Origin of the sequence: Methanobrevibacter sp. (genome assembly GCF_017431965.1) — an archaeon.
In the GTDB taxonomy this organism is placed as follows: domain Archaea; phylum Methanobacteriota; class Methanobacteria; order Methanobacteriales; family Methanobacteriaceae; genus Methanocatella.
Map to the genome: position 1 here is coordinate 1 of NZ_JAFRKB010000065.1, position 56,249 is coordinate 56,249.

At 36.8% G+C, this 56,249-nt stretch carries 40 protein-coding genes and 1 tRNA gene; 23 read left to right on the forward strand and 18 right to left on the reverse strand.

Going from position 1 to position 56,249, the window contains the following annotated elements:
* The first annotated feature begins 43 nt into the window (after positions 1-43).
* From IJI93_RS09375 to glmM (IJI93_RS09395), 5 genes are all read left to right on the forward strand, one after another.
* Positions 44-18,370 (forward strand): Ig-like domain repeat protein, encoded by an 18,327-nt coding sequence (locus IJI93_RS09375; protein ID WP_292822416.1) that lies wholly within the window; start codon positions 44-46, stop codon positions 18,368-18,370.
* A gap of 268 nt (positions 18,371-18,638) precedes the next feature.
* The gene (locus tag IJI93_RS09380) at positions 18,639-19,337 is read left to right on the forward strand and encodes a TIGR00297 family protein (RefSeq protein ID WP_292822418.1); all 699 of its coding nucleotides are present in this window, start codon (positions 18,639-18,641) and stop codon (positions 19,335-19,337) included.
* A 146-nt stretch (positions 19,338-19,483) separates the two neighbouring features.
* Complete coding sequence (locus IJI93_RS09385) at positions 19,484-20,668, forward strand: coenzyme F420-0:L-glutamate ligase (protein ID WP_292822420.1); 1,185 nt, start codon at positions 19,484-19,486, stop codon at positions 20,666-20,668.
* 124 nt (positions 20,669-20,792) lie between these two features.
* Positions 20,793-22,031, forward strand: coding sequence for a 2,3-bisphosphoglycerate-independent phosphoglycerate mutase (locus IJI93_RS09390; protein WP_292822422.1), 1,239 nt, complete (start codon positions 20,793-20,795; stop codon positions 22,029-22,031).
* A gap of 8 nt (positions 22,032-22,039) precedes the next feature.
* The gene (gene glmM, locus IJI93_RS09395) at positions 22,040-23,377 is read left to right on the forward strand and encodes a phosphoglucosamine mutase (protein WP_292822424.1); all 1,338 of its coding nucleotides are present in this window, start codon (positions 22,040-22,042) and stop codon (positions 23,375-23,377) included.
* An 84-nt stretch (positions 23,378-23,461) separates the two neighbouring features.
* On the opposite strand, the gene IJI93_RS09400 is transcribed toward glmM (IJI93_RS09395), so the two are convergent.
* Positions 23,462-24,178 (reverse strand): DUF4012 domain-containing protein, encoded by a 717-nt coding sequence (locus tag IJI93_RS09400; protein WP_292822426.1) that lies wholly within the window; start codon positions 24,176-24,178, stop codon positions 23,462-23,464.
* 190 nt (positions 24,179-24,368) lie between these two features.
* Positions 24,369-24,536: a rubredoxin gene (locus IJI93_RS09405; protein ID WP_292822428.1), complete on the reverse strand. Its 168-nt coding sequence runs from the start codon at positions 24,534-24,536 to the stop codon at positions 24,369-24,371.
* A 164-nt stretch (positions 24,537-24,700) separates the two neighbouring features.
* On the opposite strand from IJI93_RS09405, the gene glmU reads away from it, so the two are divergent.
* From glmU to IJI93_RS09430, 5 genes are read left to right on the forward strand one after another with little or no spacing between them, the layout of a single operon-like run.
* A complete protein-coding gene (glmU, locus tag IJI93_RS09410) occupies positions 24,701-25,987 on the forward strand; it encodes a bifunctional sugar-1-phosphate nucleotidylyltransferase/acetyltransferase (RefSeq protein WP_292822490.1) in 1,287 nt (428 codons plus the stop codon).
* Between the two features lie 12 nt (positions 25,988-25,999).
* Complete coding sequence (locus tag IJI93_RS09415) at positions 26,000-26,482, forward strand: gamma carbonic anhydrase family protein (RefSeq protein ID WP_292822430.1); 483 nt, start codon at positions 26,000-26,002, stop codon at positions 26,480-26,482.
* Between the two features lie 3 nt (positions 26,483-26,485).
* Positions 26,486-27,586, forward strand: coding sequence for a histidinol-phosphate transaminase (hisC, locus tag IJI93_RS09420; protein ID WP_292822432.1), 1,101 nt, complete (start codon positions 26,486-26,488; stop codon positions 27,584-27,586).
* Positions 27,586-28,293, forward strand: a complete 708-nt coding sequence (locus IJI93_RS09425) for an anaerobic ribonucleoside-triphosphate reductase activating protein (RefSeq protein ID WP_292822434.1) — start codon at positions 27,586-27,588, stop codon at positions 28,291-28,293. Before hisC ends, IJI93_RS09425 begins: the two co-directional genes overlap by 1 nt.
* A gap of 23 nt (positions 28,294-28,316) precedes the next feature.
* Positions 28,317-29,453, forward strand: a complete 1,137-nt coding sequence (locus IJI93_RS09430) for a tetratricopeptide repeat protein (protein WP_292822436.1) — start codon at positions 28,317-28,319, stop codon at positions 29,451-29,453.
* A gap of 175 nt (positions 29,454-29,628) precedes the next feature.
* Here the strand turns inward: IJI93_RS09430 and glmM (IJI93_RS09435) are convergent, their stop codons facing one another.
* Both glmM (IJI93_RS09435) and IJI93_RS09440 read right to left on the reverse strand, forming a co-directional pair.
* The gene (gene glmM / locus IJI93_RS09435; protein ID WP_292822438.1) at positions 29,629-30,993 is read right to left on the reverse strand and encodes a phosphoglucosamine mutase; all 1,365 of its coding nucleotides are present in this window, start codon (positions 30,991-30,993) and stop codon (positions 29,629-29,631) included.
* A gap of 64 nt (positions 30,994-31,057) precedes the next feature.
* Positions 31,058-31,453, reverse strand: coding sequence for an OB-fold nucleic acid binding domain-containing protein (locus IJI93_RS09440; RefSeq protein ID WP_292822440.1), 396 nt, complete (start codon positions 31,451-31,453; stop codon positions 31,058-31,060).
* An 86-nt stretch (positions 31,454-31,539) separates the two neighbouring features.
* On the opposite strand from IJI93_RS09440, the gene IJI93_RS09445 reads away from it, so the two are divergent.
* On the forward strand, positions 31,540-32,169 hold the full coding sequence (locus tag IJI93_RS09445; protein WP_292822442.1) for a queuosine precursor transporter: 630 nt from the start codon (positions 31,540-31,542) through the stop codon (positions 32,167-32,169).
* An 8-nt stretch (positions 32,170-32,177) separates the two neighbouring features.
* On the opposite strand, the gene IJI93_RS09450 is transcribed toward IJI93_RS09445, so the two are convergent.
* Positions 32,178-33,836, reverse strand: coding sequence for an ATP-dependent DNA ligase (locus IJI93_RS09450; RefSeq protein ID WP_292822444.1), 1,659 nt, complete (start codon positions 33,834-33,836; stop codon positions 32,178-32,180).
* Complete coding sequence (gene thiC, locus IJI93_RS09455; protein WP_292822446.1) at positions 33,836-35,110, reverse strand: phosphomethylpyrimidine synthase; 1,275 nt, start codon at positions 35,108-35,110, stop codon at positions 33,836-33,838. The genes IJI93_RS09450 and thiC overlap by 1 nt, the downstream gene beginning before the upstream one ends.
* A 98-nt stretch (positions 35,111-35,208) precedes the next feature.
* On the opposite strand from thiC, the gene IJI93_RS09460 reads away from it, so the two are divergent.
* Positions 35,209-35,862: a PolC-type DNA polymerase III gene (locus tag IJI93_RS09460; RefSeq protein ID WP_292822448.1), complete on the forward strand. Its 654-nt coding sequence runs from the start codon at positions 35,209-35,211 to the stop codon at positions 35,860-35,862.
* Here the strand turns inward: IJI93_RS09460 and IJI93_RS09465 are convergent.
* The 4 genes from IJI93_RS09465 to IJI93_RS09480 all read right to left on the reverse strand — a co-directional run bounded on the left by IJI93_RS09465 (position 35,855) and on the right by IJI93_RS09480 (position 41,968).
* Entirely contained in the window at positions 35,855-36,688 is an 834-nt protein-coding gene (locus IJI93_RS09465; RefSeq protein WP_292822450.1) for a methanogenesis marker 8 protein, read from the reverse strand. The two genes, IJI93_RS09460 and IJI93_RS09465, sit on opposite strands and share 8 nt — an antisense overlap.
* 133 nt (positions 36,689-36,821) lie before the next feature.
* Positions 36,822-37,880: a hypothetical protein gene (locus IJI93_RS09470; RefSeq protein WP_292822452.1), complete on the reverse strand. Its 1,059-nt coding sequence runs from the start codon at positions 37,878-37,880 to the stop codon at positions 36,822-36,824.
* 257 nt (positions 37,881-38,137) lie between these two features.
* Positions 38,138-40,339: a CDC48 family AAA ATPase gene (locus tag IJI93_RS09475; RefSeq protein ID WP_292822454.1), complete on the reverse strand. Its 2,202-nt coding sequence runs from the start codon at positions 40,337-40,339 to the stop codon at positions 38,138-38,140.
* A gap of 318 nt (positions 40,340-40,657) precedes the next feature.
* The gene (locus IJI93_RS09480; protein ID WP_292822456.1) at positions 40,658-41,968 is read right to left on the reverse strand and encodes a prephenate dehydrogenase; all 1,311 of its coding nucleotides are present in this window, start codon (positions 41,966-41,968) and stop codon (positions 40,658-40,660) included.
* A gap of 60 nt (positions 41,969-42,028) precedes the next feature.
* Between IJI93_RS09480 and IJI93_RS09485 the strand changes: the two genes are divergently transcribed.
* The 3 genes from IJI93_RS09485 to IJI93_RS09495 all read left to right on the forward strand — a co-directional run bounded on the left by IJI93_RS09485 (position 42,029) and on the right by IJI93_RS09495 (position 45,193).
* Entirely contained in the window at positions 42,029-43,090 is a 1,062-nt protein-coding gene (locus IJI93_RS09485) for an mRNA surveillance protein pelota (protein WP_292822458.1), read from the forward strand.
* An 82-nt stretch (positions 43,091-43,172) separates the two neighbouring features.
* Positions 43,173-44,147, forward strand: coding sequence for a cell wall biosynthesis protein (locus IJI93_RS09490; protein ID WP_292822460.1), 975 nt, complete (start codon positions 43,173-43,175; stop codon positions 44,145-44,147).
* Positions 44,144-45,193 carry a glycosyltransferase gene (locus IJI93_RS09495; protein WP_292822462.1) on the forward strand — a complete coding sequence of 350 codons (1,050 nt, stop codon included), beginning with the start codon at positions 44,144-44,146 and terminating at the stop codon, positions 45,191-45,193. The genes IJI93_RS09490 and IJI93_RS09495 overlap by 4 nt, the downstream gene beginning before the upstream one ends.
* Before the next feature lie 5 nt (positions 45,194-45,198).
* On the opposite strand, the gene IJI93_RS09500 is transcribed toward IJI93_RS09495, so the two are convergent.
* Positions 45,199-46,494: an NAD(P)/FAD-dependent oxidoreductase gene (locus tag IJI93_RS09500; protein WP_292822464.1), complete on the reverse strand. Its 1,296-nt coding sequence runs from the start codon at positions 46,492-46,494 to the stop codon at positions 45,199-45,201.
* 76 nt (positions 46,495-46,570) lie between these two features.
* Between IJI93_RS09500 and IJI93_RS09505 the strand changes: the two genes are divergently transcribed.
* Complete coding sequence (locus tag IJI93_RS09505; RefSeq protein ID WP_292822491.1) at positions 46,571-46,849, forward strand: HypC/HybG/HupF family hydrogenase formation chaperone; 279 nt, start codon at positions 46,571-46,573, stop codon at positions 46,847-46,849.
* On the opposite strand, the gene IJI93_RS09510 is transcribed toward IJI93_RS09505, so the two are convergent.
* From IJI93_RS09510 to IJI93_RS09540, 7 genes are all read right to left on the reverse strand, one after another.
* Complete coding sequence (locus IJI93_RS09510) at positions 46,843-47,346, reverse strand: amino acid-binding protein (protein ID WP_292822492.1); 504 nt, start codon at positions 47,344-47,346, stop codon at positions 46,843-46,845. The two genes, IJI93_RS09505 and IJI93_RS09510, sit on opposite strands and share 7 nt — an antisense overlap.
* Positions 47,347-47,501: 155 nt before the next feature.
* Positions 47,502-47,576 (reverse strand) — tRNA-Ile (locus IJI93_RS09515).
* A 111-nt stretch (positions 47,577-47,687) separates the two neighbouring features.
* Entirely contained in the window at positions 47,688-47,972 is a 285-nt protein-coding gene (locus IJI93_RS09520; protein WP_292822466.1) for an iron-sulfur cluster assembly protein, read from the reverse strand.
* 90 nt (positions 47,973-48,062) lie between these two features.
* On the reverse strand, positions 48,063-48,971 hold the full coding sequence (locus tag IJI93_RS09525; protein WP_292822468.1) for a DUF5591 domain-containing protein: 909 nt from the start codon (positions 48,969-48,971) through the stop codon (positions 48,063-48,065).
* A gap of 4 nt (positions 48,972-48,975) precedes the next feature.
* Positions 48,976-49,464: a TIGR00295 family protein gene (locus IJI93_RS09530; protein WP_292822470.1), complete on the reverse strand. Its 489-nt coding sequence runs from the start codon at positions 49,462-49,464 to the stop codon at positions 48,976-48,978.
* 6 nt (positions 49,465-49,470) lie between these two features.
* A complete protein-coding gene (gene tfe / locus IJI93_RS09535) occupies positions 49,471-49,992 on the reverse strand; it encodes a transcription factor E (protein ID WP_292822472.1) in 522 nt (173 codons plus the stop codon).
* 175 nt (positions 49,993-50,167) lie between these two features.
* The gene (locus IJI93_RS09540; protein WP_292822474.1) at positions 50,168-51,028 is read right to left on the reverse strand and encodes a coenzyme F420-0:L-glutamate ligase; all 861 of its coding nucleotides are present in this window, start codon (positions 51,026-51,028) and stop codon (positions 50,168-50,170) included.
* A gap of 81 nt (positions 51,029-51,109) precedes the next feature.
* Between IJI93_RS09540 and IJI93_RS09545 the strand changes: the two genes are divergently transcribed.
* From IJI93_RS09545 to IJI93_RS09575, 7 genes are all read left to right on the forward strand, one after another.
* On the forward strand, positions 51,110-51,682 hold the full coding sequence (locus IJI93_RS09545; RefSeq protein WP_292822476.1) for a pyruvate kinase alpha/beta domain-containing protein: 573 nt from the start codon (positions 51,110-51,112) through the stop codon (positions 51,680-51,682).
* A gap of 127 nt (positions 51,683-51,809) precedes the next feature.
* Positions 51,810-52,946: a cell division protein FtsZ gene (ftsZ, locus tag IJI93_RS09550; protein WP_292822478.1), complete on the forward strand. Its 1,137-nt coding sequence runs from the start codon at positions 51,810-51,812 to the stop codon at positions 52,944-52,946.
* 132 nt (positions 52,947-53,078) lie between these two features.
* Positions 53,079-53,258, forward strand: coding sequence for a protein translocase SEC61 complex subunit gamma (locus IJI93_RS09555; RefSeq protein WP_292822480.1), 180 nt, complete (start codon positions 53,079-53,081; stop codon positions 53,256-53,258).
* Between the two features lie 268 nt (positions 53,259-53,526).
* Positions 53,527-53,997: a transcription elongation factor Spt5 gene (locus IJI93_RS09560; RefSeq protein WP_292822482.1), complete on the forward strand. Its 471-nt coding sequence runs from the start codon at positions 53,527-53,529 to the stop codon at positions 53,995-53,997.
* A complete protein-coding gene (locus IJI93_RS09565) occupies positions 53,997-54,479 on the forward strand; it encodes a 50S ribosomal protein L11 (protein ID WP_292822484.1) in 483 nt (160 codons plus the stop codon). Before IJI93_RS09560 ends, IJI93_RS09565 begins: the two co-directional genes overlap by 1 nt.
* A 177-nt stretch (positions 54,480-54,656) precedes the next feature.
* Positions 54,657-55,295 (forward strand): 50S ribosomal protein L1, encoded by a 639-nt coding sequence (locus IJI93_RS09570; protein WP_292822486.1) that lies wholly within the window; start codon positions 54,657-54,659, stop codon positions 55,293-55,295.
* The coding region (locus IJI93_RS09575) for a 50S ribosomal protein L10 (RefSeq protein WP_292822488.1) at positions 55,295-56,249 on the forward strand (955 nt) is incomplete at its 3' end. The genes IJI93_RS09570 and IJI93_RS09575, both read left to right, overlap by 1 nt.

A 56,249-nucleotide genomic window follows, 5' to 3' on the forward strand; every position in this document is an offset into this window, starting at 1 on the left:
CGTCATATCTGATTCCAAGTTTATTGAAAATACTGCTAATGGTATGTTTGATATGTATCCAGGTAATGGTGGTGGTATGGTAATGAGAGGTTGGGACAGTTATGCATATAACTGTACTTTCATTAACAATACTGCTAAGTCAAATGGTGGTGCATCATATCTAACCAATACTTCATATAATCCTATGAATAATAATACTGGTTTTATACTTTGTACATTTATTGACAATACTGCAGGTATTAATGGTGGTGCTATTGAATGGGCTAATAATGCTACTTACGGTTATGTTTATGACAGTGTATTTACCAATAATACTGCTAAACGTAGTGGTGGTGCTATATATTGGTATGGTCATAATGGTACAATATCAAACTCCAGCTTCATCAATAACAAAGCATTAGGTATTGTTGATGGACCAAGACCAGATGGTTCAATTACATCTGGTGGTGATGGTGGTGCTATTGTTATGACAGGTGCTAATGCTAATATTCTTAACAGTACATTTACTTTGAATAATGCTTCACGTAATGGCGGTGCTATCTTCATGCATGGTGGTCCTAATGATGATTGTACTAATGTTACTGTTGATGGTAGTAAATTCATTGAGAATTATGCTGGTGTGAATGGTGGTGCTCTTGATTGGTATGAAGGTGCTCATGATGCTACACTTTCCAATTCCATATTAATTAATAACACTGCTAAGAGGTCTGGTGGTGCTGTATATTGGTATGGTCATGATGGTACAATCAGAAACTCTACATTCACTAACAATAGTGCTTTAGGACTTGTAAACGCCACAGATTCATATGGTAACATTACTTCTGGTGGTCATGGTGGTGCTATTATGTGGACTGGTGCTAACGGTAAGGTTTTAAACAGTACTTTTACTTTGAATAATGCTTCACGTAATGGTGGTGCTATATACATGCAAGGTAGTAAAGATGGTGACTGTAGTAATATTACTGTTGACGGCAGTAAATTTGTTGAAAATTATGCTGGTGTGAATGGTGGTGCGGTAGATTGGTATGAAGGTGCTCACGATTCAACTTTATCTAATTCTTATTTCGCTAATAACACTGCTGAGAGATCTGGTGGTGCTGTATATTGGTATGGTCATGATGGTACAATCAGAAATTCAACATTCATTAACAACCAGGCTTTAGGACTTGTAAACGCCACAGATTCATATGGTAACATTACTTCTGGTGGTCATGGTGGTGCTATTATGTGGACCGGTCTTAACGGTAATATTTTAAACAGTACATTCTCATTAAACAATGCTTCACGTAATGGTGGTGCTATCTTCATGCAAGGTAGTATTGAAGATGGTAAGACTATAGACTGTAGTAACATGACTGTTGACGGCAGTAACTTCACTGAAAATTATGCCGGTATTAATGGTGGAGCATTAGATTGGTATGAAGGTGCTCACGATTCCATATTATCTAATTCTAATTTCGTGAATAACACTGCTGAGAGGTCCGGTGGTGCTGTATACTGGTATGGTCACGACGGTAGTATTATTAATTCCACATTTACCAATAACACTGCTAAAGGTAATGTTTTAGCTAATGACTCCTATGGTAGAGAGACTTATGGTGGTCATGGTGGTGCTATCATGTGGACTGGTGCTAATGGTAAGGTTTTAAACAGTACATTCACATCAAACAATGCTACCCGTAACGGTGGTGCTATCTACATGCAAGGAAGTGAAGACGGTGACTGTAGTAATATTACTGTTGACGGCAGTGCATTCATTGAAAACCATGCTGGTATTAACGGTGGTGCACTAGATTGGTATGAGGGTGCTCACGATTCAACTTTATCAAATTCCACATTCATCAACAACACTGCTGAGAGAAACGGTGGTGCTATCTACTGGTACGGTCACAACGGTACTGTTGCTAATTCCACATTCATTGATAACGTAGCTACCGGTGAATACCATCAATATGACATGACTCTCAACATGAGTACTGATTTAATAATTATAGAAGGTGATGAGCTGCCAAGTTCACCACAAGAAGGCAAATTGTATGTTTTAGACAATTCATCCAGCAAAACTGATGTTCAATATATCTCTTATGTTTACGATAATGGAAATTGGATAAAATTAGATGATTTCACAAGCAATGAAAAATCCGCTTCCCCTGCTGACTGGGCGATTGATCAATTCTTCGGCGGTGATGGTGGTTCCATCTACTGGACTGGAGATTTAGGTACTGTCGATAACTGTACTTTCATAAACTCAAAGTCCGCTCGCCGTGGTGGTGGAGCATACATGACCGGTGGGGACAACATCACATTCTCCAACTGTAACTTCATAAACGGTACTTCAGGTACCAATGGTGGAGGAGTAGACTGGTTAGCAGGTGCAAACAACGGTAAATTGATTAACTGTACATTCACCGACAACCAGGCAGCCCGTTCTGCTGGTGCAATCTATTATGACGGTGATAACGGTCAAATAATTAACGTAACTATTATAAATTCATACGCTCACGGTGGAGACAAAGGCTTTACAAGCAGCGATGACAGAGTAACCTATGTCGGTTGGGATTCAAGTCACTGGGATACCAACACTACCGGTGGTGACGGTGGTGCAGTCATGTTCACCGGCAGTAACAACTATGTATATAATCTCACTGTCACAAACTGTACTGCTGTTGGCCGTGGTGGAGCGATATTCATACAAGACTGTTCAAACATTACTATAGAAGCATCCACATTCAAAAACAATACTGCGTTAGGTACTGCCAATAATACAAATACTAAAAAAGAAACAGGTCACGGTGGTGCTATCGCATTCGATACAGGTGCTACAAATTCTGCAATTGACGGTTCAATATTTGATGGAAATCATGCAGTCATGGATGGTGGTGCGATTAACTTTGCTAGTGGAGCTGAATATGATAACCTCACAAACTCAATATTTACCAACAACACTGCTGGAGACGACGGTGGTGCAATTAACTGGGAAGGTAATAACGGTTATATCTACAATATTACTGCCGTAAACAATAAAGGAATAAGCTTTAATGAGTCCAACTCCAAAGGAGGAACAATGTGTCTTGTAGGAGGAAACATTACATTAACCAAATCCACCTTCAATGACAGCTTTGCAGGTGATGACGGTGGTGCCATATTTGTAACAGGTTCAAACGTAAATATCACTGACTCCTCATTCAATAACTGTTCTTCCGATTCTAATGCTGGTGCTATTTATGTCATTGGTGATGAAACTTTAATTGCAGACTGTAGTTTTGATAATTGTAGCTCATTTGAAGACGGTGGTGTACTTTACATAGAAGGAGATTATGGTAAAGTATATACTTCCACATTTGACAATAACACTGCTGGTGATGATGGTGGTGCTATCTATTGGAAAGGACATGACGGTATTATTGATGGATGTGCCTTTGTTGATAATATAGGTACAAGTGCCGGAGATCCTAATGACCCAAGTACCTCTAAAGGAGGTACATTAAGTATTATCGGTGAGAATGTAGATATATTCAGGTCTAACTTCACAGGTGGTCTCACCAAGAATAGAAATAATAATAATACCGGTGGTACAATATTCATCACAGGAAACAATGTAACAATTGATAGCTGTAACTTCAACAACAGTGCTGCTGAAGGAGCAGATGGTGGTACAATATATATTATAGGTAATCACACTGATATTTCAAACTCCACTTTCTCCAACTCCACTGCAAGAGCCGGTGGAGCAATATATATTGAAGGTATCGGCACATTTATTGGAGCTACTAATTTCACTGAAACTTCCGCAAAATCCGGATCAAAATATAATTCTAATAATTTAGGTGGAGCAATTTACATCAAAGGTATAGACACAATCGTTTCCCATTCCAACTTTGAAAATTCCAGTGCATATGACGGTGGATTTGTATATATGGAAGGGGATAATGGTGTTGTTATGTACTCTTCACTGAATAATGGTCATGCACTTAGAAGTGGTGGTGCAATCTATTCCACAGGTTCACATTCTACTGTATCTAATTCTAACTTTACAAACAACCTCGCAGAGTTGAGTGGAGGAGCTATGTATTGGTATGGTGGATCCAGCTCTAAAAATAATACTGTTGATGGTTGTATATTCACAAATAATACTGCACACGGGGATACTTCTGGAACTATTACAAGAGGTGGTGGTGCTATTTACTGGTCTGAAGGTGGAACAAAAGGTGTTGTTAAAAATTCCGAATTCTATTATAATTCCGTTCAATCCACTATTGATAAGAAAGTGGATGGGGGAGCTATTTTATGGGATAAAAGTACACATGCATTGGTTGATAATTGTATTTTTGTAGGCAATTTCGTCACCACTGAGGGTGATACATCCGGTACAGGAGCTGGAGACGTTTGGGCTCAAGGGGGAGCTATGTATTTAAGACCAAATGGTAATTATACTGTAAGGAATTGTCTGTTTGAGAATTGTTCTTCCTCTAAGGAAGCTGGTGCATTATATATTCAATCTAATGGTGGTAATGACCGTAAAGCTTTAGTTGAGAATTGTATATTTAAAAATAATGTTGCTCAAGCTAATGGTAAATATAACATCAATGGTGGAGGTGCGATTCAGGTTAAACAAGCTTCCAATATTGAATTTAAAAATCTTACATTTATAAACAATACGGCTAATAAAGGTGGAGCTTTATGTGTCTTTGACAGTACCAGTAATTTGGTAGTTGATGGCGCTAATTTCACAGGAAATAAAGCGGATAGAGGTTCTGCAATTTCTGTATCAAAAAGTTTCACATTAAAAAATGCTGTACTTCTTGAAAATACTGCAACTTCCACCAAATTGGACTTAACTTTTGATAGAGATGCAGGCACTATCGACATATTATTTGAAGGAAAAGATAATCGCTTAAATGCAATGTATGTTACCGGAAATAGTGTAGGTGTGGATTGTAATAATGTTACATATTGGACTGATAATAATATATCAACTGGTAAGCAAGAGGTTACATCCACTCGTCAAACTTCTACAACTAGCCCTGTTCCTGAAGCAGGTATAGGCATACTCGTTGAAATATTTGATGGAAACAATAATAAATTGCATGAAGGCATTTATGCAACAGATGCAGATGGTAAAATCCACTTGGGTATTGCAGATATTTTAGATGAACCATATTCATTGGATGATATTTATGTAACTGCAAGACTTCCAAATGAAGATTATTATACTATGATAGAGGCAACTTCAAGAATCAAATGTGATATTAACGCTTCTGCATTGGACACTATATTCCATAGAAACACAACAATCACTGCAAACATCAGCGCTCCGGGCAATGGTACCGGACAGGCCGCAAGAGGCAACGTTTCTGTTTATATTGATGATGTATTTAAAGGAAACATGACTATCGAAAACAGTAAAGGATCTTTGGAAAACCTTCTCACTAATGTCACTGCAGATAAATTCTTTGAAGCTGGCAATCACACAGTATTCTTGAAATACTGGGGTGACACATACTTCGATGAATCTAATGCAACAATTTCATTCAATATAACTAAAGCACAGTCCAATTCAACAGTCACTTTCGATGATATTGGGTATGATATTTCCATGAATGTTACAATTTTCGATGAGTGGAATGACAAATTCTATGGTGATGCTAACGGAACAGCAACCGTTGAGTTTTATAATGAAAACGATCCAACAGCTCTTGTTAGATTTGTAGATGTTAGAATTGTTGACGGTTTTGGTTCTACAGTGGTTTCTGATTTGCTTCCTAGAAATTACACTGTAAAGACAATATATCATGATGACAATAACTATAACAGTTCAGTCAATACAACCAATTATAGCTTGCCTCAAAAAGACTTTGCGGCTGTTTTCGTTGAAGTAAATGCATATGACATCATGGTGGATGATACAATTTATATCAATGTAACTATCGTTCCTCCGGATGGATATAATGTACCTGGTAATGTAACTCTATATCTTGACAATCAAGGTCATAATTTAACATTAACCATGGGAGCTAACAATGCAACAGCAAAATTCAACGCAACTAATCTGACTGCAGGATTTAAGAAGGTAATCGTATTCTATGAAGGTAGTAAACTTTTAGAACCTGCTATGGGTGAAGCTGATTTCACTGTACATAAATATAACACTACACTTTCAGCAAATGTTACAAACATTACTATCGTTCAAAATGAAATAATCAACATTACCCTTTTAAATGACACTACTGGTGTCGTTTCAGTGATTGTTGATGGAAAAGAATACTTTGGCAGAATCAATAATGGTACTGCATCAATTGTACTTCCACAATTGCCTGTCGGTGAGTATAATGTAACTCTATACTATGAGGGTGATGGCAAATATAATAATGTTACTAATTACACATTATTCAAAGTAAGCCAAGTAACACCTGAAATGACTATTGATATTGAAAATGTAACTTACGGCAATTCTACCCATATTGTCATAACCCTTCCTGAAGATGCTGAAGGTAATGTAAGCATTAAGATTGACGGAGATCCATTCGATGTGCCAAAACCTGTGGATAAAGGCAGAGTTGAATTTGTAGTGGAATACTTGACTGCCGGAAACTACACATTGGAGGCAACATACACTGGAGATGTTAACTATACTGCTGTAAGTTCCGAACAAAAATTCAAAGTATATAAAGCAAACAGAACCATAGTCATTGAAGTTCAAGACATCCCGTATGGTGAAATTGAACACATTAAAGTATTTGTAAATGCTACAGGTAATGTGACAATCTTTGTAGACGGCAGAAACAAAACAATTGAACTTAGCGAAAGTGACGTTCCAGCAACAATATTAAGAGCTATTGTTGATGCAATTTCAGAATATAAAGGAAAAGCAGCTTTAGATGTTTATGATTTAAATGTGGGTGAATATCCTGTTGAAGTAATTTATAATGGTGATGAGAATTATAACAAAGCCAGTGCAAAAGCCACATTCATCGTATATGAAGTCAACACTACTTTGGTCATTGACGCTCACAATGTCTTAGTCTGGGATAATGAATACATCAACGTAACAGTTAGAAATTCAACCGGCGGCATAGCAGTCAATGCAACAGGCAATATAACACTTTATATTGGTGATGTTTTCCATACTGCTGAGATTATTGATGGTGTAGCCAGATTCAATACCACTACATCTCAAGTTGGAAATAGGGTTGTCTGGGCTTTCTATGATGGTGATATCAACTTTGTTGGAAACAGGTCCATGAAAACCTTTGAAGTTGAACAAAGAACTCCAATTGTCAATGTAACCGCTCAAAACATTACTGTTGATGGAACTGAAAGCATTACAATCAATATCCCTGCTAACGCTACAGGATATGTAATCTTAACCGGAAACTTCACAGATGATGAAATTTATGTAGGTCAAGATAAGTTCACTAACGGCGTTGCAGTAATTCCTATTGATGGCTTGGCTGTTGGAAATTACAGCGTACACATAAAATACTATGGAGATGCACTTGACAACTACACAGTGGCTGAAAATGACACTACATTCAGAGTAGACAAGATCAATACCACTGTGACAATTGACGTTAAAGACATTAACTACACTGAAAGCGCCAATATTACAGTAACTGTCCTTCCAGGCGTTGAAGGAAACATTACAATCAAACTCAACGATACAACCGGAAGAAACGTTACATTGCCGATTGTTGAGGGTAAGGTCAACTGGATTGTTGATGGTTTGGCTGCAGGCAACTACACTGTTAATGTAACTTATAATGGAAATGACGATTACAATATTAATAATACCGAATCAGAAAGATTCGAAGTTAAAAAGATAGACCCTACATTGCAAATATATCCTCCGTCATCCACTGCTGGTGAAAAAGCTATTATAACTATTTTCATCAACGACAGAATCGATGGCGAATATGTAACAATTACAGGTCTTGATAAAGAATATACAAAAGAAATCATGAATGGTGTTGTCACATTTACAACCGATGGTCCTCTAAACTATAATGATTACACCATGACAGTAACTTACGGCGGCAACCAAAACTTCACTGAAAGTACAAAATCATTCACTTTTAGACCGTCCAAGATTTCTGATTATGAAATAAATGTAACTGGCATGAACATCACTGTCAGTGAAGATGAAATAATCACTGTCAATGTTCCTGCGGGTGTAACCAACGTGTCCATTTGGGTAAATGGTACTAAATACACCAATGATTCATTCACAAACGGCGAAGCTAAATTCAACATTACTGGTCTTAAAGAAGGAGTATATAAAGTAAATGCTACTGTAAATGATGCAAACTACACAAGCAAAGTAGCTAATGACGTATTCACTGTATCCAAGACATATCCTTCAATCAACATTACTGTAGTTAATGACACCAGCATCTATGTTGATGACACCGTCAAAGTCATTGTAACCGTTCCTAGTGACGTGACTGAAAACGTAACCATTGAAATCAATGGCATGCAGTTCACCAACAAGACAGTAAACGGCAATGCAACATTCTACATACCTGGAATTACTTACGGTAACAAGACTGTTGTTGCAACTTATTCTGGTGATGACAAGTACAGATTCAATTCAACAACCGCTAACTTCACAGTGTCTAAACGCACTCCTGTTGTAAACGTTACAAATATTACCATTATTGAGGGCAAGGATGCTGTAATCAATATTTCCGGTCCTGCTGACCGCAATGCTACTTTGGTTGTTACCGTTGACGGTGTTGATTATGCTGTCAATATGACTGGAGGCAATGCTACTTTAACCGTTAAAGGCTTAAGCGTTGACAACTACACTGTATCTGTCACTTATATTGAGAATGATAAGTATGTTGAAGCTACTGCTGGTGGCTGGGTGAATGTCACTGCTAAAGGAACATCAGCTATCAATATTACTGTGGAAGATGTTTATTATGTAGGTCAAGACATTGTAATTACCTTAAAACCTATAAATTCCACTGGTGATGTTAGCGTCACTATAAACGGTAAAGAATATACAGTTACCGGCAATAAAGTAACAATCGAAAACGGATTGCCTAACGGCACTTATGAAATAGTCGCTGTCTTGGATGAAGACGAAAACTATTATGGATCAACTTCAAATAAAACATTCAATGTTATCAAAAATGATATAACAATCACTGTAAATGACACTACTGTTCCGGCCGCTATTTATGTGGATAGTCCTGTAACTTTCACTGCTAACTTGAATGAGACTGTCACTGGTGATGTGACATTCACTATTAATGGTGCTAACTACACTGTGCATGTTTCAGATTCTAATGTTGCTACTTACGAATACACTCCGGTTAATAATGGCACCATTACTGTTGTTGCCACATTCTTGGGCAATGACAAGTATAAAGCTAATGTGTCTGCTGCAAAACAGTTCAATGTTAACAGAATCCCTACTGATATTAATGTGACTGTTAAAACTCCTGTTACTTATGGTGATGATGCGGTCATTACTGTTGAGTTGAATGAAACTATCAACACTACTGCCAAATTACTTGTTGACGGCAAGGAATATGACGTTGCTATAGTCAATGGTAAAGGTGCATTCAACGCTTCCGGATTGAGCAGCGGTGATCATAAGGTCAATGTGACTTATGTTGGTGATGACAGGTATGCTGGAAGCAAAAACTCCACAACATTCACAGTGGATAATGCTACTTTGGATGCTGAAGTAACTGCATTCAATGTTACTGTTGAGCAGAACACTACATTTGTCATCAATGTCACTGATGACTTCAATGGAAACGTTTCAATCAAAGTTGGAGATGAAGTGCTGTACAACGGCAGTGTAAAAACATTGATTTATGCTGATAAGTTGCCTGCCGGTTATAAGACTGCTACTGTCGTATTCTATGGCGACAGCAATTATAATGTATTGACATTGAATGATGTCAAATTCACTGTTTCCAGAGTCACTCCTGAAATCACTGTTGAAATTGATGATGTGACCTATCCTGCTAATGCTACTGCAGTTATTAATGTCGGTAATAATGCTAACGGTACTGTCAAAGTCACTGTCACTAATAAAGGAGGTACTGACAGCAAAGTATTCAACGGCACTGTATCTAACGGTGTTGCAAATGTTAACTTAACTCACTTATCCGGAGGTATTAAAGTTGCCTCTGTTGAGTTTGTTACTAGCGATGATTATAACGGCAATGCTACTGCTGGCGATGAATTTACTGTTTTACCTAATAATTCACTTATTGTCGCTGTTAAAGATAAGGAAGGAACTTATAATGTGGGTGAAGATGTAGTAATTACATTCACTACTATTAACTCTACTGGTAATTTCGATCTCTTCCTTAATGGAGTGCATTATGGTGATACCCTATACCCTAACCCTGCAACTCATGTAGTTTCCTTTGAAGGATTAGGCGTAGGCAATTATACCATTACTGCTGTTTTAGATTATGATGAAAACTACACTGGTGATACTACAGAAGTTACATTCGAAATTGTTAAAAACGAATCATTCATCAGAGTGGATGCAACCAATTCAACTGTTGATGGTGAAGCAATAATTAATGTTACTGTTCCTGCAAACGCTGTTGGTTATGTTGTTGTTGATGTGAACGGAACCAAATACTCTATTAATTTAACTGCTGGTGAGGACAGGGTTGCTGTTAAAGTCACTGAAGATGGACTTTACAATGTGACTGTAACTTACCTTGGTGATGATAATTACTTGCCTAGCTCCAACAAGACTAATTTCACAGTAGCTAAATTGAATACTACTGTCACAATAGACGTTAACGATACTGTTTATGATAATGCGGTTAATGTTGTTGTCACAGTTGACGAAGATGTTGAAGGAACTATTACTATTAAATTGAATGATACTGAAATCGGCACTTATGGTATTGTTGACGGTAAGGTCAATATTACTTTGTATGATCTTGGTGCTGAGAATTACACAATTTACGCTGAATATAATGGAAATTACAAATATAATGAGAATAAGACAGAATCTAAGAACTTTACTGTTGCTAGGGCAACTCCTGTGATTACAATTGACAAAGCAATTACTGATGCTAATACTAGTGCTGTGATTACTGTTCATGTTAATGATACTGCTACTGGTACTATGAACATTACTGTGGATGGTAAATCTTATGAGGCTCCTATTAATGATGGTGTTGCAGAATTTACTATTGATGTCTTGCCTGTTGGTGAATATGACATTACTGCTGATTACTATGCTTTAACTGACACTAACTACACTGTCAATTCCGTAACTCTTGTTAAAGGTTTAAATGTGACTAAGGTTGCTGATTATCCAATGAATGTGTCTGCAATTGATGTTAAAGCTGGTGAGAATACTACTATTACTGTTACTGTTCCTGAGGATGCTACTGGTACTGTATTTATTGATGTTAACGGCACTAAGTTGAATGCTACTGTTGATCATGGTAAGGCTGTATTCAATGTAACTAAGGAAATTGCTGGTAGATATGTTGTTAACGCTACTTTGGTTGATGCTAAGTATGGCAACAAATCAGTTATCGGTAATTATTATGTATCTCTTGCTGATACTCCTATGAGTATTGAGGTTGTCGAACCTGTTCATGCTAATGATACTGCTAAAGTTATTGTTACTGTTCCTGAGGACATTACTGGTCCTGTGACTATAGAAATCAATGGTGAGTCTTATGTCAATAAGTCTGTTGATGGAGATAAGGTCACTTTCGAAGTTCCTGCAATTACTTATGGTAATAAGACTGTTGTTGCAATCTATGGTGGAGATGCTAAGTATGCTGCTAACTCTACTACTGCTAACTTCACAGTTGTCAAAAATGAATCATTCATAAGGGTGGATGCAACCAATTCAACTGTTGATGGTGAAGTGATTATTAATGTGACTGTCCCTGCAAATGCTGTTGGTTATGTAGTTGTAAATGTGAACGGAACCAACTACACAATTAATTTAACTGATGGTCAAGGTAGTATTCCGATTAATGTCACTGAAGCCGGTCTTTACGATGTGGCTGTAACCTACATTGGTGACGATAACTACTTGCCAAGCAATAATACTACAAGCTTCAATGTAGATAAACTTACTTCATTCGTTAACATTACTGTAAATAATAACGGAATAATTCCTAACGGCACTAATGTGAATATAACTATCCATGCTCCGGAAGATATAACCGGTAAAGTAAATGTAACCGTCTGGTTCAAGGAAAGAAACGTAAACACTACTTACACTGTTTATGTAAATGATGGAGAAGGTATTTTATACCTCGAATCACCTGCAGTAGGCATGTACAATGTTACCGCAATATATCTAGAAAACAGAAAATACCTTGAAAACAGCAATTACACATTATTCGAAGTTTACGATACTGAAAAAGAATTGAGTGTTATTCCAGTTAATGTTTCAGTATTTGAAAATGGGGAAGTAACAGTTTATTTAACTGGAGATCAGACAGGCAACACTCTAACAATCATCATTACAAATGCTGATGGTGAGGTAATTAGAAATGAAAGCGTACCTATTAATCAATATATCCCTGCAGTAAAAGGCAGTTCAGCTGAATGGAAACTGCCATTATTAGAAGCTGGCGAATATAATGTAACTGCAATTTACATTGAAAATGCAGGACCTAGAACTTACACCCATGAGGGTAATGGCAGCTTTTATGTTTACAAAGTGGCTAGCGAACTTGAAATTAAAGAAATTAAAAACATTACTGTTGGTGAAAATGTAGTCATTGAATTGGAATTGACTCCTGGCGCTACAGGAAACATAAGCGTATTCGTAAACGGATATGAACATAAGACCACTGCTGATAATCTTACTGTCATAATTCCTAACTTGGGTGCTGATGAATACATTGTTGAAGCATTCTATTACGGCGATAAAAACTATAATGAATCCAATGCCACCGCTTCATTTAGAGTGGACAAAAACAATGTTCCATTGAGCATTAATGTAACCAACTCCAATGTTGGAGGTGTTGAGCAAATCAACGTAACTGTAGGAAACAATGCAACCGGTCAAATATTGCTTGATATTGGTGATGACCACTACTATGCAAACATTACCGATGGTGTTGCACAATTCAATATAACCGGACTCAATGCCGGCGAATACAATGTGACTGCAATTTATGTTGAAAATAGCGATTACTATGGAAATGTAACCAATGCAACATTTGTTGTGTCTAAATTGAACACAACAGTCAGAATTGACGTTGATGATATCACTTACGGTGAAGATGCAAATATCACAGTTTATGTTGATTCTGGCGTTGAAGGAAACATTACAATCAGGCTTGATTCAGAAGTGATTGGCACATATGATATTGTTGACGGTAAAGTGAACGTTTCTGTTCATAAGCCTGGTGCTGGTGACTACACTGTTTATGCCGAGTACAACGGCAATTACAAGTACAATGAGAATAAGACTGCATCTGAAGGATTTACTGTTGATAGGGCAACTCCTTCAATCACTATTGATTCTGTTACTGTTGATGCCAATACTCCTGCTGTGATTCATGTTCACATTAATCCGGATGCTACTGGTAATATAACAATTTGTGTGGCCGGTAACGGTATGCCTTCTTATGTTTATGAGGCCCCTATTGTTGATGGTGTTGCTGAATTCACACTTGACGTATTGCCTGTTAACAAATACAACATTACCGCTGATTTCTATGATGATAGGCATGGTGGTATTGATACTAATTACACAATGCATTCTGTTTGGGCGGTTTATGCTTTGAGGGTAGTTAAAGTCACTGATTATCCTATGAGCGTCAATGCTACTGACACTATAGTCGGTGAAAACTCTACAATCACAGTTGTTGTTCCTGCTAATGCTACAGGTACCGTATTTATTGATGTTAATGGAACTTGGGTTAACAAAAGGGTTGGTGAAGGCGGTATAACCACTTTCAATGTAAGTAAGGATCGCACTGGCAGATATTATGTCATTGCATTCCTGGATGATAACGTATACGCCGTGAAGTCTGTGAGCTGCTATTATTACGTATATCCTGCTGATATTCCATTAATCATTGATGTTGCAGAACCTGTTTATGAAGGTGATACTGCCGTAATCACCGTCACTGTTCCGGAAGATATCAAAGGTCCGGTGACAATTGAAATTGACGGCAAGTCCTATAATAATGTCAGCTTTGCTGATGGTAATGCTACATTTGAAGTTCCTAACCTCGCTCCTGGTGATAAGACAGTTGTCGCAATGTATGGTGGAGATGAGAAATACAAAAACAACGCAACAACTGCCCAATTTACTGTTTGGGGCACTGGCAATATGGTATTGGATGTTGAAAACATTACTTATGGTGATGTTGAAACAGTCACAGTTTATATTAATACAACAGGTTCTGTGACCCTTAAGTTGAATAATGAGACTTATGATACTAGAGACATTTCTGGCGGAAAGGTTGTTTTCCCAATTGAAGGGTTAAATGCTGGCAATTACACAGTTGAAGCAACTTATATAGACTCTTTAGGCAATATAACTTCACTAAAAGCTGACTTCACTGTTGAAAAGGCAGATCCAATCATATCTATTGAAGTTGAAAACATCGTTTATGGTGATGTGGAATACATTGTGGTTCATGTAAACGCAAGTGGAAACGTAACAATCACAATAAATGGCACTGACATCAACGAAACAATCTCTCTTGAAAACGGCCATAAAGAAATCATATTTAGAGCATCCAAATGGGATGTTCCAAAATATGAAGGCAATGCAAGCTTGGATGTATATAACTTGCCTGTAGGAAGATATAATGTCGAAGCAACCTACAACGGCAATGAAAACTACAACACTGCAACTGCAACCGCAGAGTTCAACGTAACCAAAGCAGACGCTCCAATAAAACTTGATGGCGATACATACATCAAAGTCGGAGACAATGCTACAATCATTGTAACCCTGCCTGAAAATGCAACAGGTAATGTGACTGTTGAAATCGATGGTGTAAAATACACTTCTGACAACATTACTGACGGTGTTGTGAAATTTGAAATACCTGACTTGGCTTACGGCAATAAAACCGTTGCTGTAACATACTCCGGCGACGGAAACTACTCATCCAACTTCACTACAACCAAATTGGTCGTTGACAAATATGAATCAACAGTAAATGCAACAATCAAACCGGAAATAAATGTTGGTGAAAACGCTGAAATTACTGTAGAAGTTCCTAAAGACGCAACAGGTTATGTGATTGTCGATATTAACAATGAAAGTTATGCCATTAAAGTTAATAACGGTACAGGCTCCACTACAATCAAAGGATTGCCTAGCGGAGAATATCCAATCAATGTAACTTACCTCGGAGATGAAAAATACTTCGCTTCAAACAATACTTCAAGCATCAAGGTATCCAAAGTTCCTTCAACTGTCAATGTAACAGTTGAAAACATCACTGTAGGAGACAAGGCAGTCATTAACATATCAACTCCAGAGGACTTATGTGGAAATGTTACTGTATCTGTAAATGGTGAAAACCACACAGTATTTGTCTCTGGTGGACAAGGCACATTAGTGCTTCCGGATTTAGGAGTTGGAAACTACACTGTTGATGTAATATTTGATGGATGTAAAAAATACGAACCAAGCAACAATACTGCCACATTCGAAGTAGCTCCTATTAAAGTAACAGACATTAAAGTGATCGACCAAGGAAACGGCACAATTACAATAGTTGCTCCGGAAATTGAAAACGGCAATGTGACTGTTAAAGTTGGTAATGAAACCTACAATGTAACTGTAATTGACGGTGTTGCCACTGTCGATTTAGTGAATAATACTCCTGGAACATATAATGTCACTGTAATATATGGCGGTGACGATACTCATGCTTCTGCTACCGGTAATGGCAGCGCTACTGTTCCTAAGTATCCTAGTGAGATTACTGCTGATGCTTCTGAGATTACTGAAGGTGAGCCTCTTGTCATTACTGTTGAGGTTCCTGAAGGCGCTACCGGTAATGTGACTGTTTATATTGATGGTAAGGAGTATCCTTGTGAGGTCAAGGATGGTGTTGCAACTGTTGTTGTTGATGGTTTGACTGCGGGTAATAAGACTTATGTTGTTGAGTATTCCGGTGACGGAAATTACTCTGCTAACTACACTATCGGTAATGTGACAGTTAAGGAGGCTAAGTCAACTCCTGACATTACTGTTGTTGATCAAGGCAACGGTACTGTTGTGGTTATTGTTGGCGATAATGCTACCGGTAATGTGACTGTGGAAATTGATGGTAAAAATGTCACTGCTGAGGTTAAGGATGGTGTTGCTGTCGTTGATTTAGGCGATGTTGCTCCTGGAACTTATGACATTAAGGTAAACTACTCCGGTGATGATACTCATAATCCTGCTACCGCTGATGGTAAAGCAACAGTTCCTAAGCATGAAACTCCTATAAGCATTGATGTGGAAGACAGCAAAGTCGGAGAGAAATCCACTATTACCGTAAACGTTCCTGAAGGTGCAACTGGTAACATAACCCTTTCAATTGATGGTAAACAATACACTTCAGAAATTAAAGACGGCAAAGCAACATTCGAATTTGATAATCTGACTGCAGGCAATAAGACTATTGTTGCCGAATATTCCGGTGATGATTCATACGTTGGAAACTACACAGTTGCTAATGTGACAGTATCCAAAAACAAATCATTCGTAAATGCCACAATAGAGGATATTAATGTTGGAGAAAATGTAACAATAACAGTAAACGTTCCTAAGGATGCAACAGGACAAGTATTAATAGATATTGATGGTGTAGGATACTATGCAAATGTGACTGATGGTGTCGGCACAATTCAAATACCTCGCATGCCTGATGGAACTTATGATGTGTCCTTAACATATCTTGGAGATGACAAATACGAAAGAAGTTCAAACACTTCAATCTTCAAAGTATATAAGGTTCCTTCATTTGTTATTCCAACCGCTGAAGACATTACAGTAGGCGATGCTGAAGTAATCAGATTAACAGTTCCTGAAGATGCAACAGGAAATGTAACAGTCATAATCAATGGAACTGAATATTCAGTTGCTGTAAGTGACGGTAAGGGAATATTTGTTGTTTTGGATTTACCTAAAGGAGAATATGTTGTCAAGGTAACATATAATGGAGATAATAAATACTTGCCATCTTCAAATTCCACTACTTTCGTTGTAACCAAACAAAGCACAGATATTGAAGTAATCGATCAAGGTAACGGCACTGTTGTTGTGGTTGTTGGCGATAATGCTACAGGTAATGTAACCATTAAAGTTGGAAATGACACTTATACCGCGCAGGTCGTTGATGGTGTCGCAGTAGTTAATCTGGAAAATGCAACCCCTGGAAAACATGATATTGAAGTAATATATTCAGGTGATGACACTCATGAAGGTGAAACCACAACAGCTACTGTTAACATTCCAAAATACGATACTCCAATCAGTGTGGAAGTATCTGATATCAAAGTTGGCGAAACTGCTGAAATCACAGTCAATGTCCCTGAAGGTGCTACCGGAAATATCATAATTGAAATAAACGGTAAGGAATATTCTGCACCTATCTCAAATGGAAAAGCAATATTCAATGTCCCTGATTTGGCGGCAGGCAACAAAACTGTTGCAGTCAAATATGAAGGGGATGACAATTATGTATTCAATTCAACCACTGCTCAATTCACAGTATACAAAAATGATGCAACTGCAAATGCATCTTCAGTTAATATTACAGTAGGTAAAGATGAAGTCATTACTGTAGAGGTTCCTGAAGATGCAACCGGTCGCGTATTAGTTGAAATCGATGGAATAGGATATTATGGAAACATTGTCAACGGTAAGGCTAAAATCATCATTCCAGAGCTTCCAAGCGGCAAATATGATGTTAATGTAACTTATGAAGGTGATGACAAGTACTTGCCATGCACTACATACACTTCATTTACAGTGGAGAAATCCAGTGCTCCTACAACCGCTATTGGTGATGTAATTGTCGTTGGGGATGACGCAACTGTTGTTGTCAACGTTCCTGAAGATGCGACAGGTACCATAACTATCATTGTCAATGGTAAAAATTATACTGAAGAGATAACAGACGGAAAGGCTGTAATCAAGATTCCTGATTTGCCTGAAGGTACATTTGATGCCATTGTAATCTACTCTGGGGATAAAAAATACGAAGGAAACACTACTTCAGCCATAATTGTGGTCGAAGGTGATGAAACTCCAGTTCCTGATGATGGCAAACAGAATGGTGAAGGAATCAGATTGTCTGATTATCCGACAGGTAATCCGTTATGGGCATTGTTGTTGGTATTGCTCGCTATAGGATCTACAAAAATTAGAAGATTTAAAAAATAAATCTTCATTTTTTCTTATTTTTTATAGAAATTTAAAAAGAATAATTGTTTCATGTAGGTGTCTGTCTGTTTTATTTCTATTTTAAAAATTTAACTTAATTATTTTACATATTGCACTAATTATTTGATAGGTGTGCATTATAATAACTAATTATTTTAATCGTTATTTGCATTATATTGGTTTGAGATTTGGTACCATTTGGAGATTAAGTAAATCTTTTTATATTATCTAAAATAATATAGTAATAACTTATTAAGTTGTGATGAATATGGTTGAGGCAATAATGGTTAATTGGGTATATGTAATCCTTTTATTTATTTTGGGTTTTATTACATATAGACGAAAATCTCTGGATATATTCGGCACGGCCATCATGATTATAATGGGCATTGTGATTATTTTTTCAGCAGGTGCAAATTGGCTTTTATTGATTGTACTATTTCTTATTATGTCTCTTCTTGCAACAAAATATTCACGAAAATACAAAATGTCTTTAGGGGAATTTGAAGGAAGGAGAACCTCTAAAAATGTTATTTCAAATGGTGTGGTTGCATGTTTCATGGCAGCATTTGGAGGATTTTACCTGCCGTTCGTCGGAGGTTTTATCGGAGCGATAGCTACAGCGACTGCAGATACGTTGGCTTCAGAAATTGGTGTTTTGGACCAAAATCCTCGTTTAATCACAACATTTCAAAAGGTAGATCCCGGCACTAACGGTGCCGTTTCAGTTTTAGGTACTACAGTGGGAATTGTCGGTGCTGCGATTATAGGTATTGCCGCATGTCTATTGGGGATTGTCAATGATCCTATAGCTGCGATTTCAGTCTCAATTATTTCAGGAACTGTCGGTTGTTTCATGGACAGTATTTTGGGAGCTCTTTTTGAAAACAGAGACCTTTTAACCAATGAGCATGTTAATTTAATAGCCACAATTGTCGGTGCAATCGTTGGAATCCTATTGATTTAGATGAACATGGTATTGAATTTCATAAAACTTTTTTTATAATTTTTCGGAAATGGAAAAAAATAATGTCAATATTTATATAATTTGAATGATATAAAATAAATGGGATTTTTAATTAGTCCCCTTAAGATTGATTAGGAGAACAAATAATGAGATGTGTTGGTACTGTGGTGCGGGGTATTAGAACACCTATCATCAAAGAAGATGATGATTTAACCACTATTGTTGTAGATTCATTAATGCAAGCAAAAGAAAGTGAAGGATTTGAATTTAGAGACAAAGACATTGTTGCAATTACCGAAGCGGTTGTAGGCATTTCAGAAGGAAATTATGTAACTGTAGATGATGTTGCCCAAGATTTGGAAAATAAGTTCCCGTCTAAAAACATCGGTGTTGTAAACCCGATTTTAAGCAGAAACAGATTTTCAATTATTTTAAAAGGTATTGCAAGAGCAATGGATAAAATCACCCTTTTAACATCTTTCCCTGCAGATGAGGTTGGAAACGGCATTTTGGATGAAGAGATTTTAGACGCAAGTGAATACAATTTGGGAAGCGTAATTTCAGAAAGTGAATATGCTGAAACTTTCGGCTCATGGAAACACCCGTTCACCGGAATCAACATGATTGACTTTTACCGCGAATTAATCGAAAGTGAAGACTGTGAAGTCGAATTCGTATTTTCAAATGATGTAAAAACAATCCTTGATTATGTTAATGACATTTTAACATGTGATATCCACACAAGATACAAAACTACTAAATTACTTAAAAGCATGGGCGCTAATGTATATGGATTGCATGAAGTTCTATCAGAACCTGTTGGAGATTCTGGTTTCAACCCAGATTATGGACTTTTAGGTTCCAACAAGGCAACTGAAGAAAGATTAAAATTATTCCCAAAAACAGGAGATGCAGTAGTTCGTGAAGTTCAAAAAAGATTAATTGATTTAACCGGAAAACAGATCGAAGTAATGGTATACGGTGATGGAGCATTCAAAGATCCTGTTGGAAAAATCTGGGAATTGGCAGATCCTGTTGTTTCACCGGCACATACTGACGGATTAGTTGGATATCCAAATGAAATTAAACTAAAATATGTTTCTGATAACAAATTTGCTGACTTGAAAGGCGATGAGCTAAAAGAAGCAATCAAAGAAGAAATCAGAAGTAAGGATAAGGACTTGACTGGACAGATGATTACCGAAGGAACTACACCAAGGGTATTGACTGATTTAATCGGTTCATTATGTGATTTGACTAGTGGTTCAGGAGATAAGGGAACACCTGTCATATTTATCCAAGGATACTTCGATAATTTAGCAGACGACTAAATTATCACCATCACTTTTTTTCTTTTTTTTCATAGTGTTTAAAACATGCATTTTCTATTTTTTTCATTAAATTATTTTAACTATAAACAATAGAATTTATTATAGTATAAATTAGGTGATATTTATGAAAGGTCTTATTTTAATCATGGACGGTATGGGAGACCGCCCTATTAAAGAATTAGGAAATAAAACTCCGCTTCAGGCGGCAAATACTCCAAATATGGATAAGATGGCTGCTGAGGGGATTACAGGAATTATGGATTCAATAGCTCCGGGAATAATTCCGGGCAGTGATACAGCACACCTTTCTATTTTAGGATATAATCCATATGAGGTCTATACTGGAAGAGGGCCGTTCGAGGCAAATGGTGTCGGTGTTGATGTTCTTCCGGGAGACATAGCATTTAGATGTAACTTTTCCACAGCAGATGAAGATTTGATTGTTACAGACAGGCGTGCAGGCAGAATCAAGGAAGGAACCAAAGAGATTGTTGATGTGTTAAACACAATGGTTTTGGAAGATTATCCTGACGTGAAAATCATTTTTAAGGAATCAACCGGTCACAGGGCAGTTTTGGTATTGAGGGGTGAAGGTCTTTCAGGCAAGGTCAGTGATGCTGACCCTAAGGTTGAAGGAAACAAGCCAAAAGAAGTCAAACCATTGGATGAAACTCCTGAAGCTAAAAAAACTGCAGATATATTGAATAAATTAGTCGTAAAAACTTATGAAATGGTAAAAGACCACCCAGTTAATTTAAAAAGAATTGAAGAAGGCCAACCACCTGCAAATATAGTTATTCCCCGTGGTGCTGGAGAAGTTCCTGTAGTGGAATCATTAAATGATAAATATGAAGTAAATTCAGCATGCATTGCCGAAACAGGATTAATCATGGGTATCGGAAGATTTGCGGGAATGGATATCATTGAAATGGATGATGTAACCGGTGGAATTGACACCAACTTGGATAATATTCGTGATACTATTGTCGACCAGGTTAAAAACTCAGACCATGACTTTTTCTTAATAAACATCGATGGGGCTGATGAAGCCGGCCACGACGGCCAAACCAAAGAGAAAAAGGAGTTCATAGAAAAGGTTGATGAGGTTGTAATGAGCGAGTTAATTAAGCTTGAAGATGTTTACATATTCCTGACAGCAGACCACTCAACCCCGATTTCTGTAATGAACCACTCCGGAGACCCAGTGCCTGTACTGATTAGGGGACCTGAAGTAAGGGTGGATGATGTATGTGAATTCTCTGAAGTTGCATGTGCAAAAGGAGGCCTTTGCAGAATCAGAGGATCAGATGTGATGAACATTATGATGGATTTAATGAATTACGCCCATAAATTTGGAGCTTAGGTGATCATATGGTGGCAAAAAAACTTTTCGGAACATCAGGCATCCGTGGAAAAATAGGCTCTGAGGTAACATGCGAGCTTGCATTGAATGTTGGTAAATCATTAGCTTACTATTTGGGTAACGAAGGATGTGTAGTTTTAGGATATGATACCAGAACAACCAACAAAATGCTTGACCAGGCCATCTGTGCAGGGTTGCTTGAAAGCGGCGTGGATGTGATTAAAATAGGTATGGTTCCAACTCCTTTAGTCGGTTATGCCACTGAAAAATTAGATGCCGATGCGGGAATAATGTTGACTGCATCCCATAATCCGTCCCAATACAACGGAATTAAATTATGGAATAAAAACGGTATGGCATACACCTCCGCTCAGGAAGCGAAAATTGAGGAAATATATGCAAATAAGGATTATATTTCAGTAACTTGGGACAAAGTCGGAAAATTGAATGTTAATGAAGAAATCAAAGGGGAATATATTGACGATTTAGTCGATATGGTCGATATCAAACCAGGTTTGAAAGTGGTTATTGACTGTGCATCAGGTGCCGGAAGCGAAATATCACCTTTAGTGTTCAGAAAGGCAGGATGTGTAGTAACTACGCTCAACTCCCAACCTGACGGATTTTTCCCAGGACGAAAACCCGAACCTAATGCTGAAAACCTACAAACATTGATGAAAACCGTTGTTGCCATTGGAGCAGACCTTGGAATAGCTCACGATGGCGATGCCGACAGGATGATTACAGTTGATGAGCAGGGTAACATATCACCATTCGACTCACTGCTTGCTTTAATATCAAAGGAATTCGATGGAGATATTGTAACAACCGTTGATGCAGGTTTATGTATGGATGAATCAGTTAAAGGAGAGGTTTTAAGAACTCCTGTCGGGGATGTTAATGTTGCTGAAGTTATCATAGAAAAAAATGCAAGCTTCGGAGGGGAACCGTCTGGAACTTGGCTGCATCCTGATTTCTGCATGTGTCCTGATGGAATTTTATCTGGTTTGAGAATGGCGGAAATCGTTTCAAGGGATGGTAAATTGTCTGATTTGCTTGCTCAAATTCCATCATATCCAAACATACGTGAAAAGATAATCTGCTCTAAAGAAGCTAAAATCAAAGTAATGGAAAACATGGAAGAGTTGCTGTCTTCCGCTTTTGATGATATTCGCGAGATTAATTCAATTGATGGTGTAAGGCTAACTTTCGATGATGACAGTTGGGTTTTAGTGAGGCCTTCCGGTACTGAAGATTATGTCAGAATAACTTTGGAGTCCAGGGACCAAAAAAGAGCACAATCCATTAAAGAAACTTGTGTAAAAATAATTAATGAAAACTTATAGAAGATCTTTTCTTCTATTTATCTATTTTTTAAAGTGTTAAATAAAAAAAAGTTCTTTAAAGAATTAAATTAATTCTTCAAAGATTTAAGTTAAATTTTCAAATCCTTTTGTAGCTAATAATTTTGTAAATGAACCTTCAGGTTTCATAAGGATATTTCCTTTTGCATATTCGTCCAATGCTTTTTGTACCATGGTAGTTTTCTTGGTAGGATCTTTAGCAGCTTGAGAAAGTGCTTTAGCCAATTCCATTACTGCATCTCCTCTTGACATGTTTCCTTGAACGTTTTCGTTTCCAGGATAACCATTGTAAGCATCGTTTTCACGAATAATGTCGGTTGCACTAATGTTTTTCTCAACACCATCTACCATGAGTGGTCTAATTGAGTCAATAACATTATCCAAACCTTCATCATAAACAACAACTACAGCATCGGCTTTCATTCCGGTATTTGCCTCTACGATTTCTTTAGCATATTCCATACCCTGGTCTGCCCCGTCCCATAGACAGTCGTGCAGGAACATCTTTCCGCTAAGCCCACCGGGTGCCTTTTGTGTAGGGTGAGTCATTCCTCCAGGATATACTGGGGTGTAATTCTTCAATGATCCATTTTCTAAATGAACCATGAATGCCATATCCACAGAACCATTAGGTTGTTCGGTTTTATCAGAAGCTAATACTAGAATATTCTTACTTTCCATAGTTAAATCCGGAGTCATGAACAGTGCTCCATAGATTACCATCAATAATCCTAAAAGAATTACAAGTAAGATACCTATTATTAATTTTTTTGTTCTTATCATGGTGCACAAACCTAATTTTTTTAAGTGAAATTCAATTATTAAAATAAATTTTTTTAAAAAATGAAACTAAATGTTTCTGTAATTTAATTATATATTTTATTATTTAAATGTTTTTAAAAAATCAACTGATTAATTATAAAAATGATAAAAAATATTGAATTTTTTAAAAAAAGATTTGAAGAAGATGAGCTTAGTCATCTTCCGCAATAAATGCGTCCACTCCAAGAGCAGCACATTCTGGGCAAACCCAGTCATCTGGCATGTCTGCAGGAGTTTTTCCAGCAGGAATGTTGTATGCAGGGTCGCCTTTTTCTGAGTCAAAACGATATTCGCAGTGTAGACATACATATATAGTCATTTTAATAATCTCCTTTATGTTTCACTATTGCAAGTTTATACTGCAATAGCTAATATGACTTTTATTTTATTTAATCTAATATTTATAATTGGTCATTTTTAGGAAAGTTAATTAATAAGTAATGAGTTACATATATCATTATAATAATAACATTTAAGGGGATAATACGAATGAAGGCAATAATTTTAAGTGCTGGTGAAGGGTCTAGGATGAGGCCGTTAACACTTACAAAGCCTAAGACCATGCTGCCAGTTGCCGGAAAGCCGATTATCCAATATAATATTGAATCATTGAGGGACAATGGAATCACTGATATTCTACTGATTGTCCGTTATAAGGAAGAGATGGTTCGCGATTATTTTGGTGACGGCAGTGATTTTGGCGTTAACATAACCTATAAAACTCAGAAAGACTTCTTGGGAACTGCAAATGCAATCTCTTATGGTGAAGATTTCATTGAGGATAGCCTGATTGTTCTAAATGGAGACATTATTTTAGACAATGAAATCATCAATGAAATCATCAAGAAGTACAATTATATGAACCCGGACACATTGATGGTTTTAACTGAAGTGGAGGACCCTTCCGCTTTTGGTGTTGTTGAAATAGAAGAAGGAAACATTAAAAAGATTGTGGAAAAGCCTAAAAAGGAAGAGGCTCCAAGCAATTTGGTAAACACGGGGATTTACATTTTTAACAGGGACATCTTTGAAAAGATTGCAAAAACTGAACTGTCCGAACGTGGAGAATATGAAATCACAGATTCCGTTTCAATGCAGATTGAAGAAGGCAAAAAGGTAATCGGCCATAAGACCACAAAGGATTGGATTGATGTGGGTAGGCCTTGGGAGCTAATCGAAGTTAATGAGGAATTGATCGGACAGCTCAAAACGGAAATCAAAGGGACTGTTGAAGAGGGAGCCCATATTCACGGTGAAATCTTTTTGGATGAGGGAAGCATCATTAGGGCAGGTGTATACATTGAAGGTAATGTTTACATAGGCAAGAACTGTGATATCGGCCCTAATTCCTATATCAGAGGAAATTCCTACTTCGGAGACCATGTTCATGTGGGAAATGCCGTAGAGATTAAAAACTCCATCATTATGGAAAATACAAATGTAAGTCACTTAAGCTATGTTGGGGATTCCGTTATCGGTTCCAACTGCAATATAGCTGCGGGAACCAATATCGCAAACTTGCGTTTCGATAACAGGTCCGTCAAAACCAAAATCAAAAATCAGATGATAGACAGTGGAAGGCGTAAATTAGGTTCCATTATTGGGGATTCTGTAAAAACAGGAATCAATTCCAGCTTTTCTCCAGGTGTGAAGGTAGGCTATAATTCCACTATCGGTTCAGGGGTTTTGTTGTATGATGATGTACCCTCCGATACCCGTGTATTGGTAAAACAAAATCATATCATTCAAGATAAAAAGAAAAAGAAATAAACTGGCGATATTATGGAAAATAAAAAAGACTCTGTTATAATATGCCCTGGCGCACAAGTATTCGGAAATGTTGAATTGGGAGAAAATGTCTCAATATGGCATGGAGCCATCATTAGGGGAGATACAGATTCAATCACTATCGGTGACAATTCCAATGTTCAGGATAACTGTGTTGTTCACTGCACTAAGGGTTTCCCGGTTGAAATCGGTGAAAATGTATCTGTGGGTCATGGTGCGGTCGTTCACGGATGTAAACTGGATGATAATGTTTTAATTGGAATGAATGCAACCGTACTAAATGGAGCTCATATAGGCAAAAATTCAATTGTAGGCGCGGGAGCAGTTGTCAGCGAAGGAAAGGAATTTCCCGAAGGCAGCTTGATTTTAGGCGTTCCGGCCAAAGCGGTTAAGGAAGTTAGTGAAGAGCAAGTTAAGATGATTCAGAACAATGCAGACAATTATGTAAAACTTTCCAAACAATATAAGGAAGACTAAATTATGAAACCGAGACAAATTGTAGATGAAATGGATTCTTATGTTCCGGGAAGGTCACAGGATGAAATAGCACAGGAATTCAATTTAAATAAGGATGAAATCATTAAGTTGGGATCTAATGAAAACCCGTGGGGTCCTTCTCCAAAGGCTATGGAAGCTATTAAGGAAGAAATCAAATCAATAAACAGGTATCCCGAATCTCAACTGAAGGAATTGGTTAAAGAAATAGCCGAATATAGTGGTGTTGATGACAATCAGGTTATTATCGGTGGAGACGGCGCTGACGAAATCATCGATGTTCTGGCAAAGACATTCATTGATGAAGGGGATGAATTCATTGTTCCTTTGCCTTCTTACATGTATTATGAATATCTCCTGCAGCAATATGGTGCCCGTCCGGTTTATGCAAGATGGGATTTGGATAAAAATGAATTGGACGCGGATTCAATTTTTGAAGCTATTGGCGATAAAACCAAAATGATTTTCTTGTGCAGTCCAAATAATCCTACAGGGACATTGATTGACAGGGAAGTTCTGGAAGATATTGCACGCAAAAACCCTGAAATATTGATTGTTGTTGATGAAGCTTACTTCGAATATTCTGAAGTTACAAATAAGGATCTGATTAATGAGTTTGATAATATTTTTATCATTCGGACAATGTCTAAGGTTTTGGGGCTTGCCGGAATGAGAATCGGTTATGGATTGGCATGCAGTGAAATCATTGAGTATATGCATAGAATCAAACCGGTGTTTTCACTCACAAGGCTGTCTTTTGTTGCGGCGCTAAATACATTTAGGGATAAGCAGTATATTGCAGAATCCATAGAAAAGGGCATTGAATCAAGACAATATTTATATGATGAATTATCAAAAATCGATTCGCTCAACGTATTTCCATCCAAATCAAATTTCATGCTGATAAATGTTAAGGACACAGGATTTACGGCATCCCAGTTGGCTTTGGAGCTTATGAAAAGGGGAATAATCGTTAGGGATTGTACTTCCTTTAAGGGATTGGACGAATACTGGATAAGGATCAGCATCTGCACTCTTGAAGAGGATAAGAAATTCATTGAGATTATAAAAGAGGTCTTAAACTGATGTATATTGGAGGAACTGTAATATCTTCTGTCGAATTTCATGGAAATATGTCTCTGGTTATTTTCATGTCAAAATGCCCATTGACCTGCAGATATTGCCACAATGTGGAATTGCTGGAAGATAATACTGAATGGTCCCTCGAGAAAGTGAAATCCGAAATCGATTCTTCAGCCGATTTTCTGGATGCAGTTGTAATATCCGGCGGTGAACCATTGGTTCAAACCGATGATGTCATTGAAATATTGAAATATGTTAGGCAGATTGGACTTAAAACCAAATTGGATACGAGCGGAATTTATCCTGCCAAAATTAAAGAGCTTTTGGATTTAAATCTCTTGGATTTTGTTTCACTTGACGTTAAAACAACTTTTAGTGATTATAGGAAAATTACAGGTTCTGATGTTGGAATGAAAGTTAAAGAATCTATGGAATTAATTAATGATAGCCCTGATGTTAGGTTGGAAGCCAGAACAACTTATGTTCCTACATTGCACACTAAAGAGGATATGTTGAATTTAATTAAGGAGGTTAAGGCCGATATCTATACCATTCAACAGTTCAGGAATAAGAATGTATTGGATCCCGCTTTAGAAAAAATACCTGTTCCGAATCCTCATGATTTGAGGAAGTTAGCAGAAGAACTCAAGCCTTACTTTGACGGCCAAATCAAAGTGAAAAGCGCCGAATTTGGAGAACAAATTGTCTAAAAATTAAATGGAGGTGTCTTAAAATGCCGATTTTATCTTTTTCAAGTAATGATATAGATGTAATTACTGGTAAGAAAACTAGAACTATCCGTAAATTATGGAAGACTCCTCTAAAAAAGGGTGACAGGCTATACTGCTACTGGAACCTGGTTTCCAAAGAAAAGATGAAGATTTTTGAAGCTATCGTAACCGACGTTGAAAATATTCCTTTCAGTGAAATTGAAGATAATGATGAACTGGCCATGCAGGAAGGTTTTAAAGACTCAAAGGATATGCTGAGAGAATTTAAAAAGATGTATGGTGGAAGAATTGACAGTTCGGATGAATTTCAAGTCATCTATTTTGAAAAACTGGACATCGATGATTGGAAAGGTGACAAGATAGATGAAAAGGCAATGATTATGAAACGGGCAGATATCCTATTTGACAGCGGGAAGTTCGATAAGTCCACAATGTGTTATGATGCCGCCTTGAAGCTTGACCCGAACGATGTTTACCTGCTCAATAAGCAGGGGGATAATCTTTCAAGGTTGGGAAGGTTTATTGATGCAATAGACTGCTATGATAGGGCATTGGAAATAGAGCCTGACAATGAGTATATTCTAAATAACAAAGCTATCGCGCTTCTAAATTCCGGAAACATTAATGAAGCTTATAAGGCCAGCACAATTGCTTACAATTATAGGCCGAGCAGTCCGATTGTTCTTTATTGGAGAGGATTCATTCTGGAGATGTTGGGCAGGTATGACCAGGCATTGAGGGTTTATGATAAGCTGATTGTCATTGATGGTGAAAACCCTGAGGTATGGAACTCCAGAGGCAACCTGCTGACCGATATGGGAAGGCTGGAGGAAGCTATTGAATCATTCAACAAAGCTGTTGAAGTATGTTTGGATGATTCTGAAATGGATGCATCTGCCATCAATAGGATGGGCAATGCCTTCATTGATTTGGGCAAATTTGATGATGCTTTGGAGTGTTTTAATAAAGCAATTTCTCTTGAAGAAGATAATATTGATTTTTTACTCAATAAGGGTGTTGTTTTAATGGAATTGGGCAAATTTGAAGAAGCTGTTGACAGTTTCAACAGAGTATTGCTTAGAAATCCCGATAATGAGGATGCATTTTTCTTAAAAGAAGAGTGTTTGGAAAACTTTTAGATATTTTTATTCTATGATGTAGATTACTCGAATTTAATCTGTTGAAATCCACTAGTTCTTAACTTATTTTTAAAATCAGTTTCATTAAATTTGGTTTCTAGTAATCAACTAATCGTTTAATTAATTATATTTTTAATTTAATTAAATGTAAAGGTGATGGGATTTGGGGATGAGTTTATTTTTTGTATTTTTTGATTAAGTCTATTCCCCATTCAGTCATTTCATCAGCTTTTTCCTGTGAGTCGGACTCAGCAAAGCATCTGAATATTGGCTCTGTTCCTGATGGTCGGATGATTACCCATCCATCTTCTTTAAGGATTTTAACACCGTCTGTAAGGTCTAATTCAAAGTCGGTTGTTGTTTTAATTTCTTCTGCAATGCTGGTCATGACAAATTCTTTTTCATCATCAGGACATTCAATTTTCATTTTGCTTGCGTAATAAACGGGCAGTTCAGACACAAGCTCTGATAATGTTTTTTTCTCTTTAGCTATTATCTCTAAAATTTTAGCTACAGTCATCACGGCATCCCTTCCATAAACGAAATCAGGGAAAATCAAACCGCCGTTTTCCTCTCCTCCGAATAAACCATTTTCATCTTTAAGTTTACGTGCCACAAGCAAATCTCCAACGGCAGTAGCTATTACTTTGCCGTTGTATTGTTCTGCAATATCATAAATGGCTTGGGAAGTTGCAACTGTGGTGACAATTGTTCCGCCATTATTTTCCTTAAGCATTTGCTTTTCAACAAGTGTGAATGTCTTATCTCCTAAAACGAAGTTTCCTTTCTCATCGATACAGATTGTTCTGTCCGCATCTCCATCGTGTGCAAGACCGATATCTGCATTAAGCTCTTTTACAACACTTATCAGTTCCTGCAGGTTTTCTTCAATAGGTTCCGGGTCACGGCCTGGGAAAAATCCGTCAGCCTGACAATTGAGGGTGGTCACGTCACAGCCAAGCTTTCTGATTAAGTATGGTGCGGTATATGATCCCGCTCCGGAGCCGCAGTCAACGACAACTTTCAAGTTGGCTTCACGTATTGCATCCACATCCACTTTGGAAATAGCTTCCTCTATGTATTCGTCTATGATTTTATCGTTATGGTATAACTGTCCAATTTCGGACCAATGGGCTCTTTTAGGCTCTTCATCGAAGTACAATTTTTCGATTGCAATGTCCATCTCATCAGGAATTCCAATTCCATCTTCGTCCAAAAATTTAAGGCCATTGTATTTTGGAGGGTTGTGTGAAGCGGTAATCATTACTCCTCCATCATAATATTTGCGAACGGCATATTGAACGCCGGGTGTTGGCAGGATTCCTAAGTCCACCACATCACATCCGGAGGATAATAGTCCGGCTTTTACAGCTTCCATCAGCATTGGAGATGATGTTCTTGTATCTCCGCCAACGGCGACAGTACCTTGAATTTGAGTTCCATAACAAGCGGCAAGTCTTGATGCAAACTCAGGAGTTAAAACATCATTTGCAGTTCTTCTAACTCCAAATGTTCCAAATAATCGTTTTTTATCAGACATTTTATTAAATCCTATAAAGTTTATTCATGATTATTTTTGAATCTCAATCAATAAATAGCTATTGCTAAATTATTTTCAGGCTATCTCCGGAGGACAATATTAATTCAAGCTGGGAGTTATATTCGGTTATTTTCCCGACAACTTCCACTTTTTTATCTTTAAAATCATTTATGTCAAAATTTCTGGATTGGATTTGCGACGCTTGGCTTTCAAAAATAATCAGCTGCATTTGTCCGGTTCCGTCATTGATGGTTAAAAAATAACTGCTTTTGGAGCGGGACTGTGAAATATCCTGAATGACACAGTCGATTCTAACCTCTTCATCAATCATGCCCCTGTTGATGTCTTTAATGTCAACTTCCTTCACTTCAATCGAGGGGGTGAATATGATCAAACCGATAATTCCTATAAGGGATGTAACTAAGGCCATTTTCAGTAATTTTTCATCTGTGATTTTCATGGATTTTTATTAAATTCTTAAGCTTAATATATTCGATAGGATTTCAGTTTGTAAAATTTATTTATGATTAAAAATATATTATCTCTATGTTTGATAATCTAACTAAAACTGAGCTATATGCCACTTTAACAGGTATTTTTACTGCATGTTTAATAGTTTCAAACATTATTGCAGGCAAGACATTTGATTTTTATTCGTTCACTTTGCCTTGCGGTGTGGTTATATTTCCTGTAATTTACATTGTTAATGATGTATTGGCTGAAGTTTATGGCTATAAAAAGGCAAGAAATGTTATTTTGCTTGGTTTTTTCATGAATCTGGTTGCTGTAGTATGCTATAATATAACAATTTGGCTGCCGGCTCCTGCATTTTTTGAAAATTCACAGGCGTTCAGCATTGTTTTAGGCAGTACTTTCAGATTATTGATAGCTAGTTTTGCAGCATACCTGTGCGGTTCTCTTGTAAATGCAAAACTTATGGTGTATTTGAAATCAAAAGCAGAAGACAAATTATTCTTCAGATGTATCGCTTCAACACTTGCAGGTGAAGGTTTGGATGCTGTAGTTTTCATTTTCATAGGCTTTTTCGCCACCATGCCATTTGAAGCATTAATTCTGATGATTATAGCTCAGGCATTATTCAAGACTGTCTATGAGATAATTGTCTATCCGGCTACCAGATACGTGATTGGTCATGTCAAGGCACTGCCCGAATAAAAGATGGATTAATTTCCAGTATTGTACATGGAAATCAACCTTTCAACGGTGTCTGCATCCATAGGACTTTTATCTTTTCTTATATTTTTAACGACAGGAAATCTCAGTGAATAGCCTGTTTCATATTCAGGGGATTCGACAATTTCTGAAAATGCAATTTCCAAAACTATTTTAGGCTCTACTTTTATTTCGCGACCTTTTGTTGAAATCTCCAATTCCTTCATTTTCCCTGTCAGATATTCCAAAGTTGCATCGTCAAGGCCGGTTGCGGCATATGCCACGGTTTTGAAATCATCATTTTCATCTCTTAAAGCCACCAGATAAGATCCGACAAAGTCGCCACGCTTTCCTATTCCATAGGTTCCGCCAACAATGACCATGTCTAAGGTTTCAGGTTCTGCCTTATATTTGAGCATTTTTTTACCTCGAAGTCCAGGTATATACGGTTCTGATGCATCTTTAATCATTATTCCTTCGTGGCCAGCCTCAATTGAGCTTTCAAACAGCTCCTGAAGTTCGTCAATATTGTCGGGGGTTCCGACTTTCATTGCACTTAAGTTCATTTCATCCACTGAAGTATCCACAATGCTTTCCAGGGTTGCTCTCCGGGCCTTTAAAGGCTCATCTATCATTGGAACTTTATAGTAAAGCACGTCAAATAAGAATAATTTCAGAGGAACATTTTCCATAGCTTCCTCTACATTGTGTTTCCGCCTGACCCTGTGTAAAATATTTTGGAAAGGCAATGGCTTTCCATCTTTTGTAGCTATAACTTCGCCTTCCACAATGTAGTCTTCATGAGGAAGGTTTTCATCAAACAGTTCAACAATTTCCGGAAGGGCATGGGTAATGTTTTCAAGTCTGCGTGTAAATATATTGATTTCAGAGCCGTTCCTGTGAACCTGAAGTCTGATTCCATCATATTTTGTCTCACAAATCGCTTCACCCATCTCTGGAATAATCTCTTCAAGAGGCGGTGCAAGCTGGGCAAGCATAGGTTTGACTGGTGTTCCGGGGGTTAAGCTGAGTTTTTCAAGACCTTCAGCGCCCTGTTCCTTGGCGGTTCTTGCAACAACTGAAAAGTCATTGGTAAGCATTTGAGCCCTTTCGACAATCTTTTTGTCAATATCAAAAGCCTGTGCGATAGCATCCCTTACAACCCCATCTCCAACACCTATTCTCAATTCTTCTGTAATTGTACGTGTCAGGTATTTGGCTTCAGTGGCACTGGCTTGGCTTAATAACTCTAAAATAACTGCAATTTTACGATTGGTAGACCTTGAACCGCTTATCTGTGATAATTTGCGTAAGCTATTGAAAACAAAATCGATTGTTAACGGCTGTGAGAAAAATGTCATCTGTGATTTTTTTGCATATAATTTGATGCAGGCAAGACCGATATCTCCCTCATCACGAACGGCATCTTCAACGGCTGCCTGTGTGGTACCTACGGCTTCGGCCACTGCTCTTTCAACAAGCTTTCCTCCGATTCCAATCTCTTCTGAACTCCATGCCGGAAATACTACTCCCAATATTAACAGTCCCACTTTCTCAATAGTTTCAGAATCTAATTTTTTTAGGTATTCTGCAATTATTTCTGTCTTTTCAAGTCTTTTTGTAGTTGCTTCCAGCTCGGAGTAGACATCCACCAATTCCTGATACTTCATTAGAAATCCCCTTTAGCTATTTTCACGGCACAATATTCTCCACACATTGCGCACATTTCATCATCGTCCAATTCGCATTTGTCCCGGTATTTTCTAGGTTTGGATTTGTCTAATGCCAAGTCAAACTGGGCATCCCAATCAAATTCTTTTCTTGCACGAGCCATTGCAAGTTCTCTATCCCATGCTGAGTCAAGACCTCTTGCGACATCAGCAGCTTCGGCAGCTATTTTGGATGCTATAACTCCTTCTTTTACATCTTCCAGGCTTGGAAGGGATAAATGCTCTGCAGGGGTCACATAACACAAAAAGTTAGCTCCTGCGCTTGCGGCAATTGCTCCTCCTATGGCTCCGGTAATGTGGTCATATCCAGGGGCAATATCTGTCACAAGAGGACCCAATACATAAAATGGGGCTCCGTGGCATATTGTCTTTTGGATTTCCATATTTGCCTTAATCTGATTTAGGGGCATGTGTCCAGGACCTTCCACCATGACCTGAACATTGGCGTCCTGCGCCCTTTTAACTAAAGTTCCCAGGTTTACAAGCTCTTGAATTTGAGGGATATCGCTTGCATCTGCCAGGCATCCTGGCCTTAAGCCGTCACCTAAGGATAATGTAATGTCGTATTCATAGGATAATTCTAATAGATAGTCATAATTTTCGTATAATGGGTTTTCCTGATTGTTGTGGTTAATCCATGAAGCCATAAATGTTCCTCCACGGCTTACGATTCCCATCATTCTGTTGGCAGCTTTTAATTTTTGAACAAGGTCTTTTGTAATTCCGCAGTGGAGTGTCATGAAGTCCACTCCTTCTTTTGCCTGATTTTCAATGGCTTTGAAAATGTCATCCGGGTCCATGTCGATGATTTCCTTGTCCTTGGCCAGTGTTACAACACCTGCTTCATAAATCGGAACGGTTCCGATACAGATATCAACTGCATCCATAATCTTTTGTCTGAAAAGTTTCAAATCAGATCCTGTAGACAAATCCATCAATGCATCGGCACCATATTCCTGAGCCAATTTTGCCTTATTGATTTCCAAATCAATGTCATCGATTTTTGATGAAGAACCGATATTTGCATTGATTTTGGTTTTCAAGCCTTCTCCAATACCGCATGGTTTGGAATGTCCATTAACATTTTTTGGAATTACCACTAATCCCTTATCAATTAATTTAGCTAGTTTATTAACGTCTATATTTTCATATTCGGCAACATATTCCATTTCGGGGGTGACATTGCCTTTTTGAGCTTCACTTTTTTGCGTCAAATTTATCCCTCATGTTGACTAATCACTAAATAATTATATATTTTCAACTATATAGAATTAATCAAATTCTATTTTAATAGAGGGTGTTTGTTATTAAAGTGATATTTTTTGATACCGAAACCAGCGGTTTGGACTTTAGAAGCAATCGGATAATTGAGCTTGCAATGTTTACAGTCTGTGATGGGGAAGTTGTGGATACATATGATGAGTTTATCAATATTGGCGAACCAATTCCTCCCAATATCCTTGAAATGACTGGCATTACCAATAAAATGTTGAGAGAAGAGGGAATCGATGAAAGGACTGTTGCCTGTGATTTGAAAAAAAGGCTCACTCCAGGAACATTGATGGTTGCCCATAATTGCCAGTTTGACTTATTGTTTGTTTATGCTTTGTTAAAACGTCATTTTCCTTTGGAAGCAGATGAAATTGTTCAAAATGTCAACTGGCTGGATACGGTAACTGTTTTAAAGGACAGAAAGAAATATCCTCATAAATTAATTGACGCCGTTGAGCATTACAATATTGAAAAAGTCAATTTTCACAGGGCCATTGATGATACAAAAGCCCTGTATTATGTGGCATTGGCCATGAAAAGAGAACGTGATGACTTAAAGGAATACATCAACATTTTTGGATATAATCCCAAATACTCCGTTCGATATAGGCTTCCGTTCATTATTTATGTAGCGCAGCCTTTCAATAATTTCATGACTTCTGCAGATAATATTTTGCCTAATAAAATTAAATGAGCGGGTAAGGCAGGTCAGGATTGTCCTTTTTAGGTTTTTCCCCACCAATCTTTTCCAGTCTCAATTCCAGAAATCTTTTTCCGTCTTCGGTTTTTGCATAGATAGGTATTGACTGGCCAACTGCTTTTATGCTTTCTTTTTCCCCAATCTCGCGGATATATTTTGATGCGCATGCGGTTGCAACATCACATGAATTGAATAATATTTTTGCATCCTCTGCACAGGTTTTGGATGTGTGGACTACAAAAACGTAAATGTTTACATCAGGATATTCTTTTTTAATTTCATTAATTCTTTCTGCGTCACTGGCTAGCGTTATGGTAACTGCAATATTTTCATATCCCTGTTCAATTGCTAATTTTATTCCTTCAATTTGGTCAATTTCTGCGGTTTCAGGATTTAAAACATTTTTTTCACCAATTTCGGGCACTAATTCCGGTATCGGGCTGGTTTTTACAAGGCCTGAAACCCTGCCTCCAATTCCCTGGACAAGTTCAGGTTCCGTTACGATGACTGTCCCGCAGCCTTCCAGAACCATCACTACACAATCAATTTCCTGTTTTTCAAGTAGGGTGCACATGATTTCAGAAATTCCAAAGCTTAAAAAATCCTTCATTCTCAATTGGCGATTGGCTGTGCACATTCCAAAGTCATCAATTCTGAATTGGATGTTTTCAGCTATTACCTCTTTGGTGAGTTTTTTGATTCCGCGGTGGTGATCAAAAAGAGGACAGTATTCGACTTGGGGTTCTGTCACATCAACGACTTTCCCGTCTTTTATAGTTATCCTACTTAATCCTAATGCTTCAATAATATGTTCGCTCATAATTGAATATTTGCATATATTTGTTTATATATTGTTTGATTTGATTCAGAAATTATTTTGAAAAATTAGAAAAAATATGGGGGTGGGAGCATTGAACTCCCAATAATGCTGATGGTGGGGAATTATTTTAAGTCTAAGACTTGCCTAATAGGAAACCCATTAACTCAGTATATCCGTAGACTAAACCAAGTGCTGGTGCGGAAATTATTCTAGCTGGTAGCGGCAGTTTGGATATCTCAATATAGGTAATTGCTTTATAGTAGTCTCCTCCCAGATTTCCGTTGCTCATTTCTTTCATCATTTTTGCAATGTCTCCTGTTTCATGTAAATAGCCTAGTTCATTATAAAAATAATCATTATATATTTTGGTAACGATTTTTTCTGTCATTTCTATGCTGTTGTCTTTATAGACGTATAGGATAAGTTTATAGACGTCAGGATATTCGTCGCTTCTGAAATAATTATTATATTTGTCATAAACGCTAGGGCTGAGCACAATCTTATCGGATTCTATGAGTTTTCTTTGGTCAAAAAACTTGTCAAAGAAATCGATGAATCCATAACTTTTATAACTATAGAAGTATCCGTTATAATCGGTGTACCTATAGCTGTTATCTCTTCCGAATATTCCATCGAAACAAAAGTTAATGTCTTCTGCAGTCATGCTGATGTTATTTTTTGCAAATACTGCTAATGCGATCATTTTTGTATCCTTTTCATCGAAGTCTTTATAGATGGTTAAAAGTAATCTGCTGGCTACATCAAATTTTTCGTACATATCATCACAATTGCCGTGTGGCATTTTTTGGAATATTCTATTGTAATAGTTTGCAGCGTTATCCATAGATTTGAATTTAAGTGTTACTTTTGGAGTTTTGATGTTTTTAAGATCATTATTAACTTTAGGACCTTTGATGTCTAATTTAGGAATTTTTGTAGTGTTGTTGGTAGTATTTGTATCTGCTCCAGTGTTGTTTCCATTATTTTGGCAAGCAATATTGTCTGGAGTGCTGATTTGGGTTGCAGTAGTATTTAATGTAATGTTGTCTACAGTTGAATTTCCAATTATGCTGGGGGTATCATTTTGTACAGGGCCGTGGTCTGCATTTGTTATGTCACTGGATGCACAAACTGATCCAATTCCGCAAGATATAATTAACAAAAATAATAATGACAATAATATTTTTTTCATGTTATCACCTAATATTACATTATTCAAGGGCATATATAAGGTTTTTCGAATGTAAGTGCTCACTTACATCTTAAAATGCTATAAAATAAGATTATAGTAGGTTATAATTTAAAATAAAAGTAAATAAAACTTTAATTTAAAAAATAGTTGTTTTTGGAGGTTGTGTGGGAAGGGTCTGTTCTTCCCACTGAATATGGTTAGAAAGTGTTTAAAATAATAACTAGGAGGAAAAAGGAAGAAAATGGAGTGTTTTCTTCCTACATGTATTGAACTAACTGTTCATCCTGGGGTGTGTTTCCAGGTTTGACTTTCTCAATTGCTTCTTTGAAGTATTTGTATGGGATTTCTTTTGATTCTAAATCGTTTCTTAATGTGAGCATTGCTGCTTCACGGCATACTGCTTCAATGTCTGCTCCGACATATCCGTCAGTATTTTTGGCTAGTTTTTTGAGGTTGACATCTTTTGCAAGAGGCATGTCTTTTGTGTGCACTTCAAAGATGGAAAGTCTTGCTTCTTCGTCAGGTTCTTTTACTTGAATGTGTCTGTCAAATCTGCCGGGTCTCATTAATCCAGCATCTAAAATGTCCGGTCTGTTGGTTGCAGCGATAATTGCCACGTCTTCCAGTTCTTCCAAACCGTCCATTTCAGTAAGTAATTGATTAACAACTCTTTTTGTGACACCGCTGTCTCCATCGTTTCCGCTGCGGGCACTTGCTATTGCATCGATTTCATCGAAAAAGATCACAGTAGGAGCTGCCTGTTTGGCTTTTCTGAATACTTCACGAACACCTTTTTCGGATTCACCAACCCATTTTGATAGAAGCTCTGGACCTTTTACGGAAATGAAGTTGGCTTCACTTTCGCTTGCCACTGCTTTTGCAAGCAATGTTTTACCGGTTCCAGGAATTCCATAAAGCAATGTTCCTTTAGGAGGTCTTATTCCTAAGCGTTGGAAAGTCTCAGGATATTTTAAAGGCCATTCCACTGCTTCTTTTAGCTCTTGTTTTACATCTTCAAGGCCTCCGACATCATCCCATTTGATGTCTGGGATTTGTACAAGCACTTCCCTTAATGCGGAAGGTTGGATTTCTTTTTGTGCGTTTTTGAAGTCATCTCCAGTCACAACGATTTTTTCCATCACTTCTTTTGGAATCTCTTCATCATTTTGAATTTCAGGCAGGATTCTTCTGACTACCCTCATTGCGGCTTCCTTGCATAATGATTCGAGGTCCGCTCCGACAAATCCGTGAGTTGTATTTGCGATTTTGTCAAGGTCAACGTCTTCTGCAAGAGGCATGTTTCTTGTGTGGATTTCAAGAACCTCTTTTCTCTCTTCTGTGTCAGGTACTCCAATTTCGATTTCACGGTCAAATCTTCCAGGTCTTCTCAATGCAGGATCAAGTGAATCAGGTCTGTTGGTTGCACCGATGACCACCACTTGTCCTCTGGATTTAAGACCGTCCATCAAAGTTAAAAGTTGAGCAACGGTTCTTCTTTCAACTTCTCCGTTGGTTTCTTCTCTTTTTGGAGCAATCGCATCAAGTTCATCTATGAATATAATTGAAGGGGAGTTTTCTTCTGCTTCCTCAAAGTATTCCCTTAGGTTTTCTTCAGATCCTCCGACATATTTGCTCATGATTTCAGGTCCGTTAATTGCAATGAAATGAGCATCACTTTCGCTTGCTACTGCTTTTGCAAGTAATGTCTTACCTGTTCCAGGAGGACCGTGCATCAATACTCCTTTTGGAGGTGCAATTCCTAATTTTTCAAAGAGTTCTGGTCTTTTCAGAGGAATTTCAATCATTTCCCTTACTTTTTTAACTTCCTCCTTGAGACCGCCAATGTCTTCGTAGCTTACATCGACAAGGTTTCCGACACCTTCGATTTTGCTTACGTCAACCGGACTTTCATGAAGTTGTACTTCGGTATTAGGACCAACTATAACAATGTCCTTTGGACTGGTTGACACTACTGCAAATTTAATCTCTTTCATTGCAGGTGTGAAGTCCATCAGCTCATCGAATAAACTGTTAAAGCCCATATTCATACTTGGTCTAGGTGCTCTGATTTGTGATCCGATGATGTCTCCTTGTACCATTACCTTTCCGGCGAATAAACCGCGGACATCACCTTGTACGCGGATGTTATTTTCAATTGGTGCTAAAACAACTTTTTTCGCTTCGGTTGCTTTAGTCTTTTTGATTGTAACTTCTCCACCGATTGTTGCTCCTGAATTTTTACGAACTAACCCATCTATCCTGATAACTCCAAGACCAATATCGGTTTGTGAAGGAAGAGCGATAGCTGCAGTTCTTCTCTCGCCGATGATTTCGATTAAATCCCTTTCGTTAATGCCTAAATCATCCATGACGTTCGGATCAAGTCTTGCGACGCCTTGACCGACATCCTTTTGAGATATTGCTTCTGCAACTTTTAATGTGATTTCATTTTGTGCCATGTTATCATCTCCTTTTTAATGGCTGTGAGTAATAATTGTAATCTTGCCAAATCTTTTTGTAACTTTTTGTAAGTTTATTAATCATTGACAATATAACATAGTTTGAAGTACTATATAAAGCTTTCGGTCAAAAATTTAAAAATTTCTCTTTTTATTTTTATTTAATTTTCATAAAAATAGTTTATATTTAATATTTTTAATTATATCAATTTTAAAATTTTAATTTTTAAAAGATATTTGTTGATGATTGGTTATATCTGAAATAAAAATTTAATTACTTTTAGGTATTTTAATATTTGTTCGTATAAAATAAAACAATTATCTTATGATTCCACCGAAGCCTGTGAACAATTTTTTCACATTTTCAATGGCATCTTTTGACAGTGCAACAACTTCAAATGTCAGACTTATTGAACCGTCATCAATCTGCGGGCCGTTATAGGCATCAACTAGATTGATATCTATGATATTGTACATATTTAGCACAGTCTTTCGGATGGTTTCAGCATCGACATTTTTAGGAAATACGCAACTGATGGATGCGGTTTTCTTATCCAGATTTTTCAACTTCCATTCGTAAAGCTCATTATCAAGCAAAATCCTGATGTTTGCTATACGCAGTTCTTTGGTTTTATTTCCATTTTTCAAAATCGCAGTCTTGCCGTCAACACTTTCAAGAATTCCAACATGTATCTTGCCTGAATAGATATGTTTCAATCCGACTTCGTGACCGATCATCTTATTTAAATATGTATATTCATAGTTCAGGGCCCTTATTGCCTTGTCACTTCTACCCAATGCATTTTTAATGTCGCCCATGTTCTTTGTTGCGTTGTTAGCTATTTCAACAAATTTTTCAGCATCTCCTTCATTAATAACATCCCTCAGCTCAAGTACAGCCTCTGCAAAAGTATTTCTAATTTTAGGACCATTGTTATTTCTGGATTGGATGTTGTAGGTTAAAAATGGATTTTGAGCAACGATACGCGCAATCATATCAATCATCAAATTATAAATCGGACTTTCATAGTCTTCGGTTTCTGAAATGTTCACTTTTAATTTTTCAATTGCCGAAGCGGTTGATATGAATGAGAAATGAGTCAGGACCTGGACAATGCTCATCATAAAATCATGTTTTTCAGCTGAAGTTTCGATGATTCTCATATTTTTGCTTTTAAGATAATTATAAACCTTATCATACCATTTGCCTTTCTTATCGGCGGTCAAAACGATTACTTGATTGTTCAGGTCGGTGGTTCTCGGACCAAAAACGGGATGTGTCGGAATATATTCCACATTTTCCCCAAGCACTTCGGCCATTGTCCTGGAAGGGCCTTCCTTGACTGAAGTCACATCAATCATGACGCTGCCATCTTTCATAAAGGGAGCCACTTCACGTATCACATCTTCAGTGTGCTGTATGGGGACGGATATTATTACCATGTCACTGATATTCGCCAACCCTGCATTGGACTCTATGTAACTTACATTGGCTTCATTTGCCACCTTTTTACCTTTTTGATGGTCTCTTCCGCTTATATATACATTGAATTCATCTCTAAAGTAGTAAACGAGAGTTTTTCCCAACCCGTCGCTACCACCAATTATCCCAACATTCATCTTAATCATTAATAATATTAAATTATAATGTATATATAACTATTATTGACAAAAATTATCTGTGAAAATATGAAGATTATAAACCAGGATACAAAAGAAGGAATTATCGAAGTAGTTCCAGAGACATTGGATGATTTATGGCATCTCTCCCATATTGTGGAAGTCGGAGACAATGCTTCATCCAAAACAACCCGCCGTATACAAGACAACACTGGCGACAAGCTAAGAAGCGACAGGGGAGTTAAAAAAACTTTTTATTTAGGTTTGGACATTGAAAATATCAGTTTTCATTTATTCACCGGTAAATTAAGATTGACGGGTGTCATTACCCGAGGTCCCGACGACTTGATTCCGCTTGGCTCTCACCACACTCTTGAAGTCAAACTCAACACACCGATTACCATTAAAAAGGAAAAGTGGCCAAAATGGGCAATAAAAAGACTTAATCAGGCGATTGATGCTTCTAAAAAATTATCTGCAATAATTGTTGTTTTGGAGGATGATACTGCAACTATCGGATTGATGAGGCAATTCGGCATTGAATATTACGGTCCAATCAAGGGTTCTGTTTCAGGTAAAAGGATACTGGATAAAAACAGACAAAAGAACATTGTTCAGTTTTATGAAAAGGTTATAGAGTCAATTGTCAAATTCGATTCGATTCAGAATATTGTTATTGCAGGTCCGGGTTTTGTTAAAAACGATTTTTATGATTACTTAAAAGAAAAACATAAGGATTTGGCCAAGATTGCAATTATTGAAAGCACAGGCTCCGGCGGCAGGGTAGGAATTTCTGAAGTTCTTAAAAAGGGAACAGTTGAAAAATTAACTTCGGAAAACAGGGTTGCCTTGGAGATGATGGCCATCAACAATCTTCTTTCGGAAATCGGAAGAAACTCATCTAAAATAGCTTATGGGCTAAAAGAAACAAAAAATGCAATTAACTTAGGTGCCGTAAGCGAACTTTTAGTTTTAGACACTAAAGTGGCTAGTGATAATATGGGTGAGCTAATGGACATGGTTGAGAATATGAAAGGGGAAGTGATGGTTATAAGCAGCGAACATGAAGGAGGCAAACAGCTGGAAAGTTTGGGCGGAATGGCTGCAATTTTAAGGTATGAAATCACCTAATTTCTTAAAGTCATACAAAATTTATATAGAATAAAATATTATATTTTATTATAAATTATTAAATTTAGATTAGTTGATAGATATGATATATTCGTCGATAATTATTGCATTACTGTTTGTTGTTCTTTTATCCGCACTTGGAACCCTAATTTTAACTTCAATATTTGAATTTTTAGGTAAACGCGGATATCTTGGAAATTTATATCCGAATGTTCGTGGGGGAATTCCAAGAGCTATTGGTTTAGTCCCATTCATTATATTGTCCTTTTATCTGTTGCCTAAATTTAATAGTCTTGTTTTAATTATGGGAATTTTTGCATTCATTGACGATGTTATGGGCAGGAAAAAATGTGTTCCATTGGGTATTGAATGGGGTCAGCTCTCACGAGGATTTGGAATTCTATTTGTGATGATTGTAGGACTTCTTGAAGGTTTAGGAGCTTCTGCTATTATCATACCTCTTCTAGTTCAACCGCTCAATATTTCAGATATGCAACCGGGATCAACCTGTATAGTAACAATCATCATGTCCGTTTTAACTATTCTGATAATGTTGATTTTTGGTTCAGCTCCGACAGGAGAATTGCTTGCGATTTATACTCCGTTATTAATTTTAGCGGTATGTATCGGGTACTGCCCTCTTGATTTTGCAGGAAAAATCATGTTGGGTGAAGTTGGAAACCATACTTTCGGTGTTGCATTAGGCATTGCATTCTATTTGGTTGGCGGATTCTGGTGGTTGGTTTTCTTTACAATTGTCACCACTGCTTTAATCGCGTTTGTCAGGCGCAATACATTAAGAGTGTTCTTCAGACAAAATCTGGGATTGTTGAATCCGACCTTCGGGGATTACTTTATGGATGTGATGACCGGCGGAGGATTGGGAGATTTGCTTAGGAGATTAATTTTTGAAGACAAACAATATTCAGTTGAAAACCCTTTTTTAATCATGTTGGGCTTTAGAAGATTATTGTATAATCCTTATGCGAGACGAACCATACATCATAATCATAGCCAAAGGAACAGACAGCCACCTAGACTCGGGAGACAACCATGAAAGCTTTATTGGTCGTTACTGGTAGAGGATTAGGTGGGGATGCAGCTATTGCCATCAATACAATTAAGGCATTGGAAAAGAAAGGCGTGCAATGTGAAATTGCCTTGGATGAATCTGCTCCCGGCACGCTATTTGAAAAGAACGGTTATTCCTGGCATAAAATATCCATTCCCCAGGCGGGAGGACATGCGGCTACAAAATTATCTGCTGCTAAAGGCGCTCTTAAATTGTTAACTGCTACTTTTAAAGCTAGAAGTCTCATTAAAAAGTTGAATGTTGATTTCGTCGTTGGTGTTTTAGGTGGGGGAGCTATTGTCGGGTCACTTGGTTCTAAGTTTGCAGGAAAACCTGCATTTTCTTTGATTTCCACACCTCTGGATACAAAAGTTTGTCCAAAATTCAATAAATGTTTTTTATTCCCTGAAAATGATACCTACCGTTTGGAATCACTTCCAAAAAATATGGAAAGATCTTTCTATCCATTATCTGACAATGTTGGTCATGGTGACGTTAATAAAGCTCTCTTAAAACTTAAAGAATTCCCTATTTTTGATGAAAACAAAAAGACCATTCTATTTTCTTCAGGATCTTCTCTTTTTGAGGGGATGGCCGACGGTATTAAGCTGGCTTCAAAATGCAGCGATAAATATAACCTGGTTCTAGTGGGATTGCCTCTTAAAGATGAATATTTGGATGGAATGGATGATAAAAAGATTATTTATGCAGGTTATATTGATTGGCTTAACGATTTGTTCAAATTTGCGGATTTGGCCGTTTTAACTGATGATGGTATCTCAATAGAAGAATCATTGACATCAAACACTCCGATTGTCACATTAACCAGAATCAAATGGGGAAGGTATCAAAACATGGCGGGAGTGTATAAGGGAGCCATCATAGAATCCGAAGTCAGTGATGTTTGCAAAAGCATTGAAGAAGCATTTGACAATATGGATTCATTAAGGGAAAATACTTATAAATACGCAAAGCTTTGTTCCGAAGCGGGCGATGAGCTTGCAAGCAAAATATTAAAAGAATTGGAATAAGGGTATCATAACCACATATTCTTTATAATTTTGTAATTTGAATCGGTTGATGGATGAACTTCTAAAAAGTCATCATAATCATCCAAATCATAGCCCTCTCTCATCAGATAAGATAGATATGCCACATCACTTGGAGAGGATGGGGATATTGAGTTTATTCTTTTTATTTTGTTGTTTGCCTTATCGAATTCCACTTCAGTATAGCCGGTATCTCCAGGCAATATGTTCCAGAATGAGCCAGGTCCTGCAATTCCCGGAATTCCGATGGTGGCGGTATCCTCACATTCATTTCTTTCATTTTCAACGAAGCTGACTTCCATGTTCAGGCTTAATGTTTGGGGAATGCAGCTATAGCTTACCTTATTTGGATAGTTTGCCATGTTTCTTGCAGCAGTTATGCCTTCCATTCTTGCTACCGGTGTCAACAGGTATCCTCCGGTAACATCTCCTGCAGCATATACATTTTCAACACTGGTCTGCATCATCTCATTGACTTTTATGGTTTTATCGGGATTCAGTTCAACGAATCCTTCTGCAATTTCACTGTTAGGTACTCTTCCTGTTGCAAAAAATGGTGTTCCTTCCAATTCTTCATCGTTATCAGTCATTACCTTATTTTTGAAAATTTCTTTGAGATTTGTGTCTTCATAGATGTTGATGTCCTGCAGAATATTTTCTAAAACATATTCCTTTGCATTCGCTCCAAGCTCCTTTAGGAACTTGCTTCTTGCAATGACATTTACCTCGCTTCCCAGAGTGGAATATATGTTGGCTATTTCACAGGCTATTACTCCTCCTCCGATAATGTTTAATTTTTCGGGGACTTCATCAAGTTTTAAAATGTCCTTGTTTGTCAGTCCGTATTCGCTACCCTTGACATTTGGAATGAACGGGCGAGCTCCTGTAGCTATTAGTAAATTGTCATATTCAAAACTTTCATTATTCACTTTCACGGTATTTTCTTCAATGCTGGCTTCACCGTATACCACATCATTTCCAACACTTTCATTTTCCATTTGGTTCAATTTTCTAAGTTTTTCCTGTGTTTCAACAATTTTTGAAACGATTTTATCATAGGAAATATCCAGCTGACTTTTGACAAATCCGTGATTATTAAATCTGTTGTTTGTGTCGATAAATTTTGTAATGTCAGTCAGTGCACATATGACCATGCATCCTTCATTTAAACAGGTTCCTGCTATATGGTTCTTTTCAATTAAAGTAACGTTTTCACCAAGTTTTCCAAGTTGCAGGGAAGCTAATCTTCCCGCAGGGCCAGATCCGATAACAATATTATTCATTAAAACACCTACTTAGATAATTTTATATAATATTATGTAATAATTAATGTATATATTAAATTTTGGAGATGTAATGATGTGTATTGCAGCACCCGCTCAAATTGTTGAAATTAACAAAGAAGAAAACAGATTGTTCGCTGACTTTGGTGGAGCAAGACAAGAAGCTAAAATGGACTTATTGCCTGATGTGGAGATTGGAGATTATGTTCTTATCCATGCAGGTTATGCAATTGAAAAATTAAGTGAAGAAGCTGCTAAAGAATCTTTAGAAGCTTGGGAAGAACTTTTAGAAATTCTTGAAGAGGAAGACAGAGAAATGGAAAAAGCAAGAATGGCTGATTTAGAAAATCAGTAAATTGACACTCTTGTTACTCCTTTTATTTTTAAAAATTCGTTTATTATATCACCGCTTACAGGCTTTTCAGTAATTATGGTTAGTGATGGAGTTTCCTGAAGCTCTGTATCTTCGGCATAAGCCTGCCTTATATCAATTCCTTTTTTTGAAATCAAATCTGCTGTAGCAGCCAATATCCCTTCACTTTCAGATCCAACTTCTATTTCTATAACGCCCAATTTCAGGTCTTTTGCTATATTCTTTAAAAGTGTTCCGGCAGGCATTATGTTTTTAAAAAGACTATATAATTCTTCATCTTTTCTTATTATTTCAATTGTTGATTTTATAACTCGCCTGTCAACATCGGCAGCTGTGGCTAACGCCTTATCGCTTATTTTTAAGTTTCCACAATAAATCTTTCCATCTTCATTCAAAGATAATCCAAGTTCTATCATTTTTTCAGCAACCCTTATGCGTGCAGGGTATTTCTTGAATTTCTCATTAATTTTCTCCCACATAATTGTCATTACTCCAACTTTTTGTACATTTATGTGTTATTGTGTTGAAGATGATATTTAAAATTAGTCATTTAAAAAAAATTATTATTAAGAATCAGTAGTGCAAATAGAAAAACAGTTGTAATAAGTTTAAATTCAATAAAATTAGTTAAAAGTAGGCTAGATGGGATTCGAACCCATGACCTCCCGGTTATCAGCCGAGCGCGCTAACCAAGCTGTGCCACTAGCCTATAAAAATAGAACGACAGTTAACTGTCAACACTTATACTTATATTAATAGCTATATATAATCTTTTCGGTATATTAGATTATATATAGAAATTAAATAAGATTTAAAGAAATTATCTGTTAATCATTTCGTTAATGGAGTCTGCCATAGCATGTCCTTCAACGATAATTTTTGCTTTTTCAATACCTTCAACGCTTTCAGCTCTAATTTTTGCATCAGCTGCAATACGAGTAATACTCATACATCCTGGATTGGTAGGTTTAAGTATAATTTCAGCTTGATCACCGTCTACGGTAATATCTTGTACGATACCCATTTCTACAATACTTATTCCCATGTGAGGGTCATTAATTACAGAAACAGCATTTTTTATATCATTTACTAATTCTTCTGACATTTATAGTCTCCTATATTTTATTGTAGTTATAATTATTATCAATTATCTTTATATATGTTTTGTTTGATAAAGTTGAAATGAAACTAAATTCTATTTCAATCTGTGCTTTATTTTTACTCCAATGCCGTTAGTGCATTCCTCCATTTCACGGCCGGTCATTATCGCTTTTCCAACGCCAACCACCGTGTCGTTTCGAACAACAACGACCTCATCGTTTGGAATGATTTTGTGGTCCGCTTTTTCAATTCCTGGTGCAAATACGGTATTGGTTTCAAGGTCGAAATCAATATTTACAATGTGGATGCCCAAATCTTTTAATATTTCTCCGCCAGGCAGATTCAGTCTAAATAAACCATGATCCTTATTAAGCAAAGCCAACTGTTTTCCATCTGAAAGAATTCTTTTGTGATACATTCCTTTTGTTTTTACATTGTCAGGAATGAATTCATAGGCACCTTCACCAAATTGATACATTGCAATTGACCTTAGTTCATGCAAAGTTTTTTCTCTTCTGTTAACTCTTTGGTGATTTTTAAGTTCCATTCTTAGGTTATAAAGTGAATCGGGGGATGTAGGTCTTCCATCTTCACATACATTAATGAAATCATCCACATACTGTTCACAGCATTCCAAATAACCTCCACTAAGGTTAGCGATTATGTTTTTGCCTTCACAATATTTTTCAATCAGTTTTCCGGTTTCATCAATTTCATCTTGTGACCAGGAACCTGTTGTGCTGACGTCGTAAGATTGAATAGGAAAAGTGTTTTCAAGTTCCCTCGGACAGATTCCGAAGGGGGAGGTTACTATAAGCTCCTGATAGGACCTTGTAATTTTTCTGAATTTTTGGTGGGATTTTGAATTTGAATAAGGTTTTTTCATACTGCACGGCAGCAAAACAACAGTATCTCCAAGAGGCTTCATCATTTCCATTCTTTGTCTCCATCGCACTGCCTCAGGACGATACAAAGATTCTTCGCTTGAACATATAACTTTCATAATATCACTCAAAAGCTTTTATCAATTCTTTGTCTAATTCAATCAATCTTTCAATGTTATCTTCACTGTCTGGTATTCTTCTCTTCCATTTTTCAATAACGAAATCAATATCCACTTCTTCGCTACCGCTAACTAAATTGTCTGCATGAGCCACAATCTTTTCTTCAAGTGTTTCGGGAAGATATGATTTTTTCGGAAGCCCCAGTTCAACCGCTTCCTCTTCAGTAATTCCGGCACCTATATGCCTTTCAATAATGTTTAAAACATCTTTTCCATAACCATATCTTTTTGCAATTTCCACGCCTTCAATTGCGTGGGTAATGCCGTGGGTCTTGGATCTCCCAATATCGTGAAGCAGAGCACCTTTTCTAATAAGGTCTTTATCTGCATTATCAAAATTAGCCGCTATTTTCATAGCCTTTTTCAAAACAGCTTGAGAATGTTGAATAACGTTTTCAGGGGTGTTTTCCTTTTTAAGTAATTCCATTTCCATTTTATCTTATTTTTGGACTTTTTGGGTAAATGAATTAAAATTACTTTCGACCATTTCAATATCTTCTTTCAGTTGTTCGATATTTTGGGCATTGTCCTGGAATTCCAGTTCTTCGCCACATGCAGGACATAGGAATTCATAATCTGATGATTCGTCAAAGTCAAGTCTCACATGGCCTTGCGGACAGATGAAGAACATATTGTTCTCTTCGCGTTCCAATTCATCATTAAGCATTTTCAAGTAGTTTTCAGAATCCTTAATGATGCGTGAAATCACTTCTTCGGTTTCAAATTTCCATGAATATGTAAACCATTGAGTTTCAGGGTCTTTACTTCTTTTATAACTAGCTAATCCCATGTCATAAAGTTTGTAAAGTATTTTTCTAACGATGTTTAATTTAATTCCAGTTTTTTTAGCAATTTCTTCATCGGTTTCAATTCCATCGATTAATGCTTGAACAATAGGTAAATTGCTTTCATCTTCAACAACATTGGTCAATAAAGTCTTTACTAATGGATCATCTATCATTTAATTTCCCCTAATGTCTCATTATCATATTTAATCTATAATGGAGATATAAAAAATAAACTAAAATTTATGATAACTTTATTTAAATATTAATGTTTAGATATATTTTTTTTATTATAAAAATATAACTAATTCAATATAAGCTTTGAACTATTTCGGATAATCGACAGGTATATTATTTTTTTCTGATGATTACTGCAGGGGTGTGGGTTATTGAATCAAGGGCTTCAACTGTAACTTCATCGATATCAGTACCCAAAACAGATTTGACGCTATGTATTGTTTTCATTTCGGTGGATAATGATTTTTGATAATCTTCAGCAATGTTTGCTATTTTCAGTCCCTCTTCAACACTGATTTTTTCACTGCAGCCCAAAGGTGTTGATCCCATATTTTCGGACAGCTGTCCTTTCAAATATCCGAAAAATCCCTTGTCGGCTTCGATTCCTTCAATAGCTATTGGCAAACCTGTAAAATATTTGCCGTTTTTCATATATGTCGCATCAGTATCTATAATCAGAACGCAAATGTCCTTTCCGATTTCTGATTTTATTTCTTTTGCAACCTTTTCAGGATTTTCAGGAAGCAGTGAAACGAATGTTCCCGGGGCATTACTTAAATCAATTCCTGCTTCTGAAGCCGGTTTTAAAGCATGTTTTAAACCGTATAATTGCAGGACCACTTCCTTGTGAGCTTTGGTTTCTTCGGGCAATCTTCTGAGATTTTTAATGGTTCTTTTTTTAATGCCGAGAAGAGGTCCCAATACATATCCCCAGAGATATTTGCTCCAAACTGTTGTTAGGAATTTGGCAGTCAGTGAAGGAGTATATTCGGCTTCATCAATTAGTCTGTTTTGAGAAACTGAAATCGGAGTTTCAGCTATTACCAGATAGTCCCCATCCTTCATTAATTCCTTTGCTGGATTGATTATGGAATTTAAATTTTCGTTTGGTTTGATATATCCTGTCTCGATGGGAATTACTATGTAATCGCCATTAACAACGTGCTTTATATTCTTCAATTCTTCACTTGCCATAAAAATCTTTTTAAAATGAGTTATCTAATATATAGTAATAGTGTTGATATTAATCTATTTATAATTTTAGATGGTGTGAATATGGCAAGAAAATTTATAACATATTTTGATAAGGAAGGCGAAAATTACACTGATGAACTGATTTTGGCGGTTAAGGATAAATTGGAATTGTCCGAAAACATTAAACACATTGTCATTGCTTCTGCAACAGGCGAATCTGCTTTAAAGCTTGCTGATGCAGTAGGCGATAAGGTAAAAATAATCAATGTAACTCATCATTACGGATTCAGCGGAGAAAACGAATCTGACATATCCGATGAAATGATTAAAAAACTGGAAGATGAGGGTATTGTCACTTTATTTGGATTGCATGCATTCAGCGGCGCTGCAAGAGGAGTTACCAATAAGTACGGAGGATATTCTCCACTGGATGTTGTTGCAGATACTCTTAGAATGTTTTCTCATGGTATTAAAGTTGCCGGCGAAATTTCAATAATGGCAGCCGACGCAGGTTTGATTCCTGCCGGTGAAGAGATCATAGCCATTGGCGGACGAGGACATGGTGTTGACAGCGCAGTTATCTTGACCCCGGTCAATGCTAAGAATTTATTCGATATGAAAATTCATGAAATTATTGCAATGCCAAGGGATTAAGTTATATATTATGAAATATATAATATCTTTTTCATATTTTTTAAATAGTAGTTGCATTTAAATATTAGTTGCAATAGAAATATTTAACAATATTATTATATAATAGCAGAGTATGTGGGGTTAGTCCGTGAAATTTATAGATGATGCAATTAAAGAATCCGAACAAAGAATGGAAGAGAAAACACCAGACAAACTCGCTTCTGACATAGATGATGAGCTTATCAAGATAATGGATGGTGTTAAAACTAAAATTTTCGTTGTTGGTGCTGGAGGAGCAGGTAACAACACTATTTCAAGATTAAACGAAATGGGTATCGAAGGAGCAACTACAATTGCAGTAAATACCGATGCTCAAGATTTATTTTACAGCCAATCTAGTAAAAAGATTTTATTAGGTAGACAAACTTCAAAAGGATTAGGAGCAGGTGGAGATCCATCTGTTGGTGAAGAATGTGCTGAAGAAAGTGAAGATGAAATCAGGGATGAATTATTAGGCGCAGACATGGTATTTGTCACATGTGGTCTTGGTGGAGGAACCGGTACCGGTTCAGCTCCAATAATCGCTAAATTATCTAAAAAATTAGGCGCATTAACTGTTGCTGTTGCAACTTTACCGTTTTCTGCTGAAGGAATTAAAAGAAGAGAAAATGCAGAAGAAGGTTTAGAAAAACTTCAAGAATCTGCAGACACTGTTATTATTATACCTAATGATAAATTATTAGAAGTGGCACCAAACTTACCTTTAAACAAAGCATTCATGGTTTCTGATGAAATTCTTGGAAGGGCAGTTAAAGGAATTACTGAATTGATTACTAAAAGAGGTCTTGTAAGTTTAGACTTTGCAGATATTAGAAGTATCATGAGTGGCTCTGGAATGGCTATGATTGGTATGGGTGAATCCGATTCTGGTGACAGAGCTTTAGAATCTGTACATGAAGCATTAAGCAGCCCATTATTAGATATTGATATTTCAAATGCTACCGGTGCTTTAGTTAACATATCCGGTAGTTCTGATTTAACATTGCATGAAGCTGAGAAAATCGTTCAAGTTGTTGCTGATAAATTGGATCCTGAAGCTAACATTATTTGGGGTACTCAAATTGATGAAAGCCTTCAAAATGTGGTTAGAACCACTGTGGTCGTTTCAGGTATTAAAACTGATTACGATTCCAACACTGAACCAGAAATTGAATATGCTGAAGAAAAAGTTGATTCCGAATCAGCTAACGATCAATTAGATGATTTCATTGATGGAATTTTCTAATTTTTTCTTCTTATTTTTTTTCAATAATGCAAACATTTATTAATGTTTAAAATATAAATTATTTTATTACTATTATTTTATTATAATTCATTAAGCTATGATTTCATAGTTTTTTTAATTTGGGTATTTAAAATGAATGTACAAGAAAGTTTTAATAAATTTATTAAAGACAGTAAAAGAGTATTGAAAGTATCAAGAAAGCCGGATAAGGAAGAATACTTCGAGCTTGCTAAAGTTACATCAATTGGTGTTGTTATTGTTGGTGTAATAGGTTTTGCTATTTTTTTACTAGCTTCATTAATTGGTTTATAAAACAATTAACCATTTTTGATCCAATAAATTATAGTAAGATTTTGTAATAATTTTGTATCTTTTTGATTTAGATTTTGACTAATAAGTTGTAACTATAATCAATTATATGATATTATTAGAACCTAGGGAAGCTGGGGGATAGCTTAGTCAATTTTCACTCATATGTGGATTACCTAAGAACCTGCAATTTTCAATTGCGGTGCTTCAAATAACTTTTAACTTAATGTATGATTTTTAACCAGTAAATTATGAAATAGGTGAATTTTTCATGGAAGATACTAATAGTTCCATATATGCTCTTAAAACCTCTGCAGGTCAAGAAAGGAATGTTGCTAGATTGTTGGCACGTAAAGCAAGAACAATTGATGGCATAGGCATTTCTTCAATTCTTGTTCCAGAATCTTTAAAAGGATATATTTTAGTTGAATCCTCAACAAAAATAGATCTCAGAAACCCCGACCTAAAAGTACAACATTTAAGAGGTGTTGTAGACGGTACTGTGGGAATTACTTTTGACGAAGTAAAAAGATTCTTGAAACCTGAGCCAATTATTTCCTCTATTCAAAAAGGAAGTATTGTTGAGCTTATTTCTGGACCGTTCAAAGGTGAAAGAGCGAAAGTGGTTCGTATTGATGAATCACGTGAAGAAGTCGTTCTAGAGTTAATAGAAGCAGCAGTACCTATTCCGGTTACTGTTAAAGCTGATCAAATTAGAATAATTCAAAAGGAGGCTGACTGATGGCTAAAGATACAGTCGAAGTTCTTATCGAAGGTGGAACTGCTACTCCGGGACCACCATTAGGACCTGCTTTAGGACCTTTCGGTATTAACATGATGCAAGTAGTTGAAGAAATCAATAAAAAAAGTGCTGACTTTGCTGGAATGAAAGTGCCTGTTAAAGTTATCATTGATAGAGATACCAAAGAATTTGATATTGAAATTGGTACTCCTCCAACAACTGCTCTTATCATGGAAGAATTAGGCATCGAAAAAGCTTCTCACGAACCAGGTTTGGACATTATCAACGACTTACCAATTGAAACTGCTTTAAAAATTGCTAGAATGAAATTTGATTCATTACTTTCTAACGATTACAAGGCAGCTACAAAAGAAGTTATGGGAACCTGTGTAAGTATGGGATTAACTGTTGACGGTAAAGACCCAAGAGAAGCACAAAAAGATGTAGATGCTGGAGTATACGACGATATCTTAGTAGAATAGATATCTGTCGGTTAAATTAAATTTAAGTTAATAATACAGTGTATATGATGTTATAATTACGGTTATAATTGATATACTGTTTTTAATTCATGCAATCGTTTAAGAATTTTTTTCTTAGTAATCGATACTCATGAAACCAAAAAATATCCAATGAACAAATGTTCATGGGGGATGAATATGACACAAGATGTAGTAAACGCGGTGAAGGAGGCTCAAGAACAATCTAAGCCGAGAAACTTCACTGAGTCTGTCGATATTATTATTAATATCCGCGACTTAGATGTCAGAAAGCCAGAAAATAGGTTTAATGAGGAAGTTACTCTTCCTAACGGCCGTGGCAAAGAAGTTAAAATCGGAGTCATAGCTGATGGGGAACTCATTGTTCAAGCTAAAAATGCTGGTCTTGACGTTGTAGTCAACAAACAGGATTTAGAAGAGTTCGGAAAAGACAGAAAATCCGCTAAAAAAATGGCTAACTCTGTTGATTTCTTAGTAGCTCAAGCTGATATGATGCCACTCGTTGGTAGATTCTTAGGTCCAGTTTTAGGACCTCGTGGAAAAATGCCAAAACCAGTGCCTGCTAGTATCAAATTAGATCCTCTTTTAGAAAGATTACAAAGTACTGTCAAAGTTGGTGTAAAACAACAAGCAAGTATTCAAATTGTTGTTGGAAGCCAAGATATGGCACCTGAAGACATAGCAGAAAACATTGAAACTGTTCTTACAGTCTTAGACCGCAATTTAGAAAAAGGAAGAAGTCAAATCAAGTCCATGTTTATAAAAACAACTATGGGACCAGTAGTGAGGGTGATCTAATGGCTCATGTTGCTGAATGGAAAAAGGAAGAAGTTAAAGAGCTTTCTGGGATTATTGGCCAATACGATGTAATCGGTATTGTCGATTTGTTAAACATTCCTGCAAAACAGCTCCAAGAAATGAGAAGATCTCTTAAAGGTAAAGCTGTTATCAGAATGGCTAAAAAGAATCTCATAGATTTAGCTCTTGAAGATTGTAATGCTGATAAAAACAACATTGTTGATTTATCCGGACATATGGATGGTCAAGTTGCACTTATCGCAACTGAAATGAATCCTTTCAAATTGTACAAAATATTGGAAGACAGCAAAACTCAAGCTCCTGCAAAACCAGGAACTATTGTACCTGAAGATATTGTTGTACCAAGTGGAGACACCGGATTCGAACCAGGTCCATTTTTAGGTGAATTACAACAAGTTGGAATTCCTGCAAAAATTGATAAAGGTAAAATCTGCGTACAAAAAGACACTGTTGTTGTAGCAGCAGGTGAAGAAGTATCTAAACAAGTAGCAGCTACTTTATCAAGATTGGATATTAATCCAATGGAAGTGGGAATCGATTTAAAAGCAGTATACGAAGAAGGATCTATTTACACTTCCGATGTACTTGCAATCGACGAAGAACAAACATTAGCAGATTTACAAAAAGCGTTCTCAGGCGCATTCAACTTATCTGTAAATGCAGCTATACCTACAACAAAAACTATTTCCGCAATATTGTCTCTTGCACATACCAGAGCTGTCAGCGTTGGTGTAGAAGGAGCTATATTAACTTCAAAAACTTCAGAACCAATTCTCGGTCTTGTAAATGCTAGAATGTTAGCTATTGCATCTGCAATTGCTGATGTTGAAGGCGCAATCGACGATGAATTAGCAGAAAAACTTTCCAATGTTGCTGTAGCAGCAGCTCCAGTAGTTGAGGAAGAAGTTGTTGAAGAAGAGGAAGAAGAGGAAG

What these genes read in the sequence shown, in the direction of transcription:
- IJI93_RS09375 (WP_292822416.1), top strand. Translation starts at nt 44, where the DNA reads ATGTTTGATATGTATCCAGGTAATGGTGGTGGTATGGTAATGAGAGGT.
- IJI93_RS09380 (WP_292822418.1), top strand. Translation starts at nt 18,639, where the DNA reads ATGGTTGAGGCAATAATGGTTAATTGGGTATATGTAATCCTTTTATTT.
- IJI93_RS09385 (WP_292822420.1), top strand. Translation starts at nt 19,484, where the DNA reads ATGAGATGTGTTGGTACTGTGGTGCGGGGTATTAGAACACCTATCATC.
- IJI93_RS09390 (WP_292822422.1), top strand. Translation starts at nt 20,793, where the DNA reads ATGAAAGGTCTTATTTTAATCATGGACGGTATGGGAGACCGCCCTATT.
- glmM (WP_292822424.1), top strand. Translation starts at nt 22,040, where the DNA reads ATGGTGGCAAAAAAACTTTTCGGAACATCAGGCATCCGTGGAAAAATA.
- IJI93_RS09400 (WP_292822426.1), bottom strand. Translation starts at nt 24,178, where the DNA reads ATGATAAGAACAAAAAAATTAATAATAGGTATCTTACTTGTAATTCTT.
- IJI93_RS09405 (WP_292822428.1), bottom strand. Translation starts at nt 24,536, where the DNA reads ATGACTATATATGTATGTCTACACTGCGAATATCGTTTTGACTCAGAA.
- IJI93_RS09415 (WP_292822430.1), top strand. Translation starts at nt 26,000, where the DNA reads ATGGAAAATAAAAAAGACTCTGTTATAATATGCCCTGGCGCACAAGTA.
- hisC (WP_292822432.1), top strand. Translation starts at nt 26,486, where the DNA reads ATGAAACCGAGACAAATTGTAGATGAAATGGATTCTTATGTTCCGGGA.
- IJI93_RS09425 (WP_292822434.1), top strand. Translation starts at nt 27,586, where the DNA reads ATGTATATTGGAGGAACTGTAATATCTTCTGTCGAATTTCATGGAAAT.
- IJI93_RS09430 (WP_292822436.1), top strand. Translation starts at nt 28,317, where the DNA reads ATGCCGATTTTATCTTTTTCAAGTAATGATATAGATGTAATTACTGGT.
- glmM (WP_292822438.1), bottom strand. Translation starts at nt 30,993, where the DNA reads ATGTCTGATAAAAAACGATTATTTGGAACATTTGGAGTTAGAAGAACT.
- IJI93_RS09440 (WP_292822440.1), bottom strand. Translation starts at nt 31,453, where the DNA reads ATGAAAATCACAGATGAAAAATTACTGAAAATGGCCTTAGTTACATCC.
- IJI93_RS09445 (WP_292822442.1), top strand. Translation starts at nt 31,540, where the DNA reads ATGTTTGATAATCTAACTAAAACTGAGCTATATGCCACTTTAACAGGT.
- IJI93_RS09450 (WP_292822444.1), bottom strand. Translation starts at nt 33,836, where the DNA reads ATGAAGTATCAGGAATTGGTGGATGTCTACTCCGAGCTGGAAGCAACT.
- IJI93_RS09465 (WP_292822450.1), bottom strand. Translation starts at nt 36,688, where the DNA reads ATGAGCGAACATATTATTGAAGCATTAGGATTAAGTAGGATAACTATA.
- IJI93_RS09470 (WP_292822452.1), bottom strand. Translation starts at nt 37,880, where the DNA reads ATGAAAAAAATATTATTGTCATTATTATTTTTGTTAATTATATCTTGC.
- IJI93_RS09475 (WP_292822454.1), bottom strand. Translation starts at nt 40,339, where the DNA reads ATGGCACAAAATGAAATCACATTAAAAGTTGCAGAAGCAATATCTCAA.
- IJI93_RS09480 (WP_292822456.1), bottom strand. Translation starts at nt 41,968, where the DNA reads ATGATTAAGATGAATGTTGGGATAATTGGTGGTAGCGACGGGTTGGGA.
- IJI93_RS09485 (WP_292822458.1), top strand. Translation starts at nt 42,029, where the DNA reads ATGAAGATTATAAACCAGGATACAAAAGAAGGAATTATCGAAGTAGTT.
- IJI93_RS09490 (WP_292822460.1), top strand. Translation starts at nt 43,173, where the DNA reads ATGATATATTCGTCGATAATTATTGCATTACTGTTTGTTGTTCTTTTA.
- IJI93_RS09495 (WP_292822462.1), top strand. Translation starts at nt 44,144, where the DNA reads ATGAAAGCTTTATTGGTCGTTACTGGTAGAGGATTAGGTGGGGATGCA.
- IJI93_RS09500 (WP_292822464.1), bottom strand. Translation starts at nt 46,494, where the DNA reads ATGAATAATATTGTTATCGGATCTGGCCCTGCGGGAAGATTAGCTTCC.
- IJI93_RS09505 (WP_292822491.1), top strand. Translation starts at nt 46,571, where the DNA reads ATGTGTATTGCAGCACCCGCTCAAATTGTTGAAATTAACAAAGAAGAA.
- IJI93_RS09510 (WP_292822492.1), bottom strand. Translation starts at nt 47,346, where the DNA reads ATGTGGGAGAAAATTAATGAGAAATTCAAGAAATACCCTGCACGCATA.
- IJI93_RS09520 (WP_292822466.1), bottom strand. Translation starts at nt 47,972, where the DNA reads ATGTCAGAAGAATTAGTAAATGATATAAAAAATGCTGTTTCTGTAATT.
- IJI93_RS09525 (WP_292822468.1), bottom strand. Translation starts at nt 48,971, where the DNA reads ATGAAAGTTATATGTTCAAGCGAAGAATCTTTGTATCGTCCTGAGGCA.
- IJI93_RS09530 (WP_292822470.1), bottom strand. Translation starts at nt 49,464, where the DNA reads ATGGAAATGGAATTACTTAAAAAGGAAAACACCCCTGAAAACGTTATT.
- tfe (WP_292822472.1), bottom strand. Translation starts at nt 49,992, where the DNA reads ATGATAGATGATCCATTAGTAAAGACTTTATTGACCAATGTTGTTGAA.
- IJI93_RS09540 (WP_292822474.1), bottom strand. Translation starts at nt 51,028, where the DNA reads ATGGCAAGTGAAGAATTGAAGAATATAAAGCACGTTGTTAATGGCGAT.
- IJI93_RS09545 (WP_292822476.1), top strand. Translation starts at nt 51,110, where the DNA reads ATGGCAAGAAAATTTATAACATATTTTGATAAGGAAGGCGAAAATTAC.
- IJI93_RS09555 (WP_292822480.1), top strand. Translation starts at nt 53,079, where the DNA reads ATGAATGTACAAGAAAGTTTTAATAAATTTATTAAAGACAGTAAAAGA.
- IJI93_RS09560 (WP_292822482.1), top strand. Translation starts at nt 53,527, where the DNA reads ATGGAAGATACTAATAGTTCCATATATGCTCTTAAAACCTCTGCAGGT.
- IJI93_RS09565 (WP_292822484.1), top strand. Translation starts at nt 53,997, where the DNA reads ATGGCTAAAGATACAGTCGAAGTTCTTATCGAAGGTGGAACTGCTACT.
- IJI93_RS09570 (WP_292822486.1), top strand. Translation starts at nt 54,657, where the DNA reads ATGACACAAGATGTAGTAAACGCGGTGAAGGAGGCTCAAGAACAATCT.